Here is a 52,940-nt window from a genome sequence, read left to right on the forward strand (position 1 = left end):
CGCCCGTACCTGGTCGAGGGTGTCGGCGAGGACTTCTGGCCCTCCGCCTACGACCCGAGTGTCCCCGACGAGATCATCGCCGTCTCCGACGCCGACTCCTTCGAGATGACCCGCCGCCTTGCCCGCGAGGAGGGCCTGCTGGTCGGCGGCTCCTGCGGCATGGCCGTGGTCGCCGCGATCGAGGTGGCCCGGCGCGATCCCGACGCCGTTGTCGTGGTGCTGCTGCCCGACGGTGGCCGCGGCTACCTGTCGAAGATCTTCAACGACAAGTGGATGAGCTCCTACGGCTTCCTCACCACCCCGCTGGAGGCCGGTCCCGAACCGCTGGTCGGTGACGTGCTGCGCGGCAAGTCCGGCGAGCTGCCCGACCTGGTGCACACCCACCCGTCGGAGACCCTGCGCGACGCCATCGAGATCCTGCGCGAGTACGGCGTCTCGCAGATGCCGGTCGTCGGCGCCGAGCCGCCGGTGATGGCGGGCGAGGTCGCGGGCAGCGTCACCGAGCGCGACCTGCTCTCGGCAGTCTTCGAGGGCCGCGCCCAGCTCACCGATTCGGTGGCCCAGCACATGAGCCCGTCGTTCCCGCTGATCGGTTCGGGCGAGCCGCTCTCGACCGCCACCAAGGCGCTGTCGGACACCGACGCGCTGATGGTCGTCGAAGACGGCAAGCCGGTCGGCGTCATCACCCGCCACGACCTGCTCGGCTTCCTCAGCACCGGTACCAAGGGCAACTGAGCCCGATGCCGCCCCGTGCTGTCGGGGCGGCATCGAATCCGGCTACCGGGTGAGCGCCGAATGCAGCGACACCCACTGCTCCGGATGGACGTAGGCGACCACAGTGTCGCGGGCGATACCCGCTTCGGCCATGGCCGCGTCCACTCCCTGGTAGCGGGTGTGCAGTGATGCGCGCACCGTGCCGCCGATGCCCGAGAACCCGGTGTGCACCAGTTCGGTGTAGGAATCCCGGTGTGTGACAAGCGGTTCCGGTCGCCGGTCGATCCGCAGGATCGCGGAGTCGACGGCGGGGACCGGCCGGAAGCTGGTCCGGTGCACCTGCCCGCGCAATTGCCAGTCGAACCACGGCCAGCTCGCCGCGGTCAGCAGACTCCACCGGCCGTAGTCGCCGGTGCGTTTGCGCGCGTATTCCCGCTGCGTGAGCAGGGTCGCCGAGGTGAGGGCCGGTGCGGCCAGGCACCAGTCGACGATCTCGGCGGTGACCGAGAACGGGATGTTCCCGACCACGGCGAACGGTGTCCGTGGCGCCTTGGCCTTGGTGAAATCGCCACGCACCACGCGGATTCCGCGCTGGGCGCGGGTATGCGCCGAGAGCTTGGCCGCCAGCAGCGGGTCGATCTCGTAGGCGGTGACCTGTGCGCCACGCCCCGCGAGCGCCTGCGTCAGCACGCCCTCGCCCGCGCCGGGTTCGAGCACGGTGCCCGCCGGATCGGCGACCGTCATCATCAAGTCGACGGCCGACCGGTCCACCAGAAAGTTCTGCGAGAGTGTCCTTCTCGCGAGATCACGCGTGGTCCGGCCGCCGCTGCGTCCGGTGACCTTGCGCTGAGTGTGTGAGTAGTTTCGGTGTGCAAAATCCTGCGCCACGGCAGTTGCCCCTTCGGGTCATCGAGTCGTCTGAATCTCGATGGGCCCTGGGCGCGCCGGTGGACGCCGATGCGGTATCCGCGTCCGCTAGCGGGCCAGAGCCCGGGCGTGGCGGATGCGAATGAACATGTGGCACGACATGCGGCTCACCTTAGGAATCAGGTGCACGGCGGCGCAACCGAATTTCGGCGCCGGCCGGGAGGGCCTGGCCGGGGCCGATCCGATCGGCGCCGCGCGGAATCGGCGTCGATCGGATCGGGCGAGGGTCGTCTAGGCGGGTTCGGTGCTCGGCTGGACGCCGGACCACTTCCGTGCCGCGGCGACCGCTGATGCGGCGGCGGTGAGGGCACTGTTGATCGAGATCTCGCCGCGCATCCCCGGCGCCGCGACCATGTCGCCCACCAGATACACCCCGTCGCCGCGGTCGATGGCGTGCCGGTCCCGCCAGGTGGTGCCCGGCAGGTCCAGCGCGCCGGTGCGGCCCTTCGCGGTCGAGGTGCGGTGGAAGGTGGTGCGGGAGCGCCAGTCCGGTACGGTGGCATCGGCGAAACGCTCGAGGCGTCGGTGCGCGTCCTCGCGGGATTCGTTGTCGCGCACCGGCATCTGGAGCTGGAACAGCGATTCGCCCGCGGGGGCGATCGTGTCGTCCTGCGCCGAGTAGCACTCGTGGAAGCCGCCCTCGTCCAGGTCGAAGCAGACGAAACGATCGCGCCGGTTCTTCGTCACGCCGAGGTCGAGCAGCGCGGTGAAACCGCCGGTGCCGTGCAGTGTTTCGTCGCCGAGGAGGCGGCGGGCGGAGTCGAGATCGGTGGCGACGATGACCGGACCGTCGTCCGGCAGCGCGTCCACCCGCGATCCCGTCTCGATGACCACCCCGAGTTCTGTTGCCCGCGCGACCATCCGGTCGATCACCTGCTGCCAGCCACCGCGCACCCACCGCACACCGGGGATGTTCGCGCCGAGCGCACGCTGGAACAGATCCCAGACGAAGGCGGCCGAGAGCCTGCCGGTATGCGCGTCGTAGGTGACCACGCTGATGGCGTTGGCCACCTGCGTGGCGGTGCGCTCGTCCCAGCGGTCGGCGGCCCAGCTGTGGAAGTCGACGTCGACCGGTGCCTGCAACCACTTGTGTGACTGGGCCCGCAGCATCCCGAGCGGCGGCACGTGCCGGATCCGGTCGTCGGCGCGGAAGCCGACCTTCATCGCGTCGGTGATGCCGGGCCAGCCGAGCCCGGCCACGAAGCCACGCTTCTTCAGCCAGGTGTAGTGCGGGCCGTCGGCGTAGAAGACGTGCGCGCCCTCATGGGCGACATACGGCGCCGGGGTTGCCCGGCCGCGCCCGCCCAGCGTCCGGTGGGCCTCGAGCAGGCGCACCGGCACGCCGGTTTCGGCGACGGCGATCGCGGCAGTGAGTCCTGCCAGTCCGCCCCCGACCACGGTGATGGGTGTGTTCATCCTCGGTCCTCTCCCTCGGTACCCGCCCAGTCGAGCCGGGCGGCGATCATCTCTGCGGTGGCTTGCAGGTAGCGGTCTTCGTCGACGTTCGCCGGATGACCGCCGTCGAAAATGTCGCCGATCATCCAGAAGTGGGCGAGCGCGCCGACGAGGACGGCGGCGGTGGCGTCCCAGTCCTGATCGCGCACCCGGTCGCCGGCGAGTTCGGCCAGTCCGCGGGTGACCGCAGCCATCACCACCGCGTATTCCTGCTGCCGGAATACTTCGAGCAGGTCGGCGGGGATCGAGTTGTCCCGCAACAGGATCCGGGTCACATCGCGGTCGTGGTCGAGGCGTGCGAGGCCGATCCGGCACAGCGCGACGAGCTTGTCGATCATGCCGCCCCCTGCGGTCACCGAGTCCAGGGCCGCGGCGATCGAGAACTCGGGCGCCATGAACCGCTGCCACTCGCCCCGATCCTCGAGCCTGCTCGCCACGGCCCGCACCAGCAGTTCGTCCTTGGACTTGAAGTGCCGATACAGCGCCCCCGACCCACCCGACAGCCCGGCCGCCTGCTCGATCTGGGCGACCGAGGTCTTGGCGAAGCCCTGTTCCCCGAACAGGCGCAAGGCCTCGGTCATGATCCGGTCCCGCGATGTGGGCGTCACGTCACCTCCGATGTAAGTAACCACTTACTTACACGATGACCGAGGCCGTGGTGCTGCGCAAGACCCTGTTCCAGCAGGGTTGACGGTCCGTCGGAACGTCCTCGCCGCAAGAGCAAATTTCTCGTTATCGACACGGTTCGGTCTCGTCAACCCGGGTAACCACCGGACGAAGGTTATTCGGCAAATCAGAGCGGGAAGAGCGAAAGGACGTGCTGTGAATATCTCCGTTGTCGCGATCGATTTCCAGCAAGGTTTCACCGACGCGTGGAGTTCGGTCGCGAGATTCATTCCGAAACTGGCCGCCTTCATCGCCATTCTGCTGGTCGGCTGGATCATCGCGAAAGTGGTCGCCAAGATCGTCAACGCCGTGCTGGAGCGGCTCGGATTCGATCGACTGGTCGAGCGTGGACAAGTCCAGAAGATGCTGTCCCACAGTAAGTACGACGCGTCCGATCTGCTGGCCAAGATCGCCTATTACGCGATCCTGCTGATCGCGTTGCAGATCGGCTTCGGGGTCTTCGGGCCCAACCCGGTCAGTGATCTGCTCGCCGGCATCGTGGCCTGGCTGCCCAAGGCGGCGGTGGCGATCGTGATCGTGGTGATCGCGGCGGCCATCGCGCACGCGGTGAGCGAGCTGGTCACCTCCATGCTCGGTGGGCTGTCCTACGGTCCGATGCTCGGCCGGATCGCCGCGGTGTTCATCTGGGGCATCGGCATCATCGCCGCGCTGAACCAGATCGGGGTCGCGACCTCGGTGACCACGCCGATCCTGATCGCCGTGCTCGCCACCATCGGCGGCATCCTGGTGGTCGGTCTGGGCGGTGGCCTGGTCCGGCCCATGGAGCAGCGCTGGAACAGCTGGCTCGGCAACCTGGAGGCGGAGATGCCCGCGATGAGGGGGCAGGCCGAGGCCTACCAGCGCGGCCGTGAGGACGCGGCACGAGCCAGTGGGCAGGCTGTGCCGGGTGCGCCGGTCGAGACCGAGCGGCAGCAGGTCACGCCGGGGGCGAGCTACCCGGAGGCTGGCACGCCGGGAGCGGGCTACCCCGAGCCCGGCCGACCGGGGTGGGGCGGCGAAACGGGTCGATAACCAACCGGCGCCGGCGTTCCGTCACCGTCACCGGTGGCGGAACGCCGATCCGGTATTCAGGCCGGTGCGGCGTGGTGGCAGACCGCGGCGAGGCGCAGTTGCAGCCAGTCGGCCTCGTGCCAGGCGTGCGGCGCGGCTGCCCTGAGGTCGCTCGCGTGCTCGGCGACCTGGTCGAGCAGGCCGCGCACATAGCCCGCGAGCAGAATGGTGATCGGAATCCGCGCCGATTCCTCGACGCCGAAGGCGAGAATGTCACGCACCGCCGCGGCGTGCTGATCGAGCTGGGCCGACAGGCCGGGCTGCACCGCGGCAGCGGCGGCCGCGGGCGCACCATAGATAGTGTTCAGTTGTCGCAGATGACGTCGTGCCGAGATTTCGAGCAACGCGTGGCCGGGCGCAAACATAACCAAATGGTAACAACCCCTCCGATTCGCCGGATTCCGGCCGGGGCGAACTGCGCGCAATCGCGCATTCCGCTCGAATTGTGTTGAGCGCAACCATGGTCGAGTGACCCATCGCACTGCTGGACTGGCGAGCATGGGTACCGAACGCCGCAAGTTGAAGACCGTCACGGGGGTGAGCGGGTCGCGCGATGTGTACGCCGCGGCACTCGATCCGACCCGCTCCACTCTGGACGAGGCGCAGCGTATCGCCAGGATCGCCGAGGACAACAAGATCGGCGCGCTGTTCGCGGCCGACCTGCTCGCCTTCGGTGCCCAGGGGGCGATCGGCGCGCAGGAACCCCTCATCCAGCTGGCCGCGCTGAGCGCGGTGACCACCCATGTCGGGCTCATCGCCACCGTCACCACCACGTTCCACCACCCGTACAACCTGGCCCGGCTGTTCGGCACCCTCGACCACATCAGCAACGGCCGCGCGGCCTGGAACGCGGTGACCTCCTCGCTCGGCGAGGAGAACTACGGCGACCAGGAGCTGCCGAGTCCGGAGCAGCGGTACGACCGCGCCACCGAGGTGCTCACCGTGGTCAACGCGCTGTTCGACAGCTGGCGGCCGGGTGCCTTGCGGACCGACGGCACCGGTGGCGCGGTACTCGACGAAACGCTCGTGCGGCCCATCGACCATGTGGGACAGCACTTCTCGGTGCGCGGTCCGCTGAACATCCCGCCCCTGCCGCAGGGCAGACCGGTGCAGTTCCAGGCCGGTCAGTCGGCGGGTGGCATCGAACTCGGCGCGCGCTTCGCCGAGGTCGTGTTCACCTCGCTGCCGACCCTCGAGGACGCCGTGACCTACACGAAGAAGATCCGGACCCGCGCCGCGGAGTGGGGCAGGGCCGACGGACTGCCGCTGATCTTCAGCTCCTTCCATGCGACCTACGGCTCGACCGAAGCCGAGGCCCGCAGGCTGGTTCGCGAGGCGGTCGAGTCCACCGACTTCGACGCGGGCCGCCGCCGGCTGGCCGACATGCTCGGCGGCGGAATCGACCTGTCCGAACTGCCACTGGACAAGCCGATCCCGGAAACAGTGCTCCCACAGCTGGATTCGGTGCACCGCAGGCGCGGGCGGGTCGAGATCTTCCGCAAGCTGGCCGCCTCGGGTGCCACCCTGCGCGAACTCGTCGTCGCCGCCAAGGACACCGGGCACTGGGCCGCCGCCGGCACACCCGAACAACTCGCCGACGCCATCGAGGAGCGCTACCGGGCGAACGTGCTCGATGTGATCTCGCTCGGCGGCCTGGCCGACGAGCGCACCGCCGATTTCGTCGTCAACGGCCTGCTGCCCGAACTGCGCGGGCGCGGGCTGGTCGACACCGACTACCTGGGCGGCAGCTACCGGGAGAACCTGGAACTGCCGCCGCTCGGGTGACGTCCGATCAGAACGGCACTTCGGTGCTCAGCAACCCGGAACCGCTGGCCCGGCCGGCCAGGATGCGGCAGAACTCGATCGCGTCGAGTTCGATCGCGGGCGCGTCACCGCTGGTCCACGTGCCGCCCGCGGGGCCGTGCAGTGTCAGGCGGTACGGCTTGCCGTGGCGCTGTGCCCATTCGCGGACCGCATCGTCGACGATGCGCCCGTCGTGCTCGGCGGTGAGTTCCAGTGGGCGCCCGGTCGCCCGGCTCAGGTCGATCCGGTGCATCCACGGGTCGCGGGTGAGGATCACCTCGGTCAGGAATCCGACCGTCCACCGCTCGTCGACGCCGTTCACCCGCTCGCAGCCCGGCATCGTCAGCTTGCGCAGAAACGCGGGCACCCTGCGCCGGGCTGCCGCGGCGCGGGGACCGAGGCGCGCGATCAGGGCGCGCAACTCGTCCGGCGGGTGGGCGCCGTAGCGGTCGACTTGATAGGCGGTCAGCACATCGATGCGCCGCTCCTCGCCGCCGGACCAGCGGTCGGCGGCCCGTTGCTGCCGGATCATCTCGGTGATCGACGCCGTCATCGCCGCCATGCCGACGACGTGCGAGATCATCTGGTGCACAGTCCACTTCGGGCAATCGGTCGGCCGGTTCCAGTCTGCCGGGGCGAGTGCGGCGACGGCACTGCCGATGCGTTCGTATTCGGTCGCGGCCAAAGTCATCGACTCGGGACGCGGGATAGCGCTACGCCGCGGCTCGGTCGGCGCCGGGGTCGTCGTGGTCATGGGGGTCCCTCGGTTCCGGGGGCAGGCCGACGCTGTCGGCCCACATGGTCATCGCGCGTTCGATCAGCCTGCGCCTGCTGTCGCCGGTCGGATCGTTGGCGAGTTGCTGGTCGATGAGGCCGCCGATCAGGCTGAACCAGATCTCGATGTCACCCCGATCGGTGACACCTGCCTCGGCGAACATGGTGACGGCGTCGCGCACCACCCGCTTCGATGGCGCGAACGCCGCGGGCGACGGCTCGAATCCGGGCACTGTGCGCTGATTCATCAGCTGGTAGCGGGCCAGATCCGCCACGGCGAAGTCGAAGAAGCCGTAGGCCAGCGCCAGCAGCCTGGCGCGTGGCGCGGTGGGCAGGGTGGCGGCGACGCGCGCCGCGTGCTCCTCGTACTCCGCCCACGCCTGCTCGAACATCGCGTCGTAGATAGCGTGCTTGGCCGCGAAATGTGTGTAGAGCGAGGGCGCGCGCATGCCGACCCTGGCGGCGACATCGCGCAGGGTGATCTGTGCCAGGCCGTTCTCCCTGGCGAGTTCCCACGCGACCTGCAGAATCTCCCGCCGTGTTGCCTCACGGCGTTCGGCTTGCCTATCGCGAGTAGTTTCGCCTAACACAGTTAGAATTGTGACGCAGATCACTGTGCGAGTCAAGGGTTTGCCGCTGGTCGCGAGAGATGGCGGAGTTGCGTCAACAGGGCGCCAGGTGGATTCTGGGCGGGCAGGATCGACGCTAGACAACTTTTGGCTAACCAGCACGGCGAGCGAAGGGGCCCGCAGTGGACGTCACCGAACCGGCTATCCACCTAGTCGGCATGAGTCCGGTAATCCCGGCTGTCACAGGATATTTCGCCCGCGAAGGGGTCGGACGTGCGATGTGGCGGTCGCCGTACGCCCCGCTGCTCGGCAGGCTTGTCGCCGCGATCGTCTGGGGTTGCGGCGGATTGGCGTCGCTGACAGCCCTCGGCATCCCCGCAGCGATCATCGTTCCCATCGCGGCGACGGTCGCGACCGTGGTGGGGCTGACCCTGGCAATCATCTTCGCGGGCGGCCTGATTCGGCCCGCACCCGTCGCCGGTTCCAGGGCCGGTGTGCCGGTCGGCGGCTGAGCCGACCGGCACACCTCGAACTACCGGAACGCGTTGGCGTCGGTGAGCGCCTTGCCCAGCACCAGCTGATGCACCTCGGCGGTGCCCTCGTAGGTGAGCACCGACTCCAGGTTGTTCGCGTGCCGCAGCACCGGGTAGTCGAGGGTGATCCCGTTGGCGCCGAGGATGGTTCGGCATTCGCGGGCGATGGCGATGGCCTCGCGGGTGCTGTTCAGCTTGCCCGCGCTGATCTGCTCGCCGGTGATCTCGTGCCGATCCTTCAACCGGCCAAGGTGTAGCGCCAGCAACTGGCCCTTGCCGAGTTCCAGCGCCATATCGGCGAGCTTGGCCTGGGTGAGCTGGTAGGCGGCCAGCGGCTTGTCGAACACCTCGCGGGTGCGGGCGTAGTCGATCGCGGCGGCCAGGCAGTCACGCGCGGCGCCGAGCGCGCCGAAAATGATGCCGAAACGGGCCTCGCTCAGACAGGCCAGCGGTGAGCTCAGGCCGCCCGACCCGGGCAGCACGGCGTCGGCGGGCAGCCGCACGTCGTCGAAATCCAATGCGGCCGTGAGGGATGCGCGCAGCGAGAGCTTGCGGTGGATCTCCCTGGTGGTGAAACCGGGCGTACCAGCGGGCACCAGGAAACCGCGCACCCGCGGCTTGTCCTGGCCGGGCTCCTCGGCATAGGCCCAGACGACGGCGATATCGGCGACCGAGCCGTTGGTGATCCACATCTTGGACCCGTTGAGCACCCAGTCGCTGCCGTCGCGCTTGGCCCTGGTGCGCATCCCGCCGGGGTTGGAGCCGAAATCGGGTTCGGTGAGACCGAAGCAGCCGATCACCTCACCGGCCGCCATCGCGGGCAGGTACTGCTGCTTCTGCTCCTCGGAGCCGAAGAAATGGATCGCCGACATCGCCAGCGAGCCCTGCACCGACACCATGCTGCGCACGCCGGAGTCGACGGCCTCGAGTTCCTGGCAGGCCAGCCCGTAGGCGGTGGCCGACGATCCGGCGCAGCCGTAGCCCTCCAGGTGCATGCCGAGCAGGCCGAGCTTGCCGAGTTCGGGGGCGATCTCCCTGGCCGGGAAGGTGCCGTCGGAGAACCAGTCGGCGATGTGCGGGCGCAGCCTGCGCTCGCCGAATCGGGCCACGGTGTCGCGGATTTCGCGCTCCTCCTGCGACAGCAACGGATCGATCGCGAACAACTCTTCGACAGTCACCATGTCGTCAGCCTAACGCTGCCGTCCACGGCGAATCCGGCACTTCGTGCACGGCCAATACCCCAGCGCTTCGACCCGAATCCGGTCTACTAGCCTGAGCTCATGAGTGAGCTGGGATTCTCGACCAGGGCCATCCACGCCGGATATGAACCCGATCCTCAGACCGGTGCGGTCAATGTGCCCATCTACGCGAGCTCCACCTTCGCCCAGGACGGCGTCGGCGGCATGCGCGGCGGCTACGAATACGCGCGCACCGGCAACCCGACCCGCACGGCACTGGAAGCCAACCTCGCCGCCCTCGAATCGGGCAGCTTCGCGCGGGCCTTCGCCTCCGGCATGGCGGCCACCGACTGCGCGCTGCGCGCCACCCTGCGCCCCGGCGACCACATCGTCATCCCCGACGACGCCTACGGCGGCACCTTCCGGCTCATCGACAAGGTCTTCAGCCAGTGGGGGATCGAGCACTCGCCCGCCCATATCGCGAACCTCGACGAGGTCCGCGCGGCCATCCGCCCCAACACCAAGCTGGTCTGGATCGAGACCCCGACCAACCCGCTGCTGAGCATCGGTGACATCCCCGGGCTGGCCGACATCGCGCACGCGGCCGACGCCAAGCTGGTCGTCGACAACACCTTCGCCACCCCCTACCTGCAGCAGCCGCTGCTGCTCGGCGCCGACATCGTCGTGCACTCGACCACCAAGTACCTGGGCGGTCATTCCGATGTCGTCGGCGGCGCGCTGATCACCAACAGCAAGGAACTCGACACCGCGTTCGCGTTCCTGCAGAACGGCGCGGGCGCTGTCCCTGGCCCGTTCGACGCCTTCCTCACCCTGCGCGGCATCAAGACGCTGGCCGTGCGGATGGAGAAGCACTGCGACAACGCCGAGGTGATCGCGGAGTTCCTCACCAACCACCCGGCCATCTCGCAGGTCATCTACCCTGGCCTGCCCACCCATCCCGGGTACGAGATCGCGCAGAAGCAGATGCGCCGCAGCGGCGGCATGATCTCGGTGCGCCTGGCCGGTGGCCGGGAGGCGGCGCTGAAGTTCTGCTCGCGCACCCGGATCTTCACCCTGGCCGAGTCGCTGGGCGGGATCGAGTCGCTGATCGAGCACCCGGGCGCGATGACCCACGCCAGCACCGAGGGCTCGGCGCTGGAGGTCCCCGCCGACCTGGTCCGGCTCTCGGTCGGCATCGAAGACATCAGCGATCTCCTCGCCGATGTCGAGCAGGCGCTGAGCTGACGAGGACCCACAGATGACGAAGCGGCCGCATCCGATGTTCGGGTGCGGCCGCTTGCGTTCGGGTTCAGATTATGTGGGCTCGGCGAGGCTGTGCTCAGCCGTGGTACGGCTCCGCGCTGACCAGGGTCACCTTCATGGTGTTGCCGTTGGGCAGCGTGTACTCGCGGGTCTCGCCCACCTTGGCGTCGATCAGCGCGCCGCCGAGTGGGGAGTTCGGCGAGTAGGTCTCGAGGTTGGTGGCGCCGAGGCCCTCTTCGCGGGTCGCGATGAGGAAGGTCTCGGTGTCGTCGGAGTCGCCGTCGTAGTAGACGGTGACGACCGAGCCCGGGAGCGCCACACCGGACTTGGTGGGGGCGACGCCGACCTTCGCGTTGTTCAGCAGCTCCTGCAGCTGGCGGATGCGCGCCTCCTGCTGGCCCTGCTCCTCGCGCGCGGCGTGGTAGCCGCCGTTCTCCTTGAGATCGCCCTCTTCACGGCGCTCGTTGATCTCGGCGGCAATGACCGGACGGTTGGCAATGAGCGAGTCCAGCTCGCCCTTGAGCCTGTCGTGCGACTCCTGGGTAAGCCAGGTCACATTCTCGGTCATCTCGATCACTCCCTAGTAGTTGTTCCCGGCGCACCGGGATTCCCTGAAACCAGCGCGGTGCCCTCCCGCAGGAGGGCATGCACCAGCCCGACGGCTGGAGCGATCCTGGGGGGTGAACCCATAACCCGCTAACAGCACCGCTGGCCGCCAATGCAGCAAACACGGCTCCGAGCCCCGGAACCGTGTATCAGGCCATTTTAGCATGTCTCATAAATATGCAGGTCAGGCTAGGCGGAGGGCGTTATTCCACGCGCAGATAGCCCGGTACCTGCTCGGTGCAGCCGTAGATATCGCCCGCCGACGCGCGCGCCGAGGACTTGACCGTCGTGGTCACCTGGACGCTGGTCGAGTCCGATCCGGGGACCAGAACCTCGCGCCTGCCGACCTCGGCGCCGTCGCGGTCCATCGCCCGGACGAAGCAGACGACGGCCTGCTGGGGTGAGTCTCTGGTCACCTTCATCCGCACCGTGAGCGTCGAGTCGTCGTCGACCACGTAGCCGAGCTGCTCGGTCTCGATCGCCTTCGGACCGTACTTCTGGAACCCGAGATAGGCGACGGCGAGGCCTGCGACCAGCACGCCGACGCCGAGCGCGACCAGGAGCCACAGCCGACGCACCGGAGGTTTCCGGCCGTATCGATCGGCGTGTCGCGCAGCTGCGGCGGCCGAGGTCGCCGCGGAGTCCGGTGCGGGCTCGGTCATCGGTTTCTCGCTCCCGGGGGTGGTCGGAACAAACGGGGGGTCGGATGGAACTATAGGGAACGAAGTTCTGACACCCGCGAGCGAGAGCGATGGTGAACGAGACGTGAGTGGCCTTCGCCTCATGGCGGTGCACGCCCACCCCGACGACGAATCGAGCAAGGGCGCCGCGACCACGGCCAGGTACGCGGCCGAGGGCGTCGACGTCCTGGTCGTGACGTTGACCGGTGGTGAACGCGGCAGCATCCTCAACCCGGCCATGGACACCCCCGGTGTCCTCGACCGGATCGAGGAGGTCCGGCGCGAGGAGATGGCCGCGGCCGCCCACGCGCTCGGCGTGCGCCAGCACTGGCTCGGCTTCGTCGACTCCGGTCTGCCCGAGGGCGACCCGCTGCCGCCGCTGCCCGAGGGCTGCTTCGCGCTGGTGCCGCTGGAGGAGTCGACCGAGGCGCTGGTGCGGCTCGTGCGCGATTTCAAGCCGCACGTGATCACCACCTACGACGAGAACGGCGGCTACCCGCACCCGGATCACATCCGGTGCCACGAGGTGTCGATGGCCGCGTACGAGACGGCGGGCGATCCGGACAAGTTCCCCGAGGCGGGCGCTCCGTGGACGCCGCTGAAGCTGTACTACGACCACGGCTTCAGCACGAAGCGACTGGAGACCTTCGCCGAGGAGTACGAGCGCCTCGGCCAACCGTTCCCGCTCCAGGAGTGGCTGGATCGGATGCATCAGTTCAAGCGCGGGGCCACGTGGAGCCGGGTCACCACCCAGATCGAATGCTCGAAATACTTCCCCCAGCGTGACGACGCCCTGCGCGCGCACGCGACCCAGATCGATCCGAACGGGGCGTTCTTCGCGATCCCGTTGGAGATGCAGCAGCGGCTCTGGCCGACCGAGGAGTTCGAATTGGCCAAGACGAGGGTGAGCACCGCCATCCCGGAGACCGACCTGTTCGCCGGCATCGAGGACGCCGACCGGTGATGTTGGTCTACCTCGCTCAGAACACCCCCACCGGACCCGAGTTCGGCAAGGCGTCACCGCTCGGCCTGCTGGTCATCCTGATCCTGCTGGCAGGCACCGTGCTGCTCGTGCGCTCGATGAACAAGCACCTCAAGGGCCTGCCCGAGACCTTCGAGCCCGAGCACCCGGAACCGGACCAGAAGGCCGACGAGGGCACCGAACCAGGCGCCATCGAGCCGGAATCCGGCGACGGCACCCCGAAGGCCCCGAAACCCGACTAGGGCAACCGGGCGATATCGGTCACCAGCTCGCCGACCAGATCCCTGGCGGCAGCCGCGTGCTCGGCCAGCTGCCGCGGCGCCCCGGCCGCACTCAGCTCGATCATCTTGTTCATCAACCCGAAGATGACGACGAGCCTGCGTAGTGCGGCCCGGCGCTCGGCCACGGAAAGCTCGGCACTGTGGTTCGACTCTGTCCCCGTCACATGAGAGTGATCGGCCCACCGCCCCACAACGTTTCGCGGAAACCTGTTGACGTGGGACTACTCGTCGGAGCTCAGCGTCGGTCCGGGTTCGGTTGATGCCGTTCAATCGGTCGGCAGTACGGCTACTGTTGGTCCGGTGAGTGAGGCATATGACTGGTCGTGGCTGCGCGCCGGTGTCTCCGAGATCGACATGGACACGTACCTAGCGATGCCCGAAGACCTCTCCAGAGTGATCGAGGTCAAAGATGGCCTACCGGTGCACTGTGAGTCGCTGTCGCCCAACCACATCGCCATCACCGATGCGATCAAGCAGTCCCTGCGCGAGGCCGTCAGGAAACGCGACCACGGGCAACCTTGCCTGAAGGCCAGCGGTGAGCTGGACATGCTGGTTTCCGAGGTTCCGTTCAACTTCCGCCGCCCGGACGCCATCGTGTATCGCTGCATCGACGATCCGCGGGACAAGTGGAAGACCAAACCGACGGCGGCGGATACCCTCCTCGTCGTCGAAGTGGTTTCACCGGCGACGGTCACCGCCGATTGCGTGGACAAGCGAGCCGAGTACGCACGGCTCGGCATCGAGCAGTACTGGATCGTCCGCATGGAAAACAATGACGGCCGCGTCAAGTCCATCGAGATACTGCGCCTGAACACCGCGGGCGTCTACGTCACCACCGAGACCAGATTCCGTTCCCACAGCCCGATCGCGGTGGCGATCACCGATCCACTCGACGTCGGCATCACCTGGGATGCCCTCGACGCAGACCTCGACTGAGATATCCGGGATCGACTCCCGGCGCTGCTCACCAGTCGATGAGGTCGAGTTCGTGGAGGCGGCGGAAGACCATCATGGAGCCGGGGGCGACGTGGTCCATGGCGGCGTATTCGCTGACGGTGAAGTAGCGGAATTCGGCGATTTCGCCGGTGGCGTGGGGTTCGCCGGTGAAGTCGGCGAGGAAACAGGTCATGTGCAGGCCGGTGTTCTTACCGTGGCCGAAGGCTTCGGCCTCGAAGATGCCGAGTTCGGCGACGCCGGACAGGCCGACGCCGAGTTCTTCCTCGATCTCGCGATGTAGCGCCTCTAAGGGTGTTTCGCCCGGGTCGATCTTGCCGCCCGCCATGTAGAAGACTTCCTTGCCTTCCGGGCGTGTCTGGATCAGCCTGCGGTCGCGGACATGGGCGAGGGCGGCGGTGCGGATCATGGCAACACTCTATGGAGCGATCGGCTCCGGTTCACATCGAACGGGCACCGCGTCGCCCTGGTGTCTGGGTCAGCTCACGGTGTCGGCGCCTCTTGCGGTGCGATGGTGCGGGTTTCGGAGGTGGTGAGCGCACCGATGCGCGAGGTGTCCTTGAGGTCGACGCCCGAGCGGCCGAGTTTGCGCGCGCCCGCGACCAGGCCGGCGACCACGCGGGCGGCGTCGGCGTAGGTGAGGCCGTCGGGTGGGTGGATGTTGGAGATGCAGTTGCGTTCGGAGTCGGCGCGGCCGGGGCGCGGGGCGTGGGTGAGGTAGATGCCGAGGCTGTCGGCGACCGAGAGGCCGGGGCGTTCGCCGATGATCACCAGGACGGTGCGCACGCCCATCGCCTCGGCGATGTGGTCGCCCAGGGCGACGCGTGCCTGGGTGGCGATCACGGGTGGGGCCAGGGTGTAGCGGTCGGCGAGTTCGTCGGCCAGTGCGGCGAGCAGGCCGGCGCCGTGGTCGGTGAGTGCGCGGGGGGACAGTCCGTCGGCGAGCACGAAACCGATATCGGCACTGTGCTTTTCGATGACGGACAGGTCGGCGGGCTGCCTGCCGAGATCGGGGCGGCGGAGGTACTCCGAGCGGTCGGCGGCCATGCTGGTCACGGTGACCGGGTCGCCGAGTCCCATGCTCGCGATCTGTTCGGCGAAGATGTCGACTTCCAGCGGGACGTGCACCGCGTCCCTGGCGGCGGCATGCGCGGCCCGCAGCGCGAGGACTTCGGTGGTCGGCAGGGCGTCACCGGTGCGCCCGAGCCCGATCCTGGCCTGGGTGTTGCGCCGCAGATCGCGCCAGAACTCCTGGGCCACAGCCCCTTCGGCATCACCGCGCTCGCCCACTGCACTTCCTCTCCACTCGGTATTCGATCCCACGATGCGCAGAACCGGCTTCGTCGCAGCGGGTTTCATCGGTTCGCCGCCAGAGCTCGCAGCGGTGACGACAGCGGTTCCACCTGCCGTATCCGGCCGTTGGCGTCGAGCATGCCGAGCCCGGACAGCCACGCCTCGAATTCCGGTGCGGGACGCAGGTTCAGCACCTGCCGCGCGTAGAGCGCGTCATGGAAACTCAGGCTCTGATAGCCCAGCATCACATCGTCGGCGCCGGGCACCGCGATGACGAACGCGCAGCCCGCCGCGCCCAGCAGGGTGAGCAGGGTGTCCATGTCGTCCTGATCGGCCTCGGCGTGGTTGGTGTAGCAGACGTCCACACCCATCGGCAGGCCGAGCAGCTTGCCGCAGAAGTGGTCCTCGAGTCCGGCCCGGATGATCTGCTTACCGTCGTAGAGGTACTCGGGCCCGATGAACCCGACGACCGTATTGACGAGCAGCGGTTGCAGATCCCGCGCGACGGCATAGGCGCGCGCTTCGAGCGTCTGCTGGTCCACCGGCCGATCATTGATGCCCAGATGGGCATTGGCGCTCAACGCCGAACCCTGCCCGGTCTCCAGATACATCACGTTGTCGCCGACGGTGCCGCGCCCGAGCGAGCGCCCTGCCTCGTTCCCCTCACGCAACAGCGAGATGTTCACGCCGAAACCGGCATTCGCGCCCTCGGTGCCCGCCACCGACTGGAACACCAGGTCCACCGGCGCACCCGCCTCGATCAGCCCGATGGTCGTGGTGACGTGGGAGAGCACGCACGACTGGGTCGGGATGTCGAAGCGCAGACGGACCTCGTCGAGCAGGTGCAGCAGATCGGAGGTGGCGTGGGGCGAATCGGTGGCCGGGTTGATGCCGATCACCGCGTCACCACAGCCGAGCAGGAGTCCGTCGAGGGTGGCCGCCGCGATCCCGCGCGGATCATCGGTCGGATGGTTGGGTTGCAGGCGCGTACTCAACCGGCCCGGCAGGCCGATGGTGGTGCGGAAACCCGCCGTCACCACGGTGGCCTTGGCGACGGCGATCAGATCCTGATTGCGCATGATCTTGCTGACCGCCGCCACCATCTCCGGCGTCAGCCCGGGCGAGACCGCGGCCAGCGTCGTCGCGGAATCCTCGGTCGCGGCGACCGCGAGCAGCCAGTCGCGCAACCCGCCGACGGTGAGATGCGCGATCGGGGCGAACGCGGTCCGGTCGTGGCTGTCGATGATCAGCCGGGTCACTTCGTCGGTCTCGTACGGGACGACCACCTCGTTGAGGAAGGTGGTCAGTGGCACGTCGGCCAGTGCCCACTGCGCGGCCGCGCGTTCGGCATCGGTCGCGGCGGCGCAGCCGGCCAGCTGGTCGCCGCTGCGTTCGGGCGTCGCCTTGGCCAGGAGATCGACCAGACCGTCGAAGGTGTAGGTCGTGGCGCCGACAGAGCTGCGGTACACGGTCATCGGGTGCCGCCTCCTTTCACGGATTCGGGTGAGCGGGTTACTCGAGCTCCTGCTCGGCCTTGGCCAGCGCCGCGAACTCCTCGTCGGGGGACTTGGCGACCAGGTGTTTGCGACTGTAGAGCCCGAAGTAGGCCATGAAGGCGCAGAACACTCCGAGAGTGAACAAGGCCGCCTTCTGGTCGACCAGGAAGGTCGCCGCCACCGAGGCCGCCGCGATGACCAGCGCGAACGAGGTGGTGATGATGCCGCCGGGCGTGCGGTACGGCCGCGGCATGTTCGGTTCGCGGACCCGAAGCACGATGTGGCTCACCATCATCAGCACATAGCTCACCGCGGCGCCGAACACGGCCATGTTCAGCAGCATCGCGCCTTCGCCGGTCAGCGAGAGGGCGAACCCGATGAGGCCGGGCACGATCAGCGCCAGCATCGGGGCCTTGCGGGAGTTGGTCACCGACAGGCTGGTGGGCAGGTAGCCGGCGCGGGAGAGCGCGAAGGTCTGGCGCGAGTAGGCGTAGACGATGGAGAAGAAGCTGGCGATCAGACCGGCCAGGCCGATGTAGTTGACCACCTTGGCCGCCGGGCTGTCACCGAGCGCCTCCACGAGCGGGTTGCCCGAGGCCGAGGCGTCCTGCGCGCCGAGCGCACCGGTCACCAGGACCAGCACCACCGCGCCGGTGACCACCAGCAGCAGCATCGCCACGATGATGCCCTTGGGCACGTTCTTCTCCGGCTCGCTGGCCTCCTCGGCCGCCAGCGGCACGCCTTCGACCGCGAGGAAGAACCAGATGGCGAACGGGATCGCGGCCCAGATGCCCATGTACCCGAAGGGCAGGAACGACGACGAGCCGGTCGCGGCCGGATCCGCCGCGATATTGGTCAGATTCGCGACATCGAACCGGCCGACCGCCGCGATCGCGAAGACGACCAGACCGACCAGCGCGATCGCGGTGATCACGAACATCGCCTTGAGCGCCTCACCCGCCCCGCCGAGATGGATGCCGATGAACAGCGCGTACACCGCCAGATACACCCACCACCCGTCGGTGATCCCGAACAGGTTCAGCGACTCCACATAGGCGCCGATGAAGGTGGCGATGGCGGCGGGCGCGATCGCGTATTCGATGAGAACGGCTGTGCCGGTGGCGAATCCGCCCCACGGGCCGAGCGCGCGCCGGGCGAAGGTGTAGCCGCCACCGGCCGCGGGCAGCGCCGAGGACAGCTCGGCCATACCCAGGACCATGGCCAGATACATGCCCGCGATGACGATCGCCGCGATCAGCAGACCACCGAAACCGCCCTCGGCGAGGCCGAAGTTCCAGCCGGAGTAGTCACCGGAGATCACATAGCTCACGCCGAGGCCGGCCAGCAGCACCCAGCCTGCCGAGCCGGAGCGCAGGGTGCGTTTGGCGAGATAGTCGTCGGCGGGCGTGTCCGCACCCGTGGCGGGAATCGCGTCGGTACTCAAGGTGTAGCTCCTCATCAACAAACAAGCGCGTGCGACGGCAACGGTGATCGTCGAGGGTTGAAGAATGGTTGACGACTGTTACGGTCGTGGATCCCACAGGTCAGCGGCGCGTATCGAGCGCCGCCGACCTGCGGAAACAGTGTGATAGCGGGTGTTTCACATCACTGTGGAACGGTGTCACCGGTGGGTGGCGGCGGCTGGGATTCCAGCTCGGCCACCTCGTCGTCGGTGAGCAGGCGTGAGCGGATCAGGAACCGCACGCCCTCGGGGGCTTCGAGCGAGAAGCCGCTGCCCCGGCCGGGCACCACGTCGACGGTGAGATGGGTGTGTTTCCAGTACGCGAACTGGTCGGCACTCATCCAGAACGGGGTGTCGCCCGGCAGATGACCCAGCAGCACATCCGAGGCGCCGACGCGGAATTCTCCGCGCGGGTAGCACATAGGGGAGCTGCCGTCGCAGCAGCCGCCGGACTGGTGGAACATGACCGGGCCGTGTTGCCCGGCCAGTTCCCGCAGCAGCGTCGCCGCCTGTTCGGTGAGGTCGACGCGCTGCACCATCAGAAGAAGCCGAGCTTCTGCGGCGAGTAGCTGACCAGCAGGTTCTTGGTCTGCTGGTAGTGCTCGAGCATCATCTTGTGGTTCTCGCGGCCGATGCCGGACTTCTTGTAGCCGCCGAACGCCGCGTGCGCGGGGTAGGCGTGGTAGCAGTTGGTCCACACCCGGCCCGCCTTGATGCCGCGGCCGAGTCGGTAGGCGGTGTTCATATCGCGCGTCCACACGCCGGCGCCGAGGCCGTAGAGGGTGTCGTTGGCGATCTTCAGCGCCTCGTCGGTGGAGTCGAAGGTGGTCACCGCGACGACCGGGCCGAAGATCTCCTCCTGGAACACGCGCATGTCGTTGCTGCCCTTGAAGATCGTCGGCTCGATGTAGAAGCCGTCGGCCAGCCCGTCGACGCTGCGGACCGCGCCGCCGGTGAGCACCTCGGCGCCTTCCTTCTTGCCGATGTCGATGTAGGACAGGATCTTCTCGAACTGATCGTTGCTGGCCTGCGCGCCGATCATGGTGGCCTCGTCGAGCGGGTTGCCGCTGACGATCGCCTTGGTGCGCTCGACGCAGCGCGCCATGAACTCGTCGTAGATCGAGGAGGCGATCAGCGCGCGCGACGGACAGGTGCAGACCTCGCCCTGGTTGAGCGCGAACATCACGAAGCCCTCGACGGCCTTGTCCAGGAAGTCGTCGTCGGCGGCCATCACATCGGGCAGGAAGATGTTGGGGCTCTTGCCGCCCAGCTCCAGGGTGACCGGGATGATGTTCTCGCTGGCGTACTGCATGATCAGCCGGCCGGTGGTGGTCTCACCGGTGAAGGCGACCTTCGCGACGCGGGGGCTCGATGCCAGCGGCTTGCCCGCCTCGACGCCGAAACCGTTGACCACGTTGAGCACACCCGGCGGCAGCAGGTCCGCGACGAGTTCGACGACCTTCATGATCGAGGCCGGGGTCTGCTCGGCGGGCTTGAGCACCACGGCATTGCCCGCCGCGAGCGCCGGCGCCAGCTTCCAGGTGGCCATCAGGATCGGGAAGTTCCACGGAATGATCTGCGCGACGACGCCGAGCGGCTCGTGGAAGTGGTAGGCGATGGTGTCCTTGTCGACCTCGCTGATCCCGCCTTCCTGCGCCCGCAGCACGCCGGCGAAGTAGCGGAAGTGGTCGACCGCCAGCGGCAGGTCGGCGGCCAGGGTCTCACGGACGGGCTTGCCGTTGTCCCAGGTCTCGGCGACGGCGAGGGCCTCGAGATTGGCCTCGATCCGGTCGGCGATCTTGTTGAGGATGTTGGCGCGCTCGGCCGCGGAGGTCTCGCCCCAGGCATCGGCGGCGCGGTGGGCGGCGTCGAGGGCCAGCTCGATATCGGCGGCGGTCGAGCGGGCGATCTCGCAGAACGGCCGGCCGTCCACCGGGGAGGTGTTCTCGAAGTACCGGCCCTCGACGGGCGGAACCCACTTGCCGTCGATGAAGTTGTCGTACCGCGGCGCGTAGCTGACGATGCTGCCCTCGGTGCCCGGCTTGGCGTAGATCATGTGCGGAGGCTCCTCGCTGATTCCGGTGAAGCGTGACGCCCATCACTATCCGCTGTCAGGGTTGATGAAACGTTGAAGCCGGACCGATCAGGCGCGAAGAGCGCTGTGCAGGCGGGCCGCGGCGACGGCGCGCCGCGTGTCACGCGGGGGCAGCAGGGTCATGGCGTGTTCGTGGACGGCGATGTCGTCGGGGGCGGCTTCGCCGTAGGTCAGCGCGTGGTCGGCGTCGGGGCTGGCGAGGACGGCGTTGCGCATGGCGACGGCGAGGTAGTCGCGCCATTCGCTGATGCCCGGTGTATCCGAATCCGGAAGCAGCGGACCGTGATACAGCCGCACGGCGGTGTCGACATCACCGGACTCCAGGGCGCGCAGGACGTCGACGGCGTCGCAGGACAGGGCGGTGGTGAAGCGGTAGACGCGGCTGGTGATGTCACCGCCGGTGGCGCGGCGCAGGTACGACATCTCCGATTTCAGGGTGCTCGCGCCGACCGCGCGATCGCCGTAGACGGCGTAGTGCAGGCGCTCGTGGCTGTAGCCGTCGTCGTCGAGGGCGAGCAGGGTGAGGATCTCGAGCTGGCGGGGGCGCAGCCGGATCGGGGTGCCGTCGCGCACCAATCGGCCGGTGCCCAGACAGGTCAGCCGCATGCCCGCGGGTGCGGGCGCGGCCGCGTGCAGTTTGGCCTCGATCGCGCTGGTCATGGTGCGCACGGTCGCCATGGCCAGCGGGTGGGAGCGCTTCCAGGTGGTCGACAGGTCGAGCACGCCGAGCAGCGTCCCGTCGGCCGCGCGGATCGGCGCGCAGTAACAGACCCAGCCGTGCAGCGCGGCGACCAGGTGCTCGGCCGAGAACACGGTGTGCGGTTGATCGGTGCGCAGCGCCAGCGAGAGCGCGTTGGTCCCCATGTGCGCCTCGTCCCACCGCCCACCCGGCGCGAAGTTCACCTGCTCGGCCCTGCGGCGCATGACCGGGCCGCCGTAGGTCCACAGGATCGTGCCCGAAGCATCGGTCACCGCGGCGACGTAACCCGCGTCGTCGGCGACGCTGTGCAGTTGATCCTTCAACTCCGTGACCGGTCCACGCAGCGGCGACTCCGCCCATCGCGGGCCGATATCGCCGGCCTCGCTCTCCGGCGCGTGGTCGCGTGCCGGATCGACCGTGCGTAACGAGCGCAGCCAAGACTGCGCCACCTCGGTCCGCACCGACGAACTGCGCCCGAGCGCGGATTGCCCCGCGGGCACCCACTGCGCCCACTCCCGCTCCAGCGCAGCGCGCTGCGCGGAAAGCGTGAGCTGCGGTGCCATGGTGGTCCTGTTCGGTCGCGATCCGGGGATTTCACCCTAATAATGCCCCACCAGCGCGCCCGGAAATGGGGTTTCGTCAGGCGGTGGCACCGCGGTACGCGGCCGCGGTCTACTTTGGCCGGATGAGATGGATCCGCGTATGAGGGTCGACGAGCTCGACCTGGCGCTGATCACCGCGCTGCAGGTCGCGCCGCGCGCGTCGTGGGCCAGGCTGGCCGGTCCGCTCGGCGTCGACGCGGCGACGCTGTCACGGCGGTGGTCGGCGCTGCGGGAGAGCGGGACGGCCTGGCTCACCTGCTATCCGGGGTCGGGCTTCGCCGCGGTCGGAGTGCTGGCGTTCGTCCAGGTCGACTGTGAGCCGAGCGAGCTCGCGGCAGTGGCCGCGGCGCTCGCCGCGCTGCCCGCGGTGGTCAGCGTGGAGCTGGTCGCGGGCGCGCATCCGCTGCTGCTCACCGTCGGCTCCGCGTCGGCGGCGCTGTTCACCGAGCAGCTGCTGGCCTTCGGCCGGGTTCCCGGGGTGCGCGGGCTGCGGACGCACCCGGTTCGGCGGTTGCATCGGGAGGGCAGCCGGTGGCGATTCGACGCGCTCTCGCCGGGACAGCAGCGTGAACTGGCCGTGGCCACGGCGCCCGGAGCCGATGAGCCCGCACCGCTGTCCGCCGAGGAACGCGCGCTCATCCTGGCCCTCGGCGCCGACGGTCGGCGGACCGTCGCCGCGTTGGCCGCGGAGCTGGACCGTCCGGAGGCCACGGTGCGCAGGCTGCTCGGCAAGTTGCTCGACGGTGGCAGGGCCGTGCTGCGCTGCGAGGCCGCGCTGCCGGTGACCGGCTGGCGGGCCACGGCCACGCTCTGGCTGAACACGCCCGCCGCCGAACGTGTTCCGGTGATGGAAGCGATCGAGGGGCTGCGCGACACCCGGCTGTGCGCGGCCACCGTCACCGATGCCGACGCGATCGCGGTGACGTGCTTCCGCGGACTGGACGGTCTCGCCGACTACGAGGCGCGGCTCGGCGCGGTCGCGCCAGGACTGCGGGTCGTCGACCGCGCGGTGACGCTGCGCTGGGTGAAACGGATGGGCAGACTGCTCGGCGAGGACGGTCGCGCCACCGGATCCGTGCCGATGGACGTGTGGGCACCGGCGCCGACCTGACGGATCCGTGCACGACGGCCCGGAATTCGCCGGAATCCCGCGTTTGCGCGGAGTGGCATCCGGCCGCGAGTACGACAGAGCCATGTTTCCCACGAAGACCCAACGCCCCGCCGTTCTCGGCGCCGCGGCACTGCTCGCCGCCGGTTCCCTGCTGCTCGGCTGTTCCTCCGCCGACACCGCTCCGGCGCCGCAGGCACCGGCCGGACTCGACTTCTACACGCCCCAGGCCGACACGGTCGCGGGCGAACACGGTTCGGTGATCTGGTCGCGGCCGCTCTCCGGCATCCCCGGACTGGCGAACGCCGACAACCACCTGGTGCTGTACCGATCGGTCGACCCGAAGGGTGCGACGGTCGCGGTGTCGGGCGTGGTCGCTGTGCCGCGCGGCGAGGCGCCCGCCGGCGGCTGGCCACTCATCTCCTGGGCCCACGGAACCACCGGCATCGCCGACGCCTGCGCCCCCTCGCGCGACACCGACGAGAACTACCCCGCGCACGCCTACATCGCGCGCACCCGGGTGGTCCAGCAGCGTCTGCTCGACGCCGGATACGCCGTCGCCATGACCGACTACCAGGGCCTCGGCACTCCGGGCAGGCACAGCTATCTCATCGGCGAAGCCCAGGCGCGAGCCGTCACCGACATCGCGCGCGCCGCTCGCGAACTCGCGCCGAGCATCGGCACCCGCTGGGCCACCATCGGTCATTCCCAGGGCGGCCAGGCCGCGATCTTCACCAATGCGATCGGGCCGACCTGGGCGCCGGAGCTGCAACTGGTCGGCGCGGCCGCGCTGGCCCCCGCCAACAACAACGGGTCGCGCCTGGCGCTGCTGCGCACCGCCGCGGAGGTCGGTCCCGCCGCCGACATGACCGAGAGACGGGCAGCGCTGCCGTTCGCCCCGCTGGTCATCGCGGGCGCCGAGACCGCGGGCGGATTCGACCCTGCCGCCTTCCTGACCCCCGAGGCCGCCGACAAGCTGAAGCTCGTCGACGACAACTGCATTCCGGCCCTGTCCACCCCCGAGCAGTGGACCGGTATCGGTGTGCACGAGGTGGTCACGCCGACCGGCGACCTGTCCGGTATCCGCGCCGTCCTCGACGCGAACGAGCCGACCGCCGTCCGCTCCGGCCTGCCGCTCCTGGTCATCCAGGGCAGGCGGGATGTCATCGTGGTCCCCGAGGGCACCGACGCCATGGTCGCCCAGCTCCGCGCCGCGGGCAGCCCGGTCGATTACCGCACCGACGAATACGCCGACGCCGACCATCGCGCCATTCTGGAATCCGGCCTCGACACCCTCCTCACCTGGACCGACACCCATTTCGACCGCACCTGACGCACGGTGTAGCCCGCTGTAGCGCGGCGGGCTACATTCCGTGAATGCGGCAGATCGGTCACCGCGAGCTGCGGAACAACTCCGCGACGGCGCCGCACGCGGTGGTGACAATGGCTCGCCGGGTTGCCGTCGGGGTCGGCGCGGCGCCGGTTTCGTGGCGCGCGATCACCGCATTCCCCCGCTCCTCCGAACAGCTTTCGCGACAGCGCGCGGCACGTGATTCCGGGTTACAGATATTTGGACTCGGGCGGCGGCCGGACATCGTTGGAATCAGCCTGATTTCTCGCGGCTTACGCTTTGCCGCAAGGCCTTTCGTGACTTATGCCCGATTCCGGGGAGTCCGTGCGCGGCGGGCGGTCGCGGGTATTTCGGTCACTTTCCGGTGACACCCGGCGCGAATTGGGCACCCTGCTATCCCGTGGCGTTACCCCGCGGCTACCCTCTGTACCGAATCTCGATGCTGTATCCGGTTTTCTCGATGCCAAGGGTTTCCCGAAATCGTAGGAGGATCGAATCGTGAGGAGTCGAGCACGCAGCTTGACCACAGCGTTGGCCTGCAGCCTGGTGGTTGCCGGTGGCGCGATCTGCGCTCCACAAGCTTTGACCGAACCGGCCGCCGAGATCGCAGGCGCCGATTTCTACCTGCCCCCCGCTCCGCTACCGGGCGGAGCACCGGGCACCATCGTTCGCACGGAACCGTCGCGCCTCGCGCTGTCGGCACCGGGACAGACTGGCACCATCCCCGCGGAATCCACGCGGATGATGTACATCAGCAGCGACACCCATGGCGGTGAGACCGCGGTGACGGGCACCTATCTGGAGCCGTCGCAGCCGTGGACCGGACCGGGCCCGCGCCCGCTGGTCGCCTACGCGGGCGGTACGAAGGGACAGGGCGATCAGTGCGCGCCCTCGAAGCTGCTCGCCGAACTCGTCCAGTACGAGCCGCCGATCAACATGATCTTCGAATACGACGTCGTCGCGCTGTACTCGTTGCTCGCGCGCGGCATGGCGGTCGTGATGACCGACTACCACGGCCTCGGCACGCCCGATGTGCACGGCTTCCTCAACCGTAAAGAGCAGGCCCACGCGGTGCTCGACGCCGCCCGCGCGGCCATCCAGCTGCCGGGTGCGGGCATGAACCCCGACTCGCCCGTCTTCCTCTACGGCTACTCGCAGGGCGGCATGGCCTCCGCGGGCGCCGCCGAGCTGCAGCCCAGCTACGCACCGGAGCTGAACGTGCGCGGCGCCTACGTCGGCGGTCCGGTCGTCGACGACCAGTTCTTCATCGGATACAACGACGGTCGCTCCTCCGTCGCCCCGGCCTTCGCCTGGATTCTCAACGGCATGGCCGCCGGCTACCCCGAGGTCCGCGCGGTCCTGGACAACGAACTCAACGGTATCGGCAAGGCGATCCTGAACGACTCCGCGAGCAAGTGCGCGGTCCCCACCGGGATGGCCCAGAATCACGGGCAGACCTCCCAGTGGACCGCGAGTGGCGAGCCGCTCACCCAGGTGATCGACCGGGTTCCCGAGTTGAAGGCGGTGTTCGACGAACAGCGTGTCGGCACGCTCACCCCTTCGGTCCCGGTGCTCATCTCCTCGGCCCGTAACGACGAGGGCGCGCCGTACGTGCCCATTCGTGACATGGCCGCCAACTGGTGCGGTGGCGGGGTGCAGGTCCAGCTGGATTCCAACGCCTCGATTCCGCCGCTGACCGGCATCGCGGGCACGCACGTGTTGTCGTTCTTCCCGGCGCTCGAGGCATCGCAGAACTGGATGACCGATCGCCTGGCGGACAAGCCGGCGCCGACCAACTGCGCAGCCCTGCCCTAGTCGCGGTACACCGGCGTGTTCCGGCCCGGGGTTCGCCCGTGGCCCGGTCCGCGCCGGTGACCGACGACCACCACGATCGTGCCTTCGGCGCGGTCGTTTTCCGCGATCACAATTCCGATGGGTGCTGTTTGTTCCGATGGCAGTCTTCGAGCACACAAGAGTCAGCGACCCCAAACGCTATCTCTGGCTTCTGGGTCTGATCGCCCCGGCGTGCGCGCTGTTCCCCTCACAATTAGTGGCATTGTCGGGGCTGCCGGTGTTCTGGTGGATCGGCCCGATCATCGTGTTCGTGGCGATTCCGCTGCTGGACCTGACGATCGGGCGCGATGGGAGTAATCCACTCGACGAGGACTACGAGGCGCTGTCCGACGATCGCTATTACCGCTGGTGCACTTACCTTTTCCTGCCGATCCAATTCATCAGCCTGGTGATCGCGGGATATTTCTGGGCCGGTAGCGAACTGAGCGTCCTCGACAAGCTCGGGCTCGCCGTGACAATGGGGGTCGTCTCCGGCATCGGCATCAATGCCGCCCATGAACTGGGCCACCGGTCCGAGCATCTGGAGCGCAGACTGGCGAAAATCGCCCTGGCGCAGTCCGGGTACGGGCATTTCTTCGTCGAGCACAATCGCGGTCACCACGTCCGCGTCGCGACACCGGAGGACCCGGCCAGCGCGCGATTCGGCGAGCGGCTCTGGGAGTTCCTGCCGCGCAGCGCGTTCGGCGGCCTGCGTTCGGCGGTCGCCTTGGAACGAGAAAGATTGGCGCGCAAGGGAAAACGCTGGTGGTGTCGTGACAATCAGATTCTGCAGGCGTGGTCGATGAGCCTGGTGTTGTTCGCGACGATGACAGCGGTCTTCGGGCCTGCGATCATCCCGTACCTGCTCCTGCAGGCCGTCATCGGCGCCGGGCTGCTCGAGACGGTGAACTACATCGAGCACTACGGGTTGTTGCGCAGTCGCCGCCCCGACGGCACCTACGCCCGGTGCTCGCCGCGGGACAGCTGGAACAGCGACCATCTGGTCACCAACGTCTTCCTGTTCCACCTCCAGCGCCACAGCGATCATCACGCCAACCCCAGCCGCCGCTACCAGACCCTGCGCAGCTGTGAGCAGGCGCCGCAACTGCCCGCCGGGTACGCCACCATGGTCGTGCTGGCCGCGGTACCCCCGCTGTGGCGTGCGGTCATGGACAAGCGAGTCCTGGCCCATTACGGCGGCGATCTGTCACTGGTCAACAGCAAGCGCGGGTGACGCGGGTCCGAGGTCGAACCGGATGCCGGCGCGCAGCATCGTGGTGGCGGACAGGCCGATCATGTCGCGGAAGGACTCGCTGAAATGGGAGGGCGTGGCAAAGCCCGCGTCGAGCGCGGAGCGGGTGAGATCGTGGCCGGCCACCGCGCTGCTGACCGCGGAGATCATCCGGTTCCAGCGCTGATAGCCGCGGAAGGTGGTGCCGCAATGCCGCGCGAACAGGTGCAGGAAATGTCCGGTCGACAGCCCCATGTTCGCCGCGATCTGGTCGGCGCGCAGTGCCTGGGCAGGCTCGTCGCGGATCGCGGCGGCGAGCTTCGCGATGCGCGGATCGGTGACGGGACTCGCGCCGGCTACCGCGCGGGCGTAGATGCGGTCCGGGTCGACGACGGGCGCGCGGCACAGCTCGACGAGCTCACGCTCACGGCGATGACGCAGTCCGAAAGCACCTGCGGCGGCTGTCATCTCGTCGGAGATCAGGGTGGCCGGTGCGCCCGCGGGGTCGACGAACAGCGCCAGGATCCACCCCTGGGTGGCGGCGATGCGGTGCGCCGTGCGCGCGGGTGCGAAGGAACTGCTCGTGCGAACGGGTCCGTGCGGGGTGTGCAGGATCAGCGGCCCATCCAGCCCGACGGTGAGCATCGCGACCGACGGGGCGTGCGGGTCGACGCCGAGGTCGGGGCCGACGTAGCCGATGTGACCAGGGCGGACCCACGCCGTCGGTGTCGGATCCGTACTCACCCTTACCAGGGTATCGGCCTACCGTCGCACGGATCTCGGCAGCGCGGACCGTGTGGGGCGCGTTGCGCGCGCGCCGGTTGTGGCAGGGTGGAACCGTGAACCGATTGGCCGGTGCAACTTCGCCCTATCTGCGTCAACATGCCGACAACCCCGTCCATTGGCAGGAGTGGGGTGCCGAGGCGCTGGCCGAGGCGGCGCAGCGGGATGTGCCGATCCTGCTCTCGATCGGATACGCCTCGTGTCACTGGTGCCATGTGATGGCGCACGAGTCGTTCGAGGACGCGGCGACGGCCGAGCTGATGAACGCGGGATTCGTCTGCGTGAAGGTCGACCGGGAGGAGCGGCCCGATCTGGACGCGGTGTACATGAACGCCACCGTCGCCATGACCGGGCAGGGCGGGTGGCCGATGACCTGCTTCCTCACACCCGACGGCGCCCCGTTCTACTGCGGCACCTACTACCCGAAGCAGCCGCGCGGCGGGATGCCGTCGTTCACCCAGCTGCTCAGCGCGATCACCGACACCTGGCGCAACCGGCGGGCGGATGTGGACCAGGCGGCCGAGCAGGTCACCGAGGCGCTGCGGGCGCAGGCGACGGGGTTGCCCGATGCCGAATTCGCCGTTGTCCCTGACCTTCTCGATACCGCGGTGCGCGCGATCGCCGCGGACGAGGACCGCGAGCACGGCGGCTTCGGCGGTGCGCCGAAGTTCCCGCCGTCGGCGACGCTGGAAGGTCTGCTGCGGCATTGGGAACGCACCGGTGATCAGGCGGTGTTCGATCTGGTGGAGCGCACAGCCGAGGCGATGGCCCGCGGCGGCATCTACGACCAGTTGCGCGGCGGCTTCTCCCGGTACTCCGTCGACGCGGGCTGGCTGATACCGCACTTCGAGAAGATGCTCTACGACAACGCCCTGCTGCTGCGCGCGTACGCCCATCTCGCCCGCCGCTCACCCGCCATGCCCCTGGAGTCGTTGCCGCACCGCGTGACTCGCGAGACCGTCGAATTCCTGCTCGCCGATCTCGGCACGGCGGACGGCGCGTTCGCCTCCGCGCTCGATGCCGACACCCAGCTCGAACCGGGTGGTCCCGGCGTCGAGGGCGCCACCTATGTGTGGACGCCGTCGGAGCTGATCGGCGACCTCGGTCCGCTCGACGGTGTCTGGGCCGCAGAGGCTTTCGGCGTCACCACGGGCGGCAATTTCGAACAGGGCACCTCGGTGCTCACCCGCCGCAGCGACCCCGTCGACGCCGAGCAGTCGACCCGCTTCGACCGGCTGCGCACGCGGATGCTCGAGCTGCGCGCGCAGCGTCCGCAGCCCGCCCGCGACGACAAGGTCGTCACCGCGTGGAACGGCATGGCGATCACCGCGCTCGCCGAAGCCGGTGCGGCACTGGAGGAACCGTCCTGGGTGGCGGCCGCCGTGCGCTGCGCCCGGTTCCTGCTCGACGTCCACCTGGTCGACGGCAGGCTGCGCCGGGCCTCGCTCGACGGTGTCGCGGGCACGCCGCCGGGTGTCCTCGAGGACTACGCCTGGCTCACCACCGGCCTGCTCGCCCTCTACCAGGCGACCGGCGAAGCCGACTGGCTCGCCGCAGCACAGGTGTTGCTGGACAGCGCGATCGAGCATTTCGCCGATCCCGAACGCCCCGGCAGCTGGTTCGATACCGCCGACGACGCCGAAACCCTGGTTGCCCGCCCCCGCGACCCGGTCGACGGCGCCACCCCGTCCGGCACCTCGGCCCTCGCCGAAGCCCTGCTGACCGCCGCCGCCGTCGCCGATCCCGAACGCGCCGTCCGCTACCGCGAACTCGCCGACCACACCCTCGGCCGCGGCGCTGTCCTGCTGGCCCGCGCTCCCCGCTCGGCGGGTCACTGGCTGGCGGTCGCCGAGGCCGCGGTCCGCGGACCCATCCAGGTGGCGATCGCCGCCACCGAGAAGTCCTCCGCCGCTACCGAACTCCTCGCCGCCGCGCGCACGTGGTCACCCGGCGGCTCGATCGTCCTGGCAGGCCCACCCGACACCGCGCCGCTGCTGGCCGAGCGCCCGCTGGTCAACGGTGGCCCCGCCGCCTACGTCTGCCGCGGCTCGGTCTGCGACCTGCCGGTCACCGACCCCACGGCGTTGACCGACGCGCTGCGGCCCAGGCCTGTCTCGAAGTAGCTGCGTTCGTCGCCCCTGAGCCGGGGCGCCGCCCGCGATCCCGTCGGCCTCCGCGCTGAACAGGCTCACAGTCCGGGTGGGATATCGGTCCAGGTTCGGGTGCGCCCGGGGATGCCGCGCAGCCGGAGATCCTTGTATCGCTTCCAGTGCGCGCGTTCGTTGGGTGTGGCGGCTTGCAGGACCGGGTCGCTGACCAGGATCCGCCGTGGCGCTTCCTTGGCCATGGCGGTGAGCCGGGCGGCCTCGTTCACCGCGTCGCCGATGACGGTGAATTCGAGGCGGGTGTCGGCGCCGACGTCGCCGGCGAAGACCTGGCCCCGGGCCACGCCGATGCCGACGTCGAGTTCACCGGTGGCGACCACTTCGTCGCGGATGCGGCGGGCGGCGCGCAGGGCGGGGGTGGCATTGTCGTGCAGGGCCGACGGTGCGCCGAAGATGCACAGCGCGGCGTCGCCCGCGAACTTGTTGACCAGGCCGCCGTTGGCCTCGGTGGCGGCGACAACGGTCGCCAGCAGCCGGTTGAGCTTGTGCACGAACTGTTCCGGCGCCATCTCGGCCGACAGCTGCACCGACCCGGTCACGTCGACGAACAGCGCCGACACGATCCGCACGTCACCGGTGAGATCGGTGCTGCCCGACAGCGCGCGTTCGGCGACCGTCGAGCCGACATGCCTGCCGAACACGTCCTCGGTGTGCAACTGGTCCTGCAGGGTCGCGGCCAGCTCGTTGACGGAGTGTTCGAGCCGCCCGATCTCGCTGGCACTGCCGACGGGCACCCGCACGTCGAGTTCGCCGCGGGTGATCCGGTCCAGCGCCAGGTACATCGTGCGCATCGGGGTGGCGACCGAGCGGGCGAGCAGCGCGGTGGCGAGCGCGCCGACGGCGAGGGCGACGAGGGTGAAGATCCAGGCGGCGCGCACCCGGTCCTCGGCCGGGGTGGCCGGGTCGCTGAGCACGACGATGATGATCAGGCCAGGCAGCGCGCTCGATACCGCCCAGGTGACGAGCACGCGCACGAGCACGGTGGAACTCGGATGCACGGTGGGCCCGAGCACCGCCGCGATGATCGGAACGGCGGGACGGATCAGCCGGTCGAGGATCAGATAGGTCGCGCCCGCCGATTCCAGCGCGCCGAGCGCGAATCCGGCGATCACCACGGCGTCGTTGTCGTAGTCGGTGAACCGGTCGACCAGCCACACCGTCAACGCGATGCCGGGGATCCACAACACGATCGCGCGCACGGTGATCGCCGCGGGCAGCGCGATCAGCCGGCGTGCTTCCTCCGGCGTCGGTTTACGGCCGTCGTCGAGCCAGCGAAGATATCTGCGGCGGTCGTAGATGGCCATCCAGATGCCGAACAACACGGCGAACGCCGGATAGATGGCGAGCAGCGACGCCGCTTCCCGCCAGTTGGGGCCGACCCGGGTGAAGACACCGTCCGCCCACGCGATGAGGAAGATGGCGCCGAGGCCGACCAGGTTGGCCGTGATGACGACCAGCGCGAGTCCCCAGTAGCTGCGCAGCGCCCAGCGGAGCAGCCGGTTCATCGCTCACGCCAGAACCCGGAGCACCGGGACGCCCGGGTATCACGAGCTGCGCTGACGGGTGACACGATTATCGAGCATAGAAGGCCGGGCAACGCCGATCGCGCCCACGCGCCGGTCAACCGAGCAGCACCAGCCAGATCGCGATGTAGTGGAACACCGCCGCGACCACCGTCGCCGCGTGGAAGAACTCGTGATGCCCGAAGTGCTCGGGCCAGGGATTCGGCCATTTCGTCGCGTAGAGGATCGCCCCCGCGCTGTAGATCACGCCGCCGATGGCGAGCAGCACCAGCGGCAGTACTCCCACGTTGTGCAGCAGTTCCGGCGCCACCGGCACGATCGCCCATCCCAGCAGCAGATACAGCGGGACCCCCACCCACCGCGGCGCGGTCGGCCACAGCATCTTCAACGCCACCCCGGCCAGCGCCCCCGCCCACACCACGATGAGCAGCGTCCGCCCCGTCGAGCCAGGTAGTCCGAGCACCGCGAACGGCGTGTAACTCCCGGCGATGAACAGAAAGATCATCGAGTGATCCGCCCGCTTCATCCGCACCCTGGCCCGCACGCTCTGCCAGGTCACCCGGTGATACACCGCACTGATCCCGAACAGCGCACACACCGCCACCCCATAAACCAGCGTGGACCACCCGGCGGTAGCCGACTCCCGAAACCCGAAGACGACAAGCACCGCCACCGCGACAGCGGCAACCCCCACCGCCCACGTATGAATCCACCCCCGAAACCGCGGCTTCCCCAAAAACCCCGGCTCCCCAACCCCCACGGCAACAGCCTCCACGAAACCTCCCATGCCGAAAACCTACGGTACCGTAAGTTACCGCCCACGCTACGTCAGCACCACCCCCCACCACCACAAACGTGCCAACAACCACACCACCGATTCCCCCACAGCCAACCCACTGATCCCGCAAGCACATGGGTAACTCCCCAACCACCTCCCACCCGCCCCGTCCCTCACCGCATGCCCGATGCACGACGTGTTTCCTTCCTACTACCGGCCAGGGTCCCGGAGAGGCGGGGGAGCGTAGGGTGCTGGGGTGGAGTTTCTCGGTCGGGTGCGTGGTCTGCCGTACCGCATCTACGAAGCCAGACTGTCCAAGCAGCTGGCCGACAAGCAGCATCCTCGCCATGTCGCCGTGATGTGCGACGGTAATCGCCGCTGGGCGCGCGAGAACGGTTTCACCGATGTCAGCCACGGTCATCGGGTCGGTGCGCTGAAGATCGCCGAGCTGGTCGGCTGGTGTGCCGACGAGGGCATCGAGATGGTCACCGTCTATCTGCTGTCGACGGAGAACCTGCGCCGCGATCCGGAAGAGCTGGAGACGCTGTTCGAGGTCATCACCGATGTGGTGGAGGAACTGTCGGCGCCGGAGCAGAACTGGAGCGTGCGGATCGTCGGCTCGCTGGCGGGTTTCCCCGAGCTGATCGCGAAGCGGCTGCGGGTGGCCGCCGAGCGCACGAGCGGGCGCGACGGCGTGCATGTGAATGTCGCGGTGGGCTATGGCGGTCGTCAGGAGATCACCGACGCGGTGCGTTCGCTGGTGCGTCAGGAGATCGCCGCGGGCGAGTCGGGTGAGGATCTGGTGCAGTCGATCACCGTCGACGCGATCGGCCAGCACCTCTACACTTCGGGTCAGCCGGACCCGGATCTGGTCATCAGAACCTCTGGTGAGCAGCGTCTTTCGGGTTTCCTGTTGTGGCAGAGCGCCTATTCGGAAATCTGGTTCACCGAGGCGTACTGGCCGGAGTTCCGGCGGGTCGACTTCTTGCGCGCACTACGGGATTACGCCGCGCGGCATCGCCGTTTCGGCGTTTGATTGTCACCGGGGTCGCGTACTCTGCGGGCAGTGGACCCCGAACAGCCTTCTTATATCAGTTATGAGGAATTCGGCAGGCGTTTCCTGGAATACGCCGTCTCCGAGCAGCGGATCGCCGAGGCATTCGGTGAACTCACCGGCGCTGCTTTCGATTTCGGTCCGATCGGGGTGGGGCCGGGTCGCCTGGCGAAGGTGACGGCGCAGGTGGAGCTGGGGCAGCCGCGCATCCTGCGCTTTATCGATGCCTTCATCTCGTTCGAGCTGACGATCCCGTTGCATGTGGATCTGGTCCTGGATCTCGCGGTCGACCGGTCCCGGTTCCAGGTCGACGGCACCGTGCATCTGCATCTCACCGCGCGCACCGCGGATCCGCTGCGGGTGGTCATCGATATCGCCGAGCCGCGGCCGAGCGATGTGCGTGTCAATGTCGCGAGCGCGACCAAGCGCGGGCAGTTGCTGCGCGTGCTGGCCAGCGTCGACCATGAGATCCGCCGGTTCGTCGCTCGCTATATCGCCGGGGAGATCCGGAAGCCGGAGATCGCGGCGGTCCGCAATATCGACGTGGCGACCAGGCTCGACGCGGCGTGGAAGTTGTAGGAGAGTCGCCCCGATCCCGGCCGAGTGCGGACTAGGCTGCTGCGCGAGACGAGACCCGACGACACGTGCAGGGGTGTGCTGTGGGAGTTGCGAGGAAGCCAGGACCGCGCCGGTTCGCCGCGATCGGTGTGGCGTCGAGTGTCGTCGCCCTGCTCGCGGGGTGCGGTACCGACAAGACGGCGCTCCCGCAGATCACCCCGACTGAACAGCAGGATGCCGCGGGTTCGGTGTTCGCGTATCGCACCGCCGGTGAACTGGCGGTCGTGCGCGGCGCGGGGACGGTGCGCGCGCCCGGCAGCTTCGGGTACTCCTCGGCCGCGGTCGGTTTCACCAGGGACGGGCAGTTCGCGTTCTCGGTGGAGACGAGCTCGAAGACGCTGGTGGCGTTGAGCGTGCGCGACGGTTCGGTGTCGCGCACCGAGTGCGACTGCTCCGACGCGGTGGCTGTTCGTGGCGCGGTGGTGGCCTGGTGGCGGGAACCGGGCCAGATCATGACCCTGGATCTGTCGGGCACCGCGCCCGCCGCGCCCGAACAGGATGTGGTGCTGCCGGATTCGCCGAGCCCGCTCTCCGGCGGCAGCTGGGACGGCGCCAGGCTGGTCGCCGCCACCGACGACTATGTGCTGCTGGCCAGGGTCGAGTCGCGCGGACTGTGGTGGGAGAAGAACCACCTCTACGCGATCGGCGCCGACGCCATCCTGCCGCTGGGCCGGGTGCCCGGCATCGACGCCCACCTCTCGGCCGCCGCCGGACCCGACGGCCACACCTTCGTCCTCGCCGGCACGACGGCCCGCAGCGCCACCTGCGGCACCGGCCACGTCGCGACCATCGACGCCGATACCAATGCCGTCCAGGAGCTGCCCGCGCTGCCGGGCGAGTGCTCGGCGGCCTACAGCCCGCGCTGGGGCGGCGACGGCACGCTCACCGTCGCCACCCGGAAGTGGGCCGACATGGCAGGCGCGCCCAGCGCGGTCGACCGGTTGCAGTCGGCGGCGCAGGGCTGGGCGCCGGTCGGCGAGAACCCGGTGGTCGACATGTTGCCGCGTGCGCGGGAGTCCATCGTCCAGGTGGTCGCCGGTGATCCCACCGACGCGCGCGACACCCCACGCGGAGTTCTGGTCGTGGAGAAGGGCGGCGCGCGCACGGAGCTCGCTCAGCAGGTCGTCTCCCTCGGTGCGCCTGCGGCCACGAACGGGTAGCTCGGCGATCGAACCGACTCGGCGTCCGCTCCGTATACCTCGGCGCCGGGAGGTTCCCGGTCGATCGGTGCCGCGCACGGGCGGCGCTGATGGGGGAGCGCCGGAGGTAGTGATGCGAAGCAAGGGGATGCGGATGGTCGTCGCGGCGGCGATCGCGTTACTCGGGGCGGGTTGCGGTACCGCACTGCCGCAGGGGCCGCAGATCGTGACGGAGTCGCCGATGTCGAACCAGATGTTCGCGGTGCGCACGACGATCGGGATGGGCGTGGCCGACGCGTCCGGTATGCGCGGCGACCGGGTCGGCGACTACCGGGAAATCGGCTTCAGCCAGGACAATTCACTCGCCTACGCGATCGACGGCGACGGCATGGTGACGGCGATGGAGACCGCGGAACTGCTGGTGTCCTCGGGCCGCATCGATTGCCGCTGCACCCGGGTGTTCCCGCTGCACGACGCGGTGGTCGCCTGGTGGCGTGACGGCGCGGTCATGCAGGCCGACCTGCGCATTCCCGATCCGGTTGTGCTGAGGTCGATTTCGCTGCCCGAGCCGCGTGATCCGCTGGGCGAAGGCGCCACGCTGACCGGCACCGAGCTGATCGCGCTGGACCGGCACCGGGCCGTGCTCACGCGGATCGAGTCGGTCCCCGGCGCGAGCTGGGGCATCAACCACCTCTACGTCGTCGATCTGAATTCCGTTGCGGTGCAACAGTTCGGCCGGATCCCCGAGGTGAATACAGTGTTCCGGCAGGCGGTGATCGCGGCCGACGGACGGTCGGTCGCCGTCGCGGGCTACAGCCGCGACAATGTCGCCTGTGGCACCGCGTCGGTCCACCGCCTCGATCTCGTCGCCGGGACGGTCGATTCCGCCGGACCGCCGTTCCCGTCGTGCAGCTCGATCGCCGACATCCGTAGCGACGGTACGGATATCGTGCTGACACGGTTGGTCTGGGACCGCGCCGAACCGCAGACACTGACCTCCTCGACGGTGTGGCGCTACCGCGACGGCTGGACGCAGGTCGGCGCCGACCCGGTGGTGCGCGTCATCACCGCACCGATCGCGCTCGAACTGCGCCACACCGGTCAGGCCACGCCGTTCGGCACCATCGGCGGCGACCTGTACATCGACGGTAAGCCGGTGTTGCACAACGTGATCGACGTGCAGACACCCCACTGATCAGAGCTTGCGCAGCCGCAACCGGTTGATCGTGTGGTCGGAGTCCTTGCGCAGCACCAGCGTTGCGCGCGGACGGGTCGGCAGGATGTTCTCCACCAGATTGGGCCGGTTCGTCGAGTTCCAGATGTCGCGCGCGGCCGCGGTGGCCTGCTCGTCGCTGAACCCGGCGTAGTGGTGGAAGTGCGCGTCGGGGTCGGCGAAGCCGGTCTTGCGCAACGCGAGAAAGCGCTGCACGTACCAGTTCTCGATGTCCTCGATCCTGGCGTCGACATAGATGGAGAAGTCGAACAGGTCCGAGACCATCAGCCGCGGACCGGTCTGCAGCACATTCAGGCCCTCGACGATGAGAATGTCGGGCTGACGCACGCAATGCGCCTCATCGGGCACGATGTCGTAGGAGACGTGCGAATACACCGGCGCGCACGCTTCTTCGGCGCCCGACTTCACCTCGGTGACGAAGCGCAGCAGCTTGCGGCGGTCGTAGCTTTCCGGAAAACCCTTGCGGTGCATGATGCCGCGGCGGGTGAGTTCGGCGGTGGGGTAGAGGAATCCGTCAGTGGTCACCAGGTCGACCCGCGGATGGTGGTCCCAGCGCGCCAGCAGCGCCTGCAGCACGCGCGCGGTCGTCGACTTGCCGACCGCGACACTGCCCGCGACGCCGATCACGAACGGCACCTGCTTGTCCGGATGCTTCTCGCCGAGGAATGTCGCGGTGGCGGCGAAGAGCCGCTGGCGCGCGGCCACCTGGAGATGGATCAGACGGGCGAGCGGCAGGTAGACCTCGGCGACTTCCTCGAGATCGATCTGCTCGCCGAGACCACGCAGGCCGGTCAGTTCCTCCTCGGTCAGGACCAGCGGAGTCGACTTGCGCAGGGTGCGCCACTGCTTCCGGTCGAACTCGACATACGGGCTCGGCTCGCTCATCCGTGCCACCTACCCGACGCTCCGTCCGGGCGCACACGCACAGCTGGGCTGCCCGTCGGGTGAGATCCGGGATAACTCTGACCGCATGCCGCGATTGTGCTCCGTCTCGGCCGCCCACGCGCAACGGGGGGTTTGGCTACTGGCCGGTAACGAACGACAACCCCGAGGTAGGGTCCGCTTTTCCGATTCACCCCGTAAGGTCGGGCACCATGGGGTCACATCCACTTGTCACTGAATACCTGCGGCTCGGACTGGCTTTCGACCGGCTCGAAGAAGGCTTCGTCGATGCCTACACCGGCGATCCGCAGTTGCGTCGCGACGTCGAGAACGCGCCCATCCCCGATCCGGCCGAGCTGGTGAAGCGGGCCGTCGACCTGCGCGCGGGCCTGGCCGATACGGATCTGTCGGCGCGGCGCACCGAATTCCTCGACGCCCATCTCGTGGCGATGGAGTGCTCCGCCCGCAAGTTCGCCGGCGAGGAGATCGGGTTCGTCGACGAGGTCCGCGCCTATTTCGACGTCGACATCGCCCCCGGCGACCCCGATGACTATCGCGAAGCCCACCGCCTGATGGACGAAGTACTCGGCGGCGACGGCCCGCTGGCCGAGCGCGCCGCCGCGTACCGGCGCGGTGACGAGATCCCGCCGGAGCGGCTGGCGGTGTGCGTCGAGGCGTTCTCCAGCGCGCTGCGCGAGCGGGTCCGCGATCGCTATCCGCTGCCCGACCACGAGACCGTCACCTACGAGGTGGTCGGTGACAAGCCGTGGTCCGGATTCAATTACTACCTGGGCAATTTCCGCTCCACGGTCGCGATCAACTCCGACCTCAAACAGCACATGGCGCACCTGCCCGCGCTGATCGCGCACGAGGCCTACCCCGGGCACCACACCGAGCACTGCCGCAAGGAGGCCGGGCTGGTCGCCGCGGGCGAGGACGAGCAGACGCTGTTCCTGGTCAACACCCCGCAGTGCCTGATGGCCGAGGGCCTGGCCGACCTGGCCCTGCAGTCCATCATCGGGCCCGGCTGGGGTGCGTGGGCGCAGGAGATCTACGCCGATCTCGGCCTGCGTTTCGACGGTGAGCGGGCCGAACGCTTCTCGACCGCGTCGGCGAAACTGCTGAGCGTGCGGCAGGACGCGGCCCTGCTGCTGCACGATCAGCAGCGCAGCGACGACGAGGTGGCGGCGTTCCTGCAGCGCTGGAGCCTGGCCACGCCGGAGCGGGCGCGCCAGTCGCTGCGGTTCCTGTCCTCGCCGCTGTGGCGGGCCTACATCAGCACCTACGTGGAGGGCTATCGGCTGCTCGGCGGCTGGCTCGACAACGCCGTCGACGCGCAGGATCGGGTCGAGCGGTTCGGGCGTCTGCTCGACGAGCCGCTCACGCCGGGCGCGATCCGGCGGATGCCGGTGTGACCGCCGGCTGACGGCGCTGCCGCCGGGGTGCAACAGCTGTGAGCTGCGTCTCCCCGGTGGCGGCCGCGTCGGTGTTGCGCTATCCCCGTGCTCGGGCGTCCGCGCGCGGCCCATAGACTGAGGGTCGTGACGCAGACGACCGCTTCGGTGAATACCCAGTCTCTCGGTGAGCTCGATCCCGAGTTGGCCGCCGCGATGGCGGGCGAGCTCGCCCGCGAACGCGACACCCTCGAGATGATCGCCTCGGAGAACTTCGTGCCGCGCGCGGTCCTGCAGGCGCAGGGTTCCGTGCTCACCAACAAGTACGCCGAGGGCTACCCGGGCCGCCGCTACTACGGTGGCTGCGAGGCCGTCGACGTGGTGGAGACCCTCGCCCGCGATCGCGCCAAGGAACTCTTCGGCGCCGAGTTCGCCAACGTGCAGCCCCACTCGGGCGCGCAGGCCAACGCCGCGGTGCTGATGGCGCTGATGAACCCGGGCGAGACCCTGCTGGGCCTCGACCTCGCGCACGGCGGTCACCTCACCCACGGCATGCGCCTGAACTTCTCGGGCAAGCTCTACGACGTCCACTCCTACGGTGTGTCGAAGGAAGACCACCGCATCGACATGGACGAGGTCCGCGACATCGCCAAGGCCGCCAAGCCGAAGGTGATCGTGGCGGGCTGGTCGGCCTACCCGCGTCACCAGGACTTCGCGAAGTTCCGCGAGATCGCCGACGAGGTCGGCGCCTACCTGTGGGTCGACATGGCGCACTTCGCCGGTCTCGTCGCCGCCGGTCTGCACCCCTCCCCGGTGCCCTACGCCGACGTCGTGTCCTCCACCGTGCACAAGACCCTCGGCGGCCCCCGCTCTGGTCTGATCCTGGCCAAGCAGGAATTCGCCAAGAAGCTGAACTCGGCGGTGTTCCCGGGTCAGCAGGGCGGCCCGCTCATGCACGTGATCGCCGCCAAGGCCGCCGCGTTCAAGATCGCCGCGACCGAGGAGTTCGCCGACCGCCAGCAGCGCACCCTGTCCGGCGCCCGCATCCTCGCCGAGCGCCTGACCGGCGCCGACGTCAAGGACAAGGGCGTCTCGGTCCTGACCGGCGGCACCGACGTGCACCTGGTCCTGGTCGACCTGCGCAACTCCGAGCTCGACGGCCAGCAGGCCGAAGACCTGCTCCACGAGGTCGGCATCACCGTCAACCGCAACGCCGTCCCGTTCGACCCCCGCCCCCCGATGGTCACCTCCGGCCTGCGCATCGGCACCGCCGCCCTGGCCACCCGCGGCTTCGGCGACACCGAGTTCACCGAGGTCGCCGAGATCATCGCCGCCACCCTGGCAGGCACCTCGGACACCGAGTCGCTGCGCGCCCGCGTCTCCAAGCTGGCCCAGAGCGTCCCGCTCTACCAGGGCCTGGAGGACTGGCGCCTGCTCGGCTGAGCCGATAGATGTCGAAACGCCCTCGGTAACCGGACTTCCGGCCACCGAGGGCGTTTCGTTGTTGTCAGGTCTCGGTCGAGCGACTGTCGATGTCGCCGCGCCGTACGGCGGGGAGCAGGTAGCGCTCGGGGCGTTCCGGAACGGTGCTGTTGCCGAGCACGAGCACCGGCATGATCACGCCGACCAGCCACACCGCCAGGAGCCTGCGCAGGCGGGGATAGCCGCCGGTGTCGCGGTCGATGACGACGAGCCCGAACACGGCCTTGCCCAGGGTGGTGTGGGTGACCGCTTGGATCAGCACCCGATCGATGAACGAGGCGAGCAGGAAGAAGCCGACCACCATCCCCCAGTTGATCTGCAGGTTCCCCCAGTCCTGCTCTTCCACCGCTTGCCTGCTCGCCGGATTCGCCAGCACACCGATTCCCACGCCGATCGCGACGTGCACAGTGACGTCGAGAATGTAGGCGAGCGTGCGACGGAGCATGCGGGGCGACGGGAACGACTCGTCGTCTTTCCCACCACGCAACGGGGTGGGCGGCGGCTTCGGTTCGTACCGAGGTCGTTCGGCGCGCGGCGGCAGCCCACCGGGATCGCCGGCGCCGGCGAACAACGTCCGCCCGAATCGCGGTGCCGGGTACCACGGTGCCTGATAGGCGAACAGGGTTCGCGCGCCACCGGGCAGCGCGACCAGACCCGCCTTGCGCGGATCACCCGCGAACCACACCTCCGTGCCGTCGCGGTACCCCGAGGCCGAGATCCACCGGCGCAACTTCAACGTGCCGATCAGCTGGTCGTGGTGATCGATCAACTGCACCCACTCCCGCACCCCGCTGCGGAAACGCTGCACGGTCACGACCTGCCACCGTCGACCTCCGGCCCGCAGCCGCCGAATCGCCGTCCAGCTCATGACGATTCCCATCACGGTGATCGGCAGGACAGCGAAGAAGCACAGGAGCGCCATCTGGTCGGCGTTCTCCGCCGTCCGTCCCGTCTCCGTCTGCGATACGTCGACGAAGTAGAAGAACGCCACCGCGCACCCCACTCCCAGCCCGAGCACGACCAGCGCGCGCAGTGTCGTCCAGATGAGCGTCCAGCAGGTTCGTGGAGTGCTCCACGCGCGTGACGCTCGGTCGTCCGTTCCGTTCACAGCGCGAGTGTGAATTGCGGGTGGACAACGGTGTCGAACGTGATCGAGCCGGCCAGCAGCACCATCATCGCCCCGAAATCGGACCCATACGCCACATCGGCGGTCGACAGCACAGCGACGGCGATCCGGGCGCCGTCGTCGGCGACGACGATCGCCTCGATCTGATGGACGGCCCGGCCCGGCGCCGCCGCCTGCGATGAATCGTCGACGACGGCATAGGTTGTCGTCGATTCGATGAACAGGACGGTGCGCCCACCGAGTTCGACCGGCTCGATGTGTGCGCCGCGGCCGTCGGTCGCCTTCTCCCCGGCCAGCTCGGCGATGGTCACCCGGGGGTTCTGGGTGCGTCCGCGATCCAGCAGCGAGATGGTCAGCCACGAGGTCACCGGTGTGCCGTCCGCGGACGCGTGCTGACCGATCGCGCAGTAGCAGGCGCTATTGGTGCGCAGGACGGTGAGTAGGTCGGCGATGGCCGATGCCACTTCGGGAAAATCCCCGGCGACCTCGGCCGGCAGGAACTCGACGATGCTCTCGGCCGACTCGACCGCTTCGTGAATCGTGGCCAGCGGAAGTTCGTAATAGCCGCGCGGCAGGACGACCGACAGCGAGGTGGTCGACCCGTCAGGGGTGGTGTCCGCTGTCAATCTCCAACTCCCTGTGATAGGTCGATCGTCTTGTACGAGGCGCCGGTCATCCGCTGCAGAACCGCCAGCGCGGTGGCCGGACTCTCCTGCATGAAGTGCTTACCCTCGGCCCCGGTGAGCTGCAGCAGCGAATGCACACCGGTGGTCGCGCCGGAGGAGGTGAGCGTGTCGGAGACACCGAAAGCGTTCTTGTCGGTGAAGACTCGGGCGACGAGACCCGGATCGTTCGCCGCTTCACCCCAGGTCTGCGCCATCATTCCGAATCGGCCGAGATCGTCGGCGCCGTTGCCCATGGCGAACACCTTGCCCGCTTTGAACACCCCCGAGGCGCCGGGCACCACGCTCAGCAGGTCACCACCGACGATCGCGGCGGCGCCGAGCTTCTCGGTCCAGCTGCCGTCGACCAGGTCGTCGCGCAATTCGTCGTTGGTGGCGGTCAGGGCCAGCGCGCCCGCGCCCGCGGCCAACGAGATGCCCAACGCGATCGCGCTGATCGGTGGTGGGGTGACCAGGGCCAGGATGCCGCCGATCGCGGACGTGGTGGACAGCACCTCGTGAATCGCGTCGCGGTTCTCATCGATCCAATCGGTGAGACTGTCCCACCAGCTCTTGTCCGGTTCACTGGGCGCGAAGTTCGCGGCGGCCTCCAGCTCGGTCGCCGTGGTGGTGGCGTTGGCGTTGTGCGCGATCTCGAGGTCTTTCGCGCGGGCGATGATCGCGTCGATCGCGCCCTGGCAGTTGTCGACCGCGGTCGACGCCGAGGTCACCTGGGCGTTGGCGGCGTTCAGCCGGGACTGGGCATCGGCCAGCTCGGACGCGTCGGAGAAAGTCCTGTTGGCCAGGCCGAGGTCGGGATTGGCCTTGGCCTGCTGGAGCGCGGTGACCGCTTGGGCGTGGTTGGCCCTGGCGGTGGCGGCTTCGGTCTCCAAACCTTTCGCGGTGTCCTGGAAGGCCACGAGGTCGGTATGCCACGCGGCGATCGCGGTACTGGCTTGCTGTAGTGAGGATTGGGCGAGACCGAGGTCCTGGGCGAGCGTGGCGTCGAAGCTGGCGCGGAAGGCATCGCCCGCCTCGCCTTTCCACACCTCGTCGTTGCTGTTGCGAATGCTGGTCAGCAGCGTGTTGGTCTCGGTGACGGCGTCGGCAGCGGTCTTGATCTTCGTGCTGAGGGTGGCGACTTCGGCGGCGTCTCCCGGAGTGGGATCGAAACCGAGGTTCGGGTAGGGGTTGTCGGTCATTTCGGGGTCCCGGGAGTGACCGCCTGCGGATCGGTCTGTGCGCCCGCCTGGGCGAGTGCCTGCGCGACCGCGGCATCGAGTTGCTGGTAGGCGGTGTGACACTGGGCGATCCCGTCGGCGGTGACGGTCGTGGACTCGCAGATCCGTTCGATGCCGTACTTCCACTTGCTCTGGAAGTTGTCGGCGGCGTCGTTCAGCTTGGCGGTACCGATGTCGGAATCCCCGTCCTTGGACAGCGCGGTCATGGCGTCGGTGAGTACCTGCTCCGTTCCGCGCAGCAACTGGACGGTTTTGCCGAGGACATCGATGTCGACCTGGAGAATTCCGGTCATCTACCCTCCCCCTTTTTCTCGTTCAGTGTGTTGGACGCACGAACTGTCGGTTCGGTTCCCTCGGATCTCGGGCACGACACGGACCGCCGTACGCGTCTTCCGGACCGCCGACATAGCCGCCCCGCGGCGCCGCTGTCGGCGCCGCGGGGCGGCTATCGCTCGGAACGAGAAAAGGAAGTGGTCAGCCGACCAGGGGCTTCAGGGCGCGGCCCGCGGCCTCGATGACGCCGGGCTCGTGGCCGTTGGTGATCATGTTGACGATGATGCCGTCGATGCCCTGATCCAGGACGCGTTGCTGGATCTGCTCGGCGACCTCGTCCGGGGTGCCGACGAACTGGCGGTCGGCGGGGGAGTTGCGGATTTCCTCGGGAGACAGGGCGGACAGGTCGATGCCGAAGCGGGCGAGCATGTCGCTCTGCAGTTTTCGGGCGCGGTCGCCGTCCTCGTCGGCGATCACGAAGGCGAGGAAGCTGGTTTCGAGGGTCGACGGGTCACGGTCGGCCTCGGCGCAGCGCTGGTGCAGCGCCTCGATCTTCTGTGGCAGCAGGGAGGCGTTGCAGATGATGTTGAGGTGGTCGGCGAAGCGGGCCGCCAGCGCGAAGGTCTTCTTCTCGCCACCGCCGCCGAGCATGATCGGCAGGTCGTCGCGGATGCGCGGCTCGTTCAGCGCGTTCTCGGTGTGGTACCACTTGCCGTCGACGGTGGGCCGCTGTCCGTGCAGCATCGGGGCGATGATCTGCAGCGCTTCCTCGAGCCGCTGGAACCGCTCGGTGAAGGTGCCGAACTCGAAGCCGTACTGCTGGTGCTCGAGCTCGAACCAGCCCGCGCCGATCCCGAGCACGGCCCGCCCACCGCTGACCACGTCGAGCGTGCTGACGGTCTTGGCGAGCAGCGCCGGATTGCGATAGGTATTGCCGGTGACCAAGGCGGACAACTGGATTCGCTCGGTCGCGGTGGCCAGCGCGCCGAGCGCGGTGTAGGCCTCCAGCATCGGCTCGTCCGGAGCGCCGATGCCGGGTAGCTGATAGAAGTGGTCCATGACGAAGGCGGCGTCGAAGCCGGCCGCCTCTGCCGCTCTGGCCTGCGCGATCACCGTGGGAAAGAGCTCGCGCACCGACGAAGTGTTGCTGAAATTGGGCATCTGGTAACCGAGACGAATGCTCATGGGAGCGACCATAGGACTTGGAGTGCACTCCAAGTCAAGGCTGACACGGGGCTCAGGACACGTCGGTGAGTTCGACGCGCGCCGGGTAATCGATCAGGTCGATGTCGTTGGCGGCCTTGTCGCCGTACTTCAACATCAGCGAGAAACCGCGCGAGCCGAGGAACCAGTTGCGGACCTTGATCCCGAGCGCGGTCTTCGGGGCGAGGAACGAGCCCGCGTTGCTGTTGCCCGCGATCTTGGCGTAGTGCTTCATGATTCGGTCGTACGCGGCGAACGCGGTGACGTGATCGCCGTCGGCGAGGGCCAGTTCGCCCGCGAGGACGTAGGCGCCGACGACGGCCAGGCCGGTGCCGAACCCGCCGAGGGTGTTGCCGTAGGCGGAGTCGCCGACCAGGGCGACGCGGCCGCGAGTGTAGGTGCCGTTCATCCTGACCTGGCTGATCGAGTCCAGGTAGATGTCGTCGAAGCCGGCCAGGTCGGCGAGCATGCGCGGGGCGTGCCAGCCCATGTCGGCGTAGGTGGACTCGATGATCCGGCGGGCGGCGGCGGTGTCGTCGCGGGCGAAATCGAGTGCGGGACTGGCGAACAGGTACATCTGCTGCGCCTTCGGCCCGCCGTCGATGGCGAGTTTGCCCGGGATGTTGTGGGCGTAGGCGCGGGCTCGTTCGCGCGAGGCGGTGGGATCGCTCCACCGGCTCGCGCCGGCCACGCAGTAGTAGTGGCCGAGGTGATGCACGTAGTCGGACCCGGGCCCGAACGCCAGTTTCCTTACCCGCGAATGGATTCCGTCCGCGCCGAGGACGAGGTCGAAGGTGCGCGGCTGTCCGTGCTCGAACTGCACCCGCACGCCGTCGGCGGTCTCGGCCAGTGCGGTGATCGTGTCGCCGAAGACGTATTCGACTGCCTCCGAGTTCTTCTCGTACAGGATCTCGGCGAGGTCGCCGCGCAGGATCTCGATGTCGCCGCCGGTGAAGTCACCGGACATGACGACCAGCTCCCGCCCGTCGTCGTCGACGAACACCGTGTCGGTGGTGCCGGTGCGCCGGGCGCGAACGGCATCCAGGACACCCATCCGCTCGAGGACGGTCAGGTGCGTCCGGCCCTTGAAGTCGACGGCCTGACCGCCGGGACGCAGCGCGGGTGCGCGCTCGACGACGGTCACGGTGAAGCCGTAGCGCTGCAGCCAGTAGGCCAGCGCGGGCCCCGCGATGCCGGCGCCGGAGATGAGGACGGTCTGGTTGCGCATGGTGTGCTCCTCGCGAGGAATCTGTGTCTGATGGAATCTGTATCCGCTGGACACGAATAAGAGTATGGTAGACACAGTTCTGACGTCAACAGGAAAGGCAGGACCGATGCCGACCACCGTCGAACTGCTGTGGGGCACCGCCGCGCGCCCCAAGCGCGGCCCGAAACCCGCGCTCACCCTGGACGGGATCGTCGCCGAGGCGATCGCGCTGGTCGACACCGAAGGACTGTCCGCGCTGTCGATGCAGCGGCTGGCCGAGCGCCTCGGCTTCACCAAGATGTCGCTGTACCGGTACGTGCCGGGCAAGGAACAGCTGACGGCGCTGATGGTCGACGCCGCGATCGGCGAACCGCCGCGCGCCGACGGCGCGAAAGGCGGCTGGCGCAGCGGCCTGCGGCACTGGGTCGAGGCGATCTTCGAGCGCTACCGCGCCCACCCTTGGACCATCGAACTGACCATCGGCATCCGCCCGATCGGCCCGAACGAGATGAGCTGGACCGAGGCCGCGCTGACCGCCCTCGACGGCACCGGGCTGACCGGCCCGGAACGGCTCGACACCATCGTCCTGCTCAACGGGCACGCGCGCAGCCTGGCCCAGCAGGTCGAATCGGTCGGCGGCGGCGATTCGGCGACGCGGTTCGCCGAGCAGTTCGCCGAGATGATGACCGCGGCGGGCGACAGATTTCCCGCGGTGAGCGCGGCCTTCGCGGAGGAGTCGGCGGCGGTCCCGCCGTCGGCCGCGCCGGGCGCCGCGTTCGATTTCGGCATCGACCGCATCCTCGACGGCCTCGCCGTGCTGATCGCGAAACGGACGAATCGGTAGCGCCGAGGTCTGGTCTGCCGGGCGCGAACGTCCTAGGCTCGCATCATGACCGACCAGCCGGAACTGCCGGAAAACTCAGCCACCCTCGTGCGCGAATTCTTCGCCGCGCTAGAACTCGGCAGTGTCGACGAGGCTCTGGAGTTGCTGGATCCGGCGATCGTCTGGAAGAACACCGGCCTGCCGACCGTGCGTGGCAAGGATCGGGTCGCCGCGTTGCTGCGCGGCCTCGACCGGCCGCAGCTGGGATTCGCGGCGGACATGCACCACATCGCCGAGAACGGCGACATCGTGCTCACCGACCGCACCGATTACCTGCGCGCGGGCCCGGTCCGGATCGGGTTCTGGGTGAGTGGCACCTTCGAACTGCGCGAGGGCCGGATCGTGCTGTGGGACGACCACTTCAGCATGGGCAACATGGCGCGCGGCGCCGTCGTGGGAGCGGCGCGGGCAATCCTGCGTCGCTGAACGCGCCCCGGCTACTTGTGCTTGTTCAAGTAGTCCAGATACGTCGGCCGCAGGACTTCGGCCAGTTTGCCGTCGCCCGCGTGCATGTAGTCGTCGATCATCGGCAGCACGTATTTGATATCGGCCGCGCTCTCGCCGAGGTCGCCCGCCTCGGCCTGGGCGGCCGGGATGGACTTGAGCAGTTCCCACAGGAACTTCACGTCGCCGCGGCGCACAGCCGCCTTCACCGCACGATCGTGCAATTCCTTCGACGACAGTTTCTCCAGATCCTGGTCTTCGGACATGCTTCGACTCTAGCCCTCGGCGACACCCCTGTGGCAGATCCGAAGCGTCGGCGCCGGTTAACGACAAATTCACGGACACGTCCGGCTGTCCGGCAGCGCGGCAGGGAGTTGGACGGTAGCGTCGGTGATGCGGGCCGCGTCGGTGTGGCTCGTACGGGAGGTCCTGACCGTGACTGAGCTACTCAGTGCGAGAGGGCCGGCACCCGGCCCTCGTGGCGGTTGACCAGCGCGTCACCGCCTACCAGGACGGACCGGTCCAGCGAGATCGTTCGCGCGGGTGCCGTGCGAACACATAAGGAGCCCACCGTGACTGCTGCACGCTCCGTTTCCGCCCCCGCGATGCACACGGCCTCGGCCTCGAAGAAGGGGGCCCGCCCCTCGCGTTCCGGTCGCAAGACTTTCATCGTCGACACCTCGGTTCTGCTCTCGGATCCCTGGGCCGTCACCAGGTTCGGCGAACACAAGGTGGTTCTACCGCTGGTCGTGATCAGTGAATTGGAGGCCAAGCGACACCACCACGAACTCGGCTGGTTCGCCAGGGAAGCCCTGCGGATGCTCGACGACCTGCGGGTCAACCACGGCAGGCTCGACCAGGCACTGCCGATCGGCACCGACGGCGGCACACTGCAGGTGGAGCTCAACCACACCGACCCCTCGGTGCTGCCCGCCGGATTCCGCTCGGAGACCAACGATTCCCGCATCCTCGCCTGCGCGCTGAACTTCTCGGCCGAGGGCGAGGAGGTGGTGCTGGTGTCCAAGGACATCCCGCTGCGGGTCAAGGCGAGCGCGGTCGGCCTGTCCGCCGACGAATACCACGCGCAGGACGTGGTGACCTCCGGCTGGAGCGGGATGGTCGAACTCGACGTCGCGGGCTCCCAGATCGACCAGCTCTACACCGACTCGGTGATCGATCTGGACGAGGCGCGGGAACTGCCCTGCCACACCGGAATCCGGTTGCTGGGCAGCAGCTCCAGCGCACTGGGCCGGGTCACCGCCGACAAGCGGGTCCAGCTGGTCAGGGAGCGGGAGGCCTTCGGCCTGCACGGCCGCTCGGCCGAACAGCGCATCGCGCTCGATCTGCTGCTCGACGAGAGCATCGGCATCGTGTCGATGGGCGGCCGCGCGGGCACCGGTAAGTCGGCGCTGGCGCTGACCGCCGGGCTCGAGGCCGTGCTGGAACGGCGGACCCAGCGCAAGGTGGTCGTTTTCCGGCCGCTGTACGCGGTGGGCGGCCAAGAGCTGGGCTACCTGCCCGGTTCGGAGAGCGAGAAGATGGGCCCGTGGGCTCAGGCCGTCTTCGACACGCTCGACGGGCTGGCCAGCCGCGAGGTGATGGAGGAGGTGCTCAGCCGCGACATGCTCGAAGTGCTGCCGCTGACCCACATCCGCGGGCGCTCGCTGCACGATTCGTTCGTGATCGTCGACGAGGCCCAGTCGCTCGAGCGCAACGTGCTGCTGACGGTGCTGAGCCGCCTCGGCACCGGCTCGCGCGTCGTGCTGACCCACGATGTCGCCCAGCGCGACAACCTGCGGGTCGGCAGGCACGACGGCGTCGCCGCGGTGATCGAAAAGCTCAAGGGGCACCCGCTTTTCGCGCACATCACGCTCACCCGTTCCGAGCGCTCGCCGATCGCGGCGCTGGTGACCGAGATGCTCGAGGAGTACGGACCGAACGCGTGATCGTGGCAATCCGGCTGCGTCAGCGGCCGGATTGCGTTTGATTACCGGAAACTGTGGGTATTATCCGCGGCGACACCAATCCAGCAACGGCTCGGCGAACAATGTTCCGCCGGGCCGTTGCGGATGTCGGCCAGGCTCCATCCGGGGCGTGCCCCCGGGGGGCCACTCGCGAGAGGATGGATATGAACCACTTCGCTCGACGTACTGCCGCTGGAGGCGCCGCGGTCATCGCCGCCGCCGGACTGTTGCTCGCCGCCGGCTGCGGTGACGACGACAAGGACACGGCCGATGACACCGTCGGCTCCGTGACCTCGGTCATCGGCGGCCCTGGCGCGACAACCACCGCCGAAGGCGGCTACGGCGGGATGACCACGACTCCCGACAGCGACGAGACCACCACCCCCGGCGCGGCCACCACCACCGCGACGGCGGCAGGCGAGTCGACCACCATCTCCACTCCGAACGGCGACATCACCGTCTCCGGTGAGGTGTACAAGAAGTACGTCGCCGTCGGCGGGCCGGGCAGCCCGCTCGGTGCGCCCGAGGAAGCCCAGGAAGCCGGCCCGGACGGCGGCGAGTACCAGGACTTCGAGGGCGGCACCATCTACTGGAGCAAGGACTCCGGCGCGCACATCGTCTGGGGCGAGATCCGCGAGGCCTGGGAGGACGAGGGCGGCGCCAACGGTCCGCTCGGCTACCCGATCAGCGACGAGAAGGACATCACCGGTGGTAAGCAGAGCGACTTCACCGGTGGCACCATCGTCTGGGTCAACGGCGAGACCACGGTGACCAAGAAGTAGCTCGGGCGCCCGGCCCGGCGCGGGGACCTGATCGCCTACCAGGTCCCCGCACCGACGGCCGAACCGCTAGGTTGTCGGGGTGCAGAAAACTATGACCGACCGTGAGCTGCTGGATTCGCTCGCTGACGTGGTGGAAACCAACCTGGCTCGGCACATCGAGGTGGCCGAGGGCTGGCAGCCGCACGAGTTGGTGCCGTGGGCGGACGGCCGCAACTTCGCCTTTCTCGGCGGCACCGACTGGTCCCCGGAACAGTCCGAGCTGAGCGCGACCGCCAAGCTCGCGCTGACGGTGAGCGTCCTGGTCGCCGACAACCTGCCGTCCTACCACCGTGAGCTCGGCAAGCACCTGCGCACCGGCCCGTGGTGGCGCTGGGTCGGCCGGTGGACGGCCGAGGAGAACCGCCACGAGATCATGATCCGCAACTACCTGATGGTGACGCGCGCGGTCGACCCGGTCGCGCTCGAGCGGGCCCGCATGGCGCACATGACCGCGGGCTTCAACCGTCCTCCGCTGCACCTCATCGACGTGCTGGCCACCTGCGCCTTCGAAGAGCTCGCCGCCGCGATCCGGCACCGCAACACCGCCGCCCTCGGCGAGAACCTGGTCGTCACCGCGATGGCCGAGAAGCTGGCCGTCGACGACGAACTGCAGGCCGAGTTCTTCGCCACCCTCGTCGCCGCCGCCCTCGATCTGGTCCCCGACCAGGCCGTGCGCGCCATCGCCGACCAGGTCGCCGCCTTCCGGGTACCGCACGTGGACCTGCCCGGCGGCGGTTCCAGCGACGAGGCACTGGCCGAGGCGGGCATCTACGATCCCGCCGACGAGGCCGAACTGGTCTTCAAGCCGCTGCTGCAGCGCTGGAACATCTTCACCCGCACCGACTTCACCGAAGCCGGCGAGAAGGCCCGCGCCGAACTGGCCCACCTGGCCTGATCTTTCGGGCGAACGGCCGTCACCGCACGAGGTGGCGGCCGTTCGTCGTGTCAGGATTCGCGGTCGACGTTCGCCATCGCGAGCACATCCAGCTTCTGATCGAGCTCCTCGACGGAGAGCTTGTCCGGGGTGAGGCCGCGATCGATCACCGTCTGGCGGATCGTCTTCTTCTCGCGCAGAGCCTGTTTGGCGACCGCGGCCGCTTCCTCGTAGCCGATGGCCGAGTTCAGCGGGGTGACGATCGACGGGGAGGACTCGGCCAGGGTGCGCAGGTGCTCCTCGTTGGCGACCAGGCCCACGATGCACTTGTCGGCGAAGAGGCGAGAGACGTTGGCCAGCAGGCGGATCGACTCGAGCAGGTTGCGAGCCATGACGGGGATGTAGACGTTGAGCTCGAACGCTCCGCTCGCGCCCCCGAAGGCGATCGCCGCGTCGTTGCCGACCACCTGCACCGCCACCTGCGTGACCGCTTCGGGCAGAACGGGATTCACCTTGCCCGGCATGATCGAGCTACCCGGCTGCAAGTCCGGCAGCTGGAGTTCGCCGAGCCCGGTCAGCGGGCCCGAACCCATCCAGCGGATGTCGTTGGCGATCTTGGTCAGGCTGACCGCGATGGTGCGCAGCGCACCGGAGGCCTCGACCAGCCCGTCGCGCGCGGCCTGCGCTTCGAAGTGGTCGTGTGCCTCGCGCAGCGCGTCGATTCCGGTGGTGCGCACCAGTTCCGCGACGACCTTGCCGCCGAACCCGGCGGGCGCGTTGAGTCCGGTGCCGACCGCGGTGCCACCGATCGGCAGCTCACCCAGGCGCGGCAGGGTGGCCAGCGCCCGCTCGATCCCCGCCTCGATCTGCCGGGTGTACCCGCCGAACTCCTGCCCCAGCGTCACCGGCACCGCGTCCATCAGATGCGTGCGACCCGACTTCACCACGGTGCGCCACTGCTCCGACTTGTCCAGCAGCGCGATCCGCAGATGTTCCAGTGCCGGAACGAGATCGGTGATGAAGGCCTCGGTGGCGGCCAGATGCGTCGCGGTGGGGAAGGTGTCGTTGGACGACTGCGACATGTTCACATCGTCGTTGGGATGCACGCTCACGCCGTTACGCGCGGCGATCGAGGCGATCACCTCGTTGGCGTTCATGTTGGAACTGGTGCCCGACCCGGTCTGGAACACATCGATCGGGAACTGATCGTCATGCCGCCCCTCGGCAATCTCGCCGGCCGCGGCGATGATCGCGTCGGCCTTCCCCGGATCCAGCAACCCCAAATCCTTGTTGACCTGCGCACAAGCAGCTTTCAACAGCCCCAGCGCCCGAATCTGCGCCCGCTCCAACCCCCGCCCACTGATCGGAAAGTTCTCCACAGCCCGCTGCGTCTGCGCCCGCCACAGTGCGTCCACCGGGACCCGAACCTCACCCATCGTGTCGTGCTCGATGCGGTACTGCACGTCGTCATCAGCCATGTCTCTGACACTAGGACGAGATCAGCGCGAATGGTGTCGGCACACCAGCGGAAAATCCCACACTCCGGTGCGGAATACGCGGGGG

Annotated in this window: 53 protein-coding genes (1 of these 53 only partly in view); 24 read left to right on the top strand and 29 right to left on the bottom strand. The window is 68.6% G+C overall.

Annotated features, from left to right (window positions below):
- On the top strand, positions 1 to 735 hold the 3' portion of the coding sequence (locus IEY60_RS09320; protein ID WP_189027429.1) for a cystathionine beta-synthase. The gene continues 654 nt to the left of window position 1, outside the view; the window shows 735 of its 1,389 coding nt (coding positions 655-1,389); the start codon falls outside the window, past its left edge; it ends in the stop codon at positions 733 to 735.
- 42 nt (positions 736 to 777) lie between these two features.
- Here the strand turns inward: IEY60_RS09320 and erm are convergent, their stop codons facing one another.
- The 3 genes from erm to IEY60_RS09335 form a co-directional block, all read right to left on the bottom strand.
- The gene (erm, locus tag IEY60_RS09325) at positions 778 to 1,602 is read right to left on the bottom strand and encodes an ErmE/ErmH/ErmO/ErmR family 23S rRNA (adenine(2058)-N(6))-methyltransferase (protein WP_189026120.1); all 825 of its coding nucleotides are present in this window, start codon (positions 1,600 to 1,602) and stop codon (positions 778 to 780) included.
- Positions 1,603 to 1,872: 270 nt separating this feature from the next.
- Positions 1,873 to 3,057, bottom strand: coding sequence for an NAD(P)-binding protein (locus tag IEY60_RS09330; protein WP_189026122.1), 1,185 nt, complete (start codon positions 3,055 to 3,057; stop codon positions 1,873 to 1,875).
- Entirely contained in the window at positions 3,054 to 3,704 is a 651-nt protein-coding gene (locus tag IEY60_RS09335) for a TetR/AcrR family transcriptional regulator (protein WP_189026124.1), read from the bottom strand. The genes IEY60_RS09330 and IEY60_RS09335 overlap by 4 nt, the downstream gene beginning before the upstream one ends.
- Positions 3,705 to 3,918: 214 nt before the next feature.
- Between IEY60_RS09335 and IEY60_RS09340 the strand changes: the two genes are divergently transcribed.
- The gene (locus tag IEY60_RS09340) at positions 3,919 to 4,794 is read left to right on the top strand and encodes a mechanosensitive ion channel family protein (protein WP_189026127.1); all 876 of its coding nucleotides are present in this window, start codon (positions 3,919 to 3,921) and stop codon (positions 4,792 to 4,794) included.
- Positions 4,795 to 4,850: 56 nt separating this feature from the next.
- On the opposite strand, the gene IEY60_RS09345 is transcribed toward IEY60_RS09340, so the two are convergent.
- Positions 4,851 to 5,198 (bottom strand): DUF6401 family natural product biosynthesis protein, encoded by a 348-nt coding sequence (locus tag IEY60_RS09345; protein ID WP_189026129.1) that lies wholly within the window; start codon positions 5,196 to 5,198, stop codon positions 4,851 to 4,853.
- 133 nt (positions 5,199 to 5,331) lie between these two features.
- Between IEY60_RS09345 and IEY60_RS09350 the strand changes: the two genes are divergently transcribed.
- Complete coding sequence (locus tag IEY60_RS09350) at positions 5,332 to 6,618, top strand: NtaA/DmoA family FMN-dependent monooxygenase (RefSeq protein ID WP_189027432.1); 1,287 nt, start codon at positions 5,332 to 5,334, stop codon at positions 6,616 to 6,618.
- Positions 6,619 to 6,625: 7 nt separating this feature from the next.
- Here IEY60_RS09350 and IEY60_RS09355 read toward each other — a convergent pair whose 3' ends face one another.
- Together IEY60_RS09355 and IEY60_RS09360 are read right to left on the bottom strand one after the other, a co-directional pair.
- Positions 6,626 to 7,390, bottom strand: coding sequence for a maleylpyruvate isomerase family mycothiol-dependent enzyme (locus IEY60_RS09355; RefSeq protein WP_229739670.1), 765 nt, complete (start codon positions 7,388 to 7,390; stop codon positions 6,626 to 6,628).
- Positions 7,350 to 8,000, bottom strand: coding sequence for a TetR/AcrR family transcriptional regulator (locus IEY60_RS09360; RefSeq protein ID WP_189026131.1), 651 nt, complete (start codon positions 7,998 to 8,000; stop codon positions 7,350 to 7,352). The genes IEY60_RS09355 and IEY60_RS09360 overlap by 41 nt, the downstream gene beginning before the upstream one ends.
- Before the next feature lie 257 nt (positions 8,001 to 8,257).
- On the opposite strand from IEY60_RS09360, the gene IEY60_RS09365 reads away from it, so the two are divergent.
- Complete coding sequence (locus tag IEY60_RS09365; RefSeq protein ID WP_189026133.1) at positions 8,258 to 8,491, top strand: hypothetical protein; 234 nt, start codon at positions 8,258 to 8,260, stop codon at positions 8,489 to 8,491.
- A gap of 20 nt (positions 8,492 to 8,511) precedes the next feature.
- Here the strand turns inward: IEY60_RS09365 and IEY60_RS09370 are convergent, their stop codons facing one another.
- Entirely contained in the window at positions 8,512 to 9,693 is a 1,182-nt protein-coding gene (locus IEY60_RS09370) for an acyl-CoA dehydrogenase family protein (protein WP_189026135.1), read from the bottom strand.
- A gap of 99 nt (positions 9,694 to 9,792) precedes the next feature.
- Between IEY60_RS09370 and IEY60_RS09375 the strand changes: the two genes are divergently transcribed.
- The gene (locus IEY60_RS09375) at positions 9,793 to 10,935 is read left to right on the top strand and encodes a cystathionine gamma-synthase (protein WP_189026137.1); all 1,143 of its coding nucleotides are present in this window, start codon (positions 9,793 to 9,795) and stop codon (positions 10,933 to 10,935) included.
- A 94-nt stretch (positions 10,936 to 11,029) separates the two neighbouring features.
- Here IEY60_RS09375 and greA read toward each other — a convergent pair whose 3' ends face one another.
- Together greA and IEY60_RS09385 are read right to left on the bottom strand one after the other, a co-directional pair.
- Positions 11,030 to 11,521, bottom strand: a complete 492-nt coding sequence (gene greA, locus IEY60_RS09380) for a transcription elongation factor GreA (RefSeq protein ID WP_110036717.1) — start codon at positions 11,519 to 11,521, stop codon at positions 11,030 to 11,032.
- Positions 11,522 to 11,762: 241 nt separating this feature from the next.
- Positions 11,763 to 12,221 carry a DUF4307 domain-containing protein gene (locus IEY60_RS09385; RefSeq protein ID WP_189026140.1) on the bottom strand — a complete coding sequence of 153 codons (459 nt, stop codon included), beginning with the start codon at positions 12,219 to 12,221 and terminating at the stop codon, positions 11,763 to 11,765.
- 103 nt (positions 12,222 to 12,324) lie between these two features.
- Here IEY60_RS09385 and mca point away from each other — a divergent pair, with 103 nt between their 5' ends.
- Both mca and IEY60_RS09395 read left to right on the top strand, forming a co-directional pair.
- On the top strand, positions 12,325 to 13,203 hold the full coding sequence (gene mca / locus IEY60_RS09390; RefSeq protein ID WP_229739671.1) for a mycothiol conjugate amidase Mca: 879 nt from the start codon (positions 12,325 to 12,327) through the stop codon (positions 13,201 to 13,203).
- The gene (locus IEY60_RS09395) at positions 13,203 to 13,463 is read left to right on the top strand and encodes a hypothetical protein (protein WP_189027438.1); all 261 of its coding nucleotides are present in this window, start codon (positions 13,203 to 13,205) and stop codon (positions 13,461 to 13,463) included. Before mca ends, IEY60_RS09395 begins: the two co-directional genes overlap by 1 nt.
- Here the strand turns inward: IEY60_RS09395 and IEY60_RS09400 are convergent.
- The gene (locus IEY60_RS09400) at positions 13,460 to 13,627 is read right to left on the bottom strand and encodes a hypothetical protein (RefSeq protein WP_189026142.1); all 168 of its coding nucleotides are present in this window, start codon (positions 13,625 to 13,627) and stop codon (positions 13,460 to 13,462) included. The two genes, IEY60_RS09395 and IEY60_RS09400, sit on opposite strands and share 4 nt — an antisense overlap.
- 85 nt (positions 13,628 to 13,712) lie before the next feature.
- On the opposite strand from IEY60_RS09400, the gene IEY60_RS09405 reads away from it, so the two are divergent.
- Positions 13,713 to 14,438: a Uma2 family endonuclease gene (locus tag IEY60_RS09405; RefSeq protein WP_189026144.1), complete on the top strand. Its 726-nt coding sequence runs from the start codon at positions 13,713 to 13,715 to the stop codon at positions 14,436 to 14,438.
- Positions 14,439 to 14,466: 28 nt separating this feature from the next.
- Here the strand turns inward: IEY60_RS09405 and IEY60_RS09410 are convergent, their stop codons facing one another.
- From IEY60_RS09410 to IEY60_RS09440, 7 genes are all read right to left on the bottom strand, one after another.
- Positions 14,467 to 14,865, bottom strand: coding sequence for an NUDIX hydrolase (locus IEY60_RS09410; protein WP_189026146.1), 399 nt, complete (start codon positions 14,863 to 14,865; stop codon positions 14,467 to 14,469).
- A gap of 74 nt (positions 14,866 to 14,939) precedes the next feature.
- Complete coding sequence (gene eutC / locus IEY60_RS09415) at positions 14,940 to 15,746, bottom strand: ethanolamine ammonia-lyase subunit EutC (RefSeq protein WP_373291685.1); 807 nt, start codon at positions 15,744 to 15,746, stop codon at positions 14,940 to 14,942.
- 65 nt (positions 15,747 to 15,811) lie between these two features.
- Positions 15,812 to 17,224 (bottom strand): ethanolamine ammonia-lyase subunit EutB, encoded by a 1,413-nt coding sequence (locus IEY60_RS09420; protein ID WP_189026151.1) that lies wholly within the window; start codon positions 17,222 to 17,224, stop codon positions 15,812 to 15,814.
- Between the two features lie 37 nt (positions 17,225 to 17,261).
- Entirely contained in the window at positions 17,262 to 18,689 is a 1,428-nt protein-coding gene (gene eat / locus IEY60_RS09425; protein ID WP_229739672.1) for an ethanolamine permease, read from the bottom strand.
- Between the two features lie 161 nt (positions 18,690 to 18,850).
- Positions 18,851 to 19,246 (bottom strand): DUF779 domain-containing protein, encoded by a 396-nt coding sequence (locus IEY60_RS09430; RefSeq protein WP_189026155.1) that lies wholly within the window; start codon positions 19,244 to 19,246, stop codon positions 18,851 to 18,853.
- Positions 19,246 to 20,763 carry an aldehyde dehydrogenase gene (gene adh, locus IEY60_RS09435; protein ID WP_189026157.1) on the bottom strand — a complete coding sequence of 506 codons (1,518 nt, stop codon included), beginning with the start codon at positions 20,761 to 20,763 and terminating at the stop codon, positions 19,246 to 19,248. Before adh ends, IEY60_RS09430 begins: the two co-directional genes overlap by 1 nt.
- Positions 20,764 to 20,850: 87 nt before the next feature.
- The gene (locus IEY60_RS09440; RefSeq protein WP_189026159.1) at positions 20,851 to 22,065 is read right to left on the bottom strand and encodes a helix-turn-helix domain-containing protein; all 1,215 of its coding nucleotides are present in this window, start codon (positions 22,063 to 22,065) and stop codon (positions 20,851 to 20,853) included.
- Between the two features lie 139 nt (positions 22,066 to 22,204).
- On the opposite strand from IEY60_RS09440, the gene IEY60_RS09445 reads away from it, so the two are divergent.
- The 4 genes from IEY60_RS09445 (at position 22,205) to IEY60_RS09460 (ending at position 27,630) form a co-directional block, all read left to right on the top strand.
- A complete protein-coding gene (locus tag IEY60_RS09445) occupies positions 22,205 to 23,215 on the top strand; it encodes an Lrp/AsnC family transcriptional regulator (protein WP_189026161.1) in 1,011 nt (336 codons plus the stop codon).
- A gap of 82 nt (positions 23,216 to 23,297) precedes the next feature.
- Entirely contained in the window at positions 23,298 to 24,545 is a 1,248-nt protein-coding gene (locus IEY60_RS09450; protein ID WP_189026163.1) for a lipase family protein, read from the top strand.
- 537 nt (positions 24,546 to 25,082) lie between these two features.
- The gene (locus IEY60_RS09455; protein ID WP_189026165.1) at positions 25,083 to 26,378 is read left to right on the top strand and encodes a lipase family protein; all 1,296 of its coding nucleotides are present in this window, start codon (positions 25,083 to 25,085) and stop codon (positions 26,376 to 26,378) included.
- 136 nt (positions 26,379 to 26,514) lie between these two features.
- Positions 26,515 to 27,630: an alkane 1-monooxygenase gene (locus IEY60_RS09460; protein ID WP_189027440.1), complete on the top strand. Its 1,116-nt coding sequence runs from the start codon at positions 26,515 to 26,517 to the stop codon at positions 27,628 to 27,630.
- Here the strand turns inward: IEY60_RS09460 and IEY60_RS09465 are convergent.
- The gene (locus IEY60_RS09465; protein ID WP_189026167.1) at positions 27,604 to 28,371 is read right to left on the bottom strand and encodes a helix-turn-helix domain-containing protein; all 768 of its coding nucleotides are present in this window, start codon (positions 28,369 to 28,371) and stop codon (positions 27,604 to 27,606) included. The genes IEY60_RS09460 and IEY60_RS09465 overlap by 27 nt on opposite strands.
- Positions 28,372 to 28,466: 95 nt before the next feature.
- Between IEY60_RS09465 and IEY60_RS09470 the strand changes: the two genes are divergently transcribed.
- A complete protein-coding gene (locus IEY60_RS09470) occupies positions 28,467 to 30,533 on the top strand; it encodes a thioredoxin domain-containing protein (RefSeq protein ID WP_229739673.1) in 2,067 nt (688 codons plus the stop codon).
- A gap of 65 nt (positions 30,534 to 30,598) precedes the next feature.
- Here the strand turns inward: IEY60_RS09470 and IEY60_RS09475 are convergent, their stop codons facing one another.
- A complete protein-coding gene (locus IEY60_RS09475) occupies positions 30,599 to 32,080 on the bottom strand; it encodes an adenylate/guanylate cyclase domain-containing protein (protein ID WP_189026169.1) in 1,482 nt (493 codons plus the stop codon).
- 115 nt (positions 32,081 to 32,195) lie between these two features.
- On the bottom strand, positions 32,196 to 32,885 hold the full coding sequence (gene trhA / locus IEY60_RS09480; protein ID WP_189026170.1) for a PAQR family membrane homeostasis protein TrhA: 690 nt from the start codon (positions 32,883 to 32,885) through the stop codon (positions 32,196 to 32,198).
- Positions 32,886 to 33,132: 247 nt separating this feature from the next.
- On the opposite strand from trhA, the gene IEY60_RS09485 reads away from it, so the two are divergent.
- The 4 genes from IEY60_RS09485 (at position 33,133) to IEY60_RS09500 (ending at position 36,882) form a co-directional block, all read left to right on the top strand.
- Positions 33,133 to 33,912, top strand: a complete 780-nt coding sequence (locus tag IEY60_RS09485; RefSeq protein WP_189026173.1) for an isoprenyl transferase — start codon at positions 33,133 to 33,135, stop codon at positions 33,910 to 33,912.
- 30 nt (positions 33,913 to 33,942) lie between these two features.
- Positions 33,943 to 34,509 (top strand): hypothetical protein, encoded by a 567-nt coding sequence (locus IEY60_RS09490; RefSeq protein ID WP_189026175.1) that lies wholly within the window; start codon positions 33,943 to 33,945, stop codon positions 34,507 to 34,509.
- 80 nt (positions 34,510 to 34,589) lie between these two features.
- A complete protein-coding gene (locus IEY60_RS09495; protein ID WP_189026177.1) occupies positions 34,590 to 35,708 on the top strand; it encodes a hypothetical protein in 1,119 nt (372 codons plus the stop codon).
- 112 nt (positions 35,709 to 35,820) lie between these two features.
- Positions 35,821 to 36,882 carry a hypothetical protein gene (locus tag IEY60_RS09500; protein ID WP_189026179.1) on the top strand — a complete coding sequence of 354 codons (1,062 nt, stop codon included), beginning with the start codon at positions 35,821 to 35,823 and terminating at the stop codon, positions 36,880 to 36,882.
- Here the strand turns inward: IEY60_RS09500 and coaA are convergent, their stop codons facing one another.
- Complete coding sequence (coaA, locus tag IEY60_RS09505; protein WP_189026181.1) at positions 36,883 to 37,815, bottom strand: type I pantothenate kinase; 933 nt, start codon at positions 37,813 to 37,815, stop codon at positions 36,883 to 36,885. It abuts the gene before it with no gap.
- A 200-nt stretch (positions 37,816 to 38,015) separates the two neighbouring features.
- Between coaA and IEY60_RS09510 the strand changes: the two genes are divergently transcribed.
- Together IEY60_RS09510 and glyA are read left to right on the top strand one after the other, a co-directional pair.
- Positions 38,016 to 39,218, top strand: a complete 1,203-nt coding sequence (locus IEY60_RS09510) for a DUF885 domain-containing protein (RefSeq protein WP_189026183.1) — start codon at positions 38,016 to 38,018, stop codon at positions 39,216 to 39,218.
- Positions 39,219 to 39,344: 126 nt separating this feature from the next.
- Complete coding sequence (gene glyA, locus IEY60_RS09515) at positions 39,345 to 40,640, top strand: serine hydroxymethyltransferase (RefSeq protein WP_189026185.1); 1,296 nt, start codon at positions 39,345 to 39,347, stop codon at positions 40,638 to 40,640.
- Between the two features lie 64 nt (positions 40,641 to 40,704).
- Here glyA and IEY60_RS09520 read toward each other — a convergent pair whose 3' ends face one another.
- The 6 genes from IEY60_RS09520 to IEY60_RS09545 form a co-directional block, all read right to left on the bottom strand.
- On the bottom strand, positions 40,705 to 41,787 hold the full coding sequence (locus IEY60_RS09520) for an RDD family protein (RefSeq protein WP_189026188.1): 1,083 nt from the start codon (positions 41,785 to 41,787) through the stop codon (positions 40,705 to 40,707).
- Complete coding sequence (locus IEY60_RS09525; protein ID WP_189026190.1) at positions 41,784 to 42,431, bottom strand: hypothetical protein; 648 nt, start codon at positions 42,429 to 42,431, stop codon at positions 41,784 to 41,786. The genes IEY60_RS09520 and IEY60_RS09525 overlap by 4 nt, the downstream gene beginning before the upstream one ends.
- A complete protein-coding gene (locus tag IEY60_RS09530; RefSeq protein WP_189026192.1) occupies positions 42,428 to 43,669 on the bottom strand; it encodes a hypothetical protein in 1,242 nt (413 codons plus the stop codon). Before IEY60_RS09530 ends, IEY60_RS09525 begins: the two co-directional genes overlap by 4 nt.
- Positions 43,666 to 44,001, bottom strand: a complete 336-nt coding sequence (locus tag IEY60_RS09535; RefSeq protein WP_189026194.1) for a hypothetical protein — start codon at positions 43,999 to 44,001, stop codon at positions 43,666 to 43,668. The genes IEY60_RS09530 and IEY60_RS09535 overlap by 4 nt, the downstream gene beginning before the upstream one ends.
- Before the next feature lie 181 nt (positions 44,002 to 44,182).
- Positions 44,183 to 45,166, bottom strand: a complete 984-nt coding sequence (locus tag IEY60_RS09540) for an LLM class F420-dependent oxidoreductase (RefSeq protein ID WP_189026196.1) — start codon at positions 45,164 to 45,166, stop codon at positions 44,183 to 44,185.
- Positions 45,167 to 45,218: 52 nt separating this feature from the next.
- The gene (locus IEY60_RS09545) at positions 45,219 to 46,412 is read right to left on the bottom strand and encodes an FAD-dependent monooxygenase (RefSeq protein WP_189026198.1); all 1,194 of its coding nucleotides are present in this window, start codon (positions 46,410 to 46,412) and stop codon (positions 45,219 to 45,221) included.
- Positions 46,413 to 46,518: 106 nt separating this feature from the next.
- Between IEY60_RS09545 and IEY60_RS09550 the strand changes: the two genes are divergently transcribed.
- Together IEY60_RS09550 and IEY60_RS09555 are read left to right on the top strand one after the other, a co-directional pair.
- Positions 46,519 to 47,235: a TetR/AcrR family transcriptional regulator gene (locus IEY60_RS09550; protein ID WP_189026200.1), complete on the top strand. Its 717-nt coding sequence runs from the start codon at positions 46,519 to 46,521 to the stop codon at positions 47,233 to 47,235.
- Between the two features lie 45 nt (positions 47,236 to 47,280).
- Positions 47,281 to 47,700 carry a limonene-1,2-epoxide hydrolase family protein gene (locus IEY60_RS09555; protein WP_189026202.1) on the top strand — a complete coding sequence of 140 codons (420 nt, stop codon included), beginning with the start codon at positions 47,281 to 47,283 and terminating at the stop codon, positions 47,698 to 47,700.
- A gap of 11 nt (positions 47,701 to 47,711) precedes the next feature.
- On the opposite strand, the gene IEY60_RS09560 is transcribed toward IEY60_RS09555, so the two are convergent.
- Positions 47,712 to 47,984 (bottom strand): hypothetical protein, encoded by a 273-nt coding sequence (locus IEY60_RS09560; protein WP_189026204.1) that lies wholly within the window; start codon positions 47,982 to 47,984, stop codon positions 47,712 to 47,714.
- 306 nt (positions 47,985 to 48,290) lie between these two features.
- On the opposite strand from IEY60_RS09560, the gene phoH2 reads away from it, so the two are divergent.
- The 3 genes from phoH2 (at position 48,291) to IEY60_RS09575 (ending at position 51,398) form a co-directional block, all read left to right on the top strand.
- Complete coding sequence (gene phoH2, locus IEY60_RS09565) at positions 48,291 to 49,664, top strand: RNA 5'-3' helicase PhoH2 (protein ID WP_189026206.1); 1,374 nt, start codon at positions 48,291 to 48,293, stop codon at positions 49,662 to 49,664.
- A gap of 182 nt (positions 49,665 to 49,846) precedes the next feature.
- Positions 49,847 to 50,464, top strand: coding sequence for an LGFP repeat-containing protein (locus tag IEY60_RS09570; protein WP_189026208.1), 618 nt, complete (start codon positions 49,847 to 49,849; stop codon positions 50,462 to 50,464).
- Positions 50,465 to 50,555: 91 nt separating this feature from the next.
- Positions 50,556 to 51,398 carry an acyl-ACP desaturase gene (locus tag IEY60_RS09575; RefSeq protein WP_189026210.1) on the top strand — a complete coding sequence of 281 codons (843 nt, stop codon included), beginning with the start codon at positions 50,556 to 50,558 and terminating at the stop codon, positions 51,396 to 51,398.
- A gap of 50 nt (positions 51,399 to 51,448) precedes the next feature.
- Here IEY60_RS09575 and IEY60_RS09580 read toward each other — a convergent pair whose 3' ends face one another.
- Entirely contained in the window at positions 51,449 to 52,855 is a 1,407-nt protein-coding gene (locus IEY60_RS09580; RefSeq protein ID WP_189026212.1) for a class II fumarate hydratase, read from the bottom strand.
- Positions 52,856 to 52,940 lie beyond the last annotated feature (85 nt).

The sequence above is a fragment of the Nocardia rhizosphaerihabitans genome, from assembly GCF_014646295.1.
GTDB classification, from domain to species: domain Bacteria; phylum Actinomycetota; class Actinomycetes; order Mycobacteriales; family Mycobacteriaceae; genus Nocardia; species Nocardia rhizosphaerihabitans.

What these genes read in the sequence shown, in the direction of transcription:
- IEY60_RS09330 (WP_189026122.1), bottom strand. Translation starts at nt 3,057, where the DNA reads ATGAACACACCCATCACCGTGGTCGGGGGCGGACTGGCAGGACTCACT.
- IEY60_RS09345 (WP_189026129.1), bottom strand. Translation starts at nt 5,198, where the DNA reads ATGTTTGCGCCCGGCCACGCGTTGCTCGAAATCTCGGCACGACGTCAT.
- IEY60_RS09350 (WP_189027432.1), top strand. Translation starts at nt 5,332, where the DNA reads ATGGGTACCGAACGCCGCAAGTTGAAGACCGTCACGGGGGTGAGCGGG.
- IEY60_RS09355 (WP_229739670.1), bottom strand. Translation starts at nt 7,390, where the DNA reads ATGACCACGACGACCCCGGCGCCGACCGAGCCGCGGCGTAGCGCTATC.
- IEY60_RS09365 (WP_189026133.1), top strand. Translation starts at nt 8,258, where the DNA reads ATGTGGCGGTCGCCGTACGCCCCGCTGCTCGGCAGGCTTGTCGCCGCG.
- IEY60_RS09370 (WP_189026135.1), bottom strand. Translation starts at nt 9,693, where the DNA reads ATGGTGACTGTCGAAGAGTTGTTCGCGATCGATCCGTTGCTGTCGCAG.
- IEY60_RS09375 (WP_189026137.1), top strand. Translation starts at nt 9,793, where the DNA reads ATGAGTGAGCTGGGATTCTCGACCAGGGCCATCCACGCCGGATATGAA.
- greA (WP_110036717.1), bottom strand. Translation starts at nt 11,521, where the DNA reads ATGACCGAGAATGTGACCTGGCTTACCCAGGAGTCGCACGACAGGCTC.
- IEY60_RS09385 (WP_189026140.1), bottom strand. Translation starts at nt 12,221, where the DNA reads ATGACCGAGCCCGCACCGGACTCCGCGGCGACCTCGGCCGCCGCAGCT.
- IEY60_RS09395 (WP_189027438.1), top strand. Translation starts at nt 13,203, where the DNA reads ATGTTGGTCTACCTCGCTCAGAACACCCCCACCGGACCCGAGTTCGGC.
- IEY60_RS09410 (WP_189026146.1), bottom strand. Translation starts at nt 14,865, where the DNA reads ATGATCCGCACCGCCGCCCTCGCCCATGTCCGCGACCGCAGGCTGATC.
- IEY60_RS09420 (WP_189026151.1), bottom strand. Translation starts at nt 17,224, where the DNA reads ATGACCGTGTACCGCAGCTCTGTCGGCGCCACGACCTACACCTTCGAC.
- IEY60_RS09430 (WP_189026155.1), bottom strand. Translation starts at nt 19,246, where the DNA reads ATGGTGCAGCGCGTCGACCTCACCGAACAGGCGGCGACGCTGCTGCGG.
- adh (WP_189026157.1), bottom strand. Translation starts at nt 20,763, where the DNA reads ATGATCTACGCCAAGCCGGGCACCGAGGGCAGCATCGTCAGCTACGCG.
- IEY60_RS09440 (WP_189026159.1), bottom strand. Translation starts at nt 22,065, where the DNA reads ATGGCACCGCAGCTCACGCTTTCCGCGCAGCGCGCTGCGCTGGAGCGG.
- IEY60_RS09445 (WP_189026161.1), top strand. Translation starts at nt 22,205, where the DNA reads ATGAGGGTCGACGAGCTCGACCTGGCGCTGATCACCGCGCTGCAGGTC.
- IEY60_RS09450 (WP_189026163.1), top strand. Translation starts at nt 23,298, where the DNA reads ATGTTTCCCACGAAGACCCAACGCCCCGCCGTTCTCGGCGCCGCGGCA.
- IEY60_RS09460 (WP_189027440.1), top strand. Translation starts at nt 26,515, where the DNA reads ATGGCAGTCTTCGAGCACACAAGAGTCAGCGACCCCAAACGCTATCTC.
- IEY60_RS09475 (WP_189026169.1), bottom strand. Translation starts at nt 32,080, where the DNA reads ATGAACCGGCTGCTCCGCTGGGCGCTGCGCAGCTACTGGGGACTCGCG.
- trhA (WP_189026170.1), bottom strand. Translation starts at nt 32,885, where the DNA reads ATGGGAGGTTTCGTGGAGGCTGTTGCCGTGGGGGTTGGGGAGCCGGGG.
- IEY60_RS09500 (WP_189026179.1), top strand. Translation starts at nt 35,821, where the DNA reads ATGCGAAGCAAGGGGATGCGGATGGTCGTCGCGGCGGCGATCGCGTTA.
- IEY60_RS09510 (WP_189026183.1), top strand. Translation starts at nt 38,016, where the DNA reads ATGGGGTCACATCCACTTGTCACTGAATACCTGCGGCTCGGACTGGCT.
- IEY60_RS09530 (WP_189026192.1), bottom strand. Translation starts at nt 43,669, where the DNA reads ATGACCGACAACCCCTACCCGAACCTCGGTTTCGATCCCACTCCGGGA.
- IEY60_RS09535 (WP_189026194.1), bottom strand. Translation starts at nt 44,001, where the DNA reads ATGACCGGAATTCTCCAGGTCGACATCGATGTCCTCGGCAAAACCGTC.
- IEY60_RS09540 (WP_189026196.1), bottom strand. Translation starts at nt 45,166, where the DNA reads ATGAGCATTCGTCTCGGTTACCAGATGCCCAATTTCAGCAACACTTCG.
- IEY60_RS09545 (WP_189026198.1), bottom strand. Translation starts at nt 46,412, where the DNA reads ATGCGCAACCAGACCGTCCTCATCTCCGGCGCCGGCATCGCGGGGCCC.
- IEY60_RS09550 (WP_189026200.1), top strand. Translation starts at nt 46,519, where the DNA reads ATGCCGACCACCGTCGAACTGCTGTGGGGCACCGCCGCGCGCCCCAAG.
- IEY60_RS09555 (WP_189026202.1), top strand. Translation starts at nt 47,281, where the DNA reads ATGACCGACCAGCCGGAACTGCCGGAAAACTCAGCCACCCTCGTGCGC.
- IEY60_RS09560 (WP_189026204.1), bottom strand. Translation starts at nt 47,984, where the DNA reads ATGTCCGAAGACCAGGATCTGGAGAAACTGTCGTCGAAGGAATTGCAC.
- IEY60_RS09570 (WP_189026208.1), top strand. Translation starts at nt 49,847, where the DNA reads ATGAACCACTTCGCTCGACGTACTGCCGCTGGAGGCGCCGCGGTCATC.
- IEY60_RS09575 (WP_189026210.1), top strand. Translation starts at nt 50,556, where the DNA reads ATGACCGACCGTGAGCTGCTGGATTCGCTCGCTGACGTGGTGGAAACC.
- IEY60_RS09580 (WP_189026212.1), bottom strand. Translation starts at nt 52,855, where the DNA reads ATGGCTGATGACGACGTGCAGTACCGCATCGAGCACGACACGATGGGT.